This is a genomic window from Streptomyces sp. NPDC026575 (assembly GCF_055567415.1).
Map to the genome: position 1 here is coordinate 286477 of NZ_JBVHQM010000007.1, position 57671 is coordinate 344147.

The 57671-nt window shown below is 71.7% G+C and carries 46 protein-coding genes (2 of these 46 only partly in view); 17 read left to right on the forward strand and 29 right to left on the reverse strand.

From position 1 onward, the window contains the following. Positions 1–3009: the 5' portion of a DNA polymerase III subunit alpha gene (gene dnaE / locus ACZ4NB_RS12780; RefSeq protein ID WP_467660749.1), read on the reverse strand. The gene continues 543 nt to the left of window position 1, outside the view; 3009 of the gene's 3552 nt are visible here — the first part of the coding sequence; the start codon lies at positions 3007–3009; the stop codon falls past the left edge of the window. A 251-nt stretch (positions 3010–3260) separates the two neighbouring features. Between dnaE and ACZ4NB_RS12785 the strand changes: the two genes are divergently transcribed. From ACZ4NB_RS12785 to ACZ4NB_RS12810, 6 genes are all read left to right on the forward strand, one after another. Next, a complete protein-coding gene (locus tag ACZ4NB_RS12785) occupies positions 3261–4622 on the forward strand; it encodes a DUF2252 domain-containing protein (protein ID WP_467660751.1) in 1362 nt (453 codons plus the stop codon). 117 nt (positions 4623–4739) lie between these two features. After that, positions 4740–5396: a hypothetical protein gene (locus ACZ4NB_RS12790; RefSeq protein WP_467660753.1), complete on the forward strand. Its 657-nt coding sequence runs from the start codon at positions 4740–4742 to the stop codon at positions 5394–5396. Between the two features lie 111 nt (positions 5397–5507). Then, on the forward strand, positions 5508–6365 hold the full coding sequence (locus ACZ4NB_RS12795) for a thioredoxin domain-containing protein (protein ID WP_467660754.1): 858 nt from the start codon (positions 5508–5510) through the stop codon (positions 6363–6365). Between the two features lie 102 nt (positions 6366–6467). After that, entirely contained in the window at positions 6468–7181 is a 714-nt protein-coding gene (locus ACZ4NB_RS12800; RefSeq protein WP_467660756.1) for a hypothetical protein, read from the forward strand. A 45-nt stretch (positions 7182–7226) separates the two neighbouring features. After that, positions 7227–8138, forward strand: coding sequence for a thioredoxin domain-containing protein (locus ACZ4NB_RS12805; protein WP_467660758.1), 912 nt, complete (start codon positions 7227–7229; stop codon positions 8136–8138). A gap of 89 nt (positions 8139–8227) precedes the next feature. Continuing rightward, entirely contained in the window at positions 8228–9871 is a 1644-nt protein-coding gene (locus tag ACZ4NB_RS12810; RefSeq protein WP_467660760.1) for an alkaline phosphatase D family protein, read from the forward strand. Between the two features lie 40 nt (positions 9872–9911). Here the strand turns inward: ACZ4NB_RS12810 and ACZ4NB_RS12815 are convergent, their stop codons facing one another. Next, positions 9912–10517 carry a dienelactone hydrolase family protein gene (locus tag ACZ4NB_RS12815; RefSeq protein WP_467660761.1) on the reverse strand — a complete coding sequence of 202 codons (606 nt, stop codon included), beginning with the start codon at positions 10515–10517 and terminating at the stop codon, positions 9912–9914. Between the two features lie 106 nt (positions 10518–10623). Here ACZ4NB_RS12815 and ACZ4NB_RS12820 point away from each other — a divergent pair, with 106 nt between their 5' ends. Continuing rightward, complete coding sequence (locus ACZ4NB_RS12820; protein WP_467660763.1) at positions 10624–11694, forward strand: mechanosensitive ion channel family protein; 1071 nt, start codon at positions 10624–10626, stop codon at positions 11692–11694. 15 nt (positions 11695–11709) lie between these two features. On the opposite strand, the gene ACZ4NB_RS12825 is transcribed toward ACZ4NB_RS12820, so the two are convergent. From ACZ4NB_RS12825 to ACZ4NB_RS12840, 4 genes are all read right to left on the reverse strand, one after another. Further along, entirely contained in the window at positions 11710–13302 is a 1593-nt protein-coding gene (locus ACZ4NB_RS12825) for a Na+/H+ antiporter (protein WP_467660765.1), read from the reverse strand. A 145-nt stretch (positions 13303–13447) separates the two neighbouring features. Next, entirely contained in the window at positions 13448–14389 is a 942-nt protein-coding gene (locus tag ACZ4NB_RS12830; RefSeq protein WP_467660767.1) for an RluA family pseudouridine synthase, read from the reverse strand. A 242-nt stretch (positions 14390–14631) separates the two neighbouring features. Next, positions 14632–15234: a signal peptidase II gene (gene lspA / locus ACZ4NB_RS12835; RefSeq protein WP_467660769.1), complete on the reverse strand. Its 603-nt coding sequence runs from the start codon at positions 15232–15234 to the stop codon at positions 14632–14634. A gap of 130 nt (positions 15235–15364) precedes the next feature. Then, the gene (locus ACZ4NB_RS12840) at positions 15365–16135 is read right to left on the reverse strand and encodes a TraR/DksA family transcriptional regulator (protein ID WP_467660770.1); all 771 of its coding nucleotides are present in this window, start codon (positions 16133–16135) and stop codon (positions 15365–15367) included. A 669-nt stretch (positions 16136–16804) separates the two neighbouring features. On the opposite strand from ACZ4NB_RS12840, the gene ileS reads away from it, so the two are divergent. Next, on the forward strand, positions 16805–19942 hold the full coding sequence (gene ileS, locus ACZ4NB_RS12845) for an isoleucine--tRNA ligase (protein ID WP_467660772.1): 3138 nt from the start codon (positions 16805–16807) through the stop codon (positions 19940–19942). A gap of 312 nt (positions 19943–20254) precedes the next feature. Here ileS and ACZ4NB_RS12850 read toward each other — a convergent pair whose 3' ends face one another. From ACZ4NB_RS12850 to rsmH, 16 genes are all read right to left on the reverse strand, one after another. Next, complete coding sequence (locus ACZ4NB_RS12850) at positions 20255–21352, reverse strand: DivIVA domain-containing protein (protein WP_393494148.1); 1098 nt, start codon at positions 21350–21352, stop codon at positions 20255–20257. Positions 21353–21401: 49 nt separating this feature from the next. Continuing rightward, on the reverse strand, positions 21402–21695 hold the full coding sequence (locus ACZ4NB_RS12855; RefSeq protein ID WP_360941721.1) for a YggT family protein: 294 nt from the start codon (positions 21693–21695) through the stop codon (positions 21402–21404). A gap of 73 nt (positions 21696–21768) precedes the next feature. Continuing rightward, positions 21769–22389, reverse strand: a complete 621-nt coding sequence (locus ACZ4NB_RS12860; RefSeq protein ID WP_467660775.1) for a cell division protein SepF — start codon at positions 22387–22389, stop codon at positions 21769–21771. Positions 22390–22512: 123 nt separating this feature from the next. Then, positions 22513–23259, reverse strand: coding sequence for a YggS family pyridoxal phosphate-dependent enzyme (locus ACZ4NB_RS12865; protein WP_467660776.1), 747 nt, complete (start codon positions 23257–23259; stop codon positions 22513–22515). Next, a complete protein-coding gene (pgeF, locus tag ACZ4NB_RS12870) occupies positions 23256–24020 on the reverse strand; it encodes a peptidoglycan editing factor PgeF (protein ID WP_467660778.1) in 765 nt (254 codons plus the stop codon). Before pgeF ends, ACZ4NB_RS12865 begins: the two co-directional genes overlap by 4 nt. 14 nt (positions 24021–24034) lie before the next feature. Beyond that, positions 24035–25270 (reverse strand): cell division protein FtsZ, encoded by a 1236-nt coding sequence (gene ftsZ / locus ACZ4NB_RS12875; RefSeq protein WP_467660780.1) that lies wholly within the window; start codon positions 25268–25270, stop codon positions 24035–24037. A gap of 283 nt (positions 25271–25553) precedes the next feature. Continuing rightward, a complete protein-coding gene (locus ACZ4NB_RS12880) occupies positions 25554–26369 on the reverse strand; it encodes a cell division protein FtsQ/DivIB (protein WP_467660782.1) in 816 nt (271 codons plus the stop codon). A gap of 22 nt (positions 26370–26391) precedes the next feature. Next, positions 26392–27483, reverse strand: a complete 1092-nt coding sequence (gene murG / locus ACZ4NB_RS12885; RefSeq protein ID WP_384440840.1) for an undecaprenyldiphospho-muramoylpentapeptide beta-N-acetylglucosaminyltransferase — start codon at positions 27481–27483, stop codon at positions 26392–26394. A 6-nt stretch (positions 27484–27489) separates the two neighbouring features. Further along, the gene (gene ftsW / locus ACZ4NB_RS12890) at positions 27490–28830 is read right to left on the reverse strand and encodes a putative lipid II flippase FtsW (protein ID WP_467660784.1); all 1341 of its coding nucleotides are present in this window, start codon (positions 28828–28830) and stop codon (positions 27490–27492) included. 58 nt (positions 28831–28888) lie between these two features. Beyond that, complete coding sequence (murD, locus tag ACZ4NB_RS12895) at positions 28889–30343, reverse strand: UDP-N-acetylmuramoyl-L-alanine--D-glutamate ligase (protein WP_467660786.1); 1455 nt, start codon at positions 30341–30343, stop codon at positions 28889–28891. After that, positions 30340–31404 (reverse strand): phospho-N-acetylmuramoyl-pentapeptide-transferase, encoded by a 1065-nt coding sequence (gene mraY / locus ACZ4NB_RS12900; protein WP_384440864.1) that lies wholly within the window; start codon positions 31402–31404, stop codon positions 30340–30342. The genes murD and mraY overlap by 4 nt, the downstream gene beginning before the upstream one ends. A 5-nt stretch (positions 31405–31409) precedes the next feature. Further along, complete coding sequence (locus ACZ4NB_RS12905) at positions 31410–32861, reverse strand: UDP-N-acetylmuramoyl-tripeptide--D-alanyl-D-alanine ligase (protein WP_467660788.1); 1452 nt, start codon at positions 32859–32861, stop codon at positions 31410–31412. A 62-nt stretch (positions 32862–32923) separates the two neighbouring features. Continuing rightward, the gene (locus tag ACZ4NB_RS12910; RefSeq protein ID WP_467660790.1) at positions 32924–34684 is read right to left on the reverse strand and encodes a UDP-N-acetylmuramoyl-L-alanyl-D-glutamate--2,6-diaminopimelate ligase; all 1761 of its coding nucleotides are present in this window, start codon (positions 34682–34684) and stop codon (positions 32924–32926) included. An 18-nt stretch (positions 34685–34702) separates the two neighbouring features. Beyond that, the gene (locus ACZ4NB_RS12915) at positions 34703–36727 is read right to left on the reverse strand and encodes a peptidoglycan D,D-transpeptidase FtsI family protein (RefSeq protein WP_467660792.1); all 2025 of its coding nucleotides are present in this window, start codon (positions 36725–36727) and stop codon (positions 34703–34705) included. Between the two features lie 7 nt (positions 36728–36734). Further along, positions 36735–37496: a cell division protein FtsL gene (ftsL, locus tag ACZ4NB_RS12920; RefSeq protein ID WP_467660794.1), complete on the reverse strand. Its 762-nt coding sequence runs from the start codon at positions 37494–37496 to the stop codon at positions 36735–36737. Further along, complete coding sequence (rsmH, locus tag ACZ4NB_RS12925) at positions 37493–38461, reverse strand: 16S rRNA (cytosine(1402)-N(4))-methyltransferase RsmH (RefSeq protein WP_467660796.1); 969 nt, start codon at positions 38459–38461, stop codon at positions 37493–37495. The genes ftsL and rsmH overlap by 4 nt, the downstream gene beginning before the upstream one ends. Positions 38462–38886: 425 nt before the next feature. Between rsmH and ACZ4NB_RS12930 the strand changes: the two genes are divergently transcribed. The 4 genes from ACZ4NB_RS12930 to ACZ4NB_RS12945 all read left to right on the forward strand — a co-directional run bounded on the left by ACZ4NB_RS12930 (position 38887) and on the right by ACZ4NB_RS12945 (position 44643). Beyond that, the gene (locus ACZ4NB_RS12930) at positions 38887–39447 is read left to right on the forward strand and encodes a beta-class carbonic anhydrase (RefSeq protein ID WP_467660798.1); all 561 of its coding nucleotides are present in this window, start codon (positions 38887–38889) and stop codon (positions 39445–39447) included. Between the two features lie 234 nt (positions 39448–39681). Beyond that, positions 39682–40737 (forward strand): AAA family ATPase, encoded by a 1056-nt coding sequence (locus ACZ4NB_RS12935; protein WP_467660800.1) that lies wholly within the window; start codon positions 39682–39684, stop codon positions 40735–40737. Continuing rightward, the gene (locus tag ACZ4NB_RS12940; RefSeq protein ID WP_467660802.1) at positions 40737–42134 is read left to right on the forward strand and encodes a DUF58 domain-containing protein; all 1398 of its coding nucleotides are present in this window, start codon (positions 40737–40739) and stop codon (positions 42132–42134) included. The genes ACZ4NB_RS12935 and ACZ4NB_RS12940 overlap by 1 nt, the downstream gene beginning before the upstream one ends. A 70-nt stretch (positions 42135–42204) precedes the next feature. Continuing rightward, positions 42205–44643 (forward strand): transglutaminase TgpA family protein, encoded by a 2439-nt coding sequence (locus ACZ4NB_RS12945; RefSeq protein WP_467660804.1) that lies wholly within the window; start codon positions 42205–42207, stop codon positions 44641–44643. A 369-nt stretch (positions 44644–45012) separates the two neighbouring features. On the opposite strand, the gene ACZ4NB_RS12950 is transcribed toward ACZ4NB_RS12945, so the two are convergent. The 3 genes from ACZ4NB_RS12950 to ACZ4NB_RS12960 form a co-directional block, all read right to left on the reverse strand. Next, on the reverse strand, positions 45013–45414 hold the full coding sequence (locus tag ACZ4NB_RS12950) for a DUF3040 domain-containing protein (protein ID WP_393494196.1): 402 nt from the start codon (positions 45412–45414) through the stop codon (positions 45013–45015). A 259-nt stretch (positions 45415–45673) separates the two neighbouring features. After that, positions 45674–46429 (reverse strand): methyltransferase, encoded by a 756-nt coding sequence (locus ACZ4NB_RS12955; RefSeq protein WP_467660806.1) that lies wholly within the window; start codon positions 46427–46429, stop codon positions 45674–45676. A 522-nt stretch (positions 46430–46951) separates the two neighbouring features. Then, positions 46952–47437 (reverse strand): SAV_6107 family HEPN domain-containing protein, encoded by a 486-nt coding sequence (locus ACZ4NB_RS12960; RefSeq protein ID WP_467660808.1) that lies wholly within the window; start codon positions 47435–47437, stop codon positions 46952–46954. Positions 47438–47887: 450 nt separating this feature from the next. Here ACZ4NB_RS12960 and ACZ4NB_RS12965 point away from each other — a divergent pair, with 450 nt between their 5' ends. The 5 genes from ACZ4NB_RS12965 to ACZ4NB_RS12985 all read left to right on the forward strand — a co-directional run bounded on the left by ACZ4NB_RS12965 (position 47888) and on the right by ACZ4NB_RS12985 (position 54213). Continuing rightward, on the forward strand, positions 47888–48784 hold the full coding sequence (locus tag ACZ4NB_RS12965) for an ATP-binding cassette domain-containing protein (RefSeq protein ID WP_467660810.1): 897 nt from the start codon (positions 47888–47890) through the stop codon (positions 48782–48784). Continuing rightward, positions 48756–50963: a YhgE/Pip family protein gene (locus tag ACZ4NB_RS12970; protein ID WP_467660812.1), complete on the forward strand. Its 2208-nt coding sequence runs from the start codon at positions 48756–48758 to the stop codon at positions 50961–50963. The genes ACZ4NB_RS12965 and ACZ4NB_RS12970 overlap by 29 nt, the downstream gene beginning before the upstream one ends. Before the next feature lie 35 nt (positions 50964–50998). Next, the gene (locus ACZ4NB_RS12975) at positions 50999–51613 is read left to right on the forward strand and encodes a TetR/AcrR family transcriptional regulator (protein ID WP_467660814.1); all 615 of its coding nucleotides are present in this window, start codon (positions 50999–51001) and stop codon (positions 51611–51613) included. 390 nt (positions 51614–52003) lie between these two features. Then, a complete protein-coding gene (locus ACZ4NB_RS12980; RefSeq protein WP_467660816.1) occupies positions 52004–52624 on the forward strand; it encodes a DUF4126 domain-containing protein in 621 nt (206 codons plus the stop codon). A gap of 80 nt (positions 52625–52704) precedes the next feature. Then, on the forward strand, positions 52705–54213 hold the full coding sequence (locus ACZ4NB_RS12985) for a phytoene desaturase family protein (RefSeq protein WP_467660818.1): 1509 nt from the start codon (positions 52705–52707) through the stop codon (positions 54211–54213). A 113-nt stretch (positions 54214–54326) separates the two neighbouring features. Here ACZ4NB_RS12985 and ACZ4NB_RS12990 read toward each other — a convergent pair whose 3' ends face one another. From ACZ4NB_RS12990 to ACZ4NB_RS13005, 4 genes are all read right to left on the reverse strand, one after another. Continuing rightward, positions 54327–55478 carry a hypothetical protein gene (locus tag ACZ4NB_RS12990; RefSeq protein WP_467660820.1) on the reverse strand — a complete coding sequence of 384 codons (1152 nt, stop codon included), beginning with the start codon at positions 55476–55478 and terminating at the stop codon, positions 54327–54329. 36 nt (positions 55479–55514) lie between these two features. Then, positions 55515–56432 (reverse strand): methylenetetrahydrofolate reductase [NAD(P)H], encoded by a 918-nt coding sequence (metF, locus tag ACZ4NB_RS12995; RefSeq protein ID WP_467660822.1) that lies wholly within the window; start codon positions 56430–56432, stop codon positions 55515–55517. A 195-nt stretch (positions 56433–56627) separates the two neighbouring features. Further along, positions 56628–57287, reverse strand: coding sequence for a thiamine phosphate synthase (gene thiE, locus ACZ4NB_RS13000; protein ID WP_467660823.1), 660 nt, complete (start codon positions 57285–57287; stop codon positions 56628–56630). Positions 57288–57396: 109 nt separating this feature from the next. Further along, positions 57397–57671 carry the 3' portion of an Rv2175c family DNA-binding protein gene (locus ACZ4NB_RS13005; protein ID WP_467660825.1) on the reverse strand. Its footprint extends 91 nt past the window's final position, so the window shows 275 of its 366 coding nt (coding positions 92–366); its start codon lies off the right edge, out of view — the gene reads right to left on this strand; its stop codon occupies positions 57397–57399.

Genomic DNA, 57671 nt, shown 5'->3' on the forward strand with positions numbered 1-57671 from the left:
GGACAGCACATGCTCCAGACCGAAGAGCGGGTGGTCGGAGACGTAGAGGCCGAGCATCTCGCGCTCCTGGGCGAGGAGGTAGGTCTTGTCCCACTCCACGTCCGAGAACTCCACGTCCAGGCCGAAGCCCGGACCGTCGTCCGCGCTGTCGTCGCCCATGCCGCCGAAGAGGTCGAACTGCCCCTCGGCCTCCTTGCGCTTGACCTGGACGACGTTGTCGATCATCGATTCGTAGTGCGCCGTCAGGCCCTTGCGGGTGTGGCCCATCTCGTCGAACGCGCCGGCCTTGATCAGCGATTCGGTGGTGCGCTTGTTGCAGACCACCGCGTCGACCTTGTCGAGGTAGTCGGGGAAGGAGGCGTACTTCCCCTTGGCCTTGCGGCAGCGGATGATCGACTCGACGACGTTCTGGCCGACGTTGCGGACCGCGGTGAGGCCGAAGAGGATCACGTCGTCGCCCTGGGCGGCGAAGTTCGCCTCGGACTCGTTGACGTTCGGCGGCAGCACCTTGATGCCCATGCGCCGGCACTCGTTCAGATAGACCGCCGACTTGTCCTTGTCGTCGCGCACGGAGGTCAGCAGCGCGGACATGTACTCGGCGGGGTAGTTGGCCTTGAGGTAGGCGGTCCAGTACGTGACCAGGCCGTACGCGGAGGAGTGCGCCTTGTTGAAGGCGTAGCCGGCGAACGGGACCAGGACGTCCCACAGGGCCTGGATCGCGGCGTCGGAGTAGCCGTTCTTCCGGGCGCCCGCCTGGAAGAGGACGAAGTTCTTCTCCAGCTCCTCGGGCTTCTTCTTGCCCATCACGCGGCGCAGGATGTCGGCTTCGCCGAGCGAGTAGCCGGCGATGATCTGCGCGGCCTTCTGCACCTGCTCCTGGTACACGATGAGGCCGTAGGTCAGGCCCAGCGTCTCCTTCAGGGGCTCTTCGAGCTCCGGGTGGATCGGCGTGATCTCCTGGCGGCCGTTCTTGCGCTCGGCGTAGTTCGTGTGCGAGTTCATGCCCATCGGGCCCGGCCGGTACAGGGCCGAGACGGCGGAAATGTCCTCGAAGTTGTCGGGCTGCATCTGGCGCAGCAGGGAGCGCATCGGGCCGCCGTCGAACTGGAAGACGCCGAGCGTGTCACCGCGGCAGAGCAGCTCGAAGGTCTTCGGGTCGTCGAGCGGGAGCGAGAGCATCTCCAGGTCGATGCCCTTGTTGGCCTTCACCATCTTGACGGCGTCGTCCATGATGGTGAGGTTTCGCAGGCCCAGGAAGTCCATCTTGAGCAGGCCGAGCGACTCGCACTGGGGGTAGTCCCACTGCGTGATGGTCACGCCGTCGGTGTGCCGCGTCCAGAGCGGGGCGTGGTCGACGATCGGCTCGCTGGACATGATCACGCCGGCCGCGTGCACACCCATCTGCCGGACCAGGCCCTCCACACCCTTGGCGGTGTCGATGACCTTCTTCACGTCCGGCTCGTTCTCGTACATCCCCCGGATCTCGCCCGCCTCGCTGTAGCGCGGGTGCTTGGGGTCGGTGATGCCGGAGAGGTCGATGCCCTTGCCCAGGACGTCGGCGGGCATCGCCTTGGTGAGGCGGTCGCCCATCGCGTACGGATATCCGAGGACGCGCGCGGAGTCCTTGATGGCGTTCTTCGCCTTGATCTTTCCGTACGTGCCGATCATGGCGACCTTGTCGGCGCCGTACTTCTCCGTCACGTACCTGATCACTTCGACGCGCCTGCGCTCGTCGAAGTCGATGTCGACATCGGGCATGGAGACGCGCTCGGGGTTGAGGAACCGCTCGAAGATCAGTCCGTGGGTGATCGGGTCGAGGTCGGTGATGCCCATGGCGTACGCGACGATCGATCCTGCCGCGGAGCCTCGCCCCGGACCGACCGCGATGCCGTTGTTCTTGGCCCACATGATGAAGTCGGCGACCACGAGGAAGTACCCCGGGAACCCCATCTGGATGATGATGTCCATCTCGTACTCGGCCTGCTTCTGCCGGTCCTCGGGGACACCGTCCGGGTAGCGGCGGTTCATGCCGACCCGGACCTCCTCCTGGAACCAGGTGACTTCGGTGAAGCCCTCCGGGATGTCGAACTTCGGCATCAGGTCGCGCTTCTCGAACATGCCGGTCGTGTCGACCTGCTCGGCCACCAGGAGCGTGTTGCGGCAGCCCTCCTGCCAGGCGTCCGAGGAGTCGATGGCGTACATCTCGTCCGTGGACTTCAGGTAGTAGCCGGTGCCGTCGAAGCGGAAGCGGTCCGGGTCCGAGAGGTTCTTGCCGGTCTGGATGCACAGCAGGGCGTCGTGCGCGACGGACTCGTGCGCGTAGGTGTAGTGCGAGTCGTTGGTGACCAGCGGCGGGATGCCGAGCTCCTTGCCGATCTTCAGCAGGTCGTCGCGGACCCGGCGCTCGATCTCGATGCCGTGGTCCATCAGCTCCAGGAAGTACCGGTCCTTGCCGAAGATGTCCTGATACTCGCCCGCGGCCTTGCGCGCCTCCTCGTACTGGCCCAGCCGCAGCCGGGTCTGGAGCTCACCGGACGGGCAGCCGGTGGAGGCGATCAGGCCCTCCGACCACTGGGCGATGGTCTCCTTGTCCATCCGCGGCCACTTCTGCAGCCAGCCCTCGGCGTAGGCGTCCGAGGAGAGCCGGAAGAGGTTGTGCAGACCGGTCTTGTTCGCCGCCCAGATCGTCTTGTGCGTGTAACCACCGGAACCGGAGACGTCGTCGCGCTTCTGGTGCGGCTGGCCCCACTGGATCTTGCGCTTGTTGCGCCGCGACTCGGGGGCGACATACGCCTCGATGCCGATGATCGGCGTCACCCCGGCCTTCTGCGCCGAGTGGAAGAAGTCGTAGGCGCCGTGGAGGTTGCCGTGGTCGGACATCGCGATGTGCGTCATGCCCATCTCGTTGGCCGCCTTGAACATGTCCGACAGCCGCGCCGCACCGTCCAGCAGCGAGTACTGGGTGTGGACGTGCAGGTGCGTGAACGGGGGCCTGGACGAGGCTGCCACGGCGGAGGACCTCCGGGAAACGGTTGAGGACGGGGGCACCTCCCCGTGTCGACCGGGGAGGATTCGACGATCTCGAAGTCTACGGCTCCCCGCTGACAATCGCGGGCGCCCCAGGCGTACCCTCACCCGTTGTCGACGGGCACTCGAACACCTTCCCGCCCGTTGTCACCGACAGATCCGCGCCACCGTCCGTGCCGCGGATCGGTCACGACGCTCGTACCATTTTTCCGCACCTCAGGAGGCACCCAGCGATGCCGTCCCAGCACGCCCCGGCGCAGGACGCCGCGCAGCGCGGCGAGGAGATCCTCGCCGTCTTCGACACCGCCTTCGGAGAGCTGCTCGCCGCCGACCCCGCGGCCTTCCGCGTGAAATTCCGGAAGATGGCCGCCTCCGCCTTCGCCTTCTACCGGGGCACGGCGTGCCTGTTCTACCGGGACCTGGAGGCGCTGGCCGCCCGGGACGGCGGCGGGGACGGCGGCCCGTATCTGGACGAGCGGACCGGCCGGGTGTGGATCCACGGCGATCTGCACGCCGAGAACTTCGGCACCTATATGGACGCCACCGGCCGGCTGATCTTCAACGTCAACGACTTCGACGAGGCCTACGTCGGCCCCTTCACCTGGGACCTCAAGCGGTTCGCCGCCTCGGTCGCGCTGCTCGGCTACGCCAAGGCGCTCAGCGACGAGCAGATCACCGACCTGGTGCGCACCTACGCCGCCGCCTACCGCGAGCGGATCCACGCGCTGGCCTCACGGGCCAAGAACTCCGACAAGGAGGAGCTGCCGCCCTTCACGCTGGACACCGCCGACGGCCCGCTGCTGGACGCGCTGCGCGACGCCCGCGCGCTGACCCGGTTCCAGCTGCTGGAGTCGATGACCGAGATCCGCGACTTTGAACGCCGCTTCTCCCCCGGCGGCGGCAGCGTCGAGCTGGACGCGGCGACCCGCTACAAGGTCCTCGCCGCCTTCGACGGCTATCTGGAGACGCTGCCGGAGTCGAGCCTGGACCGCCCGGACTCCTACCGGGTCAAGGACGTGGTGGGCCGGCGCGGCATCGGCATCGGCTCGGCGGGCCTGCCGTCGTACAACATCCTTCTGGAGGGCAACAGCGACGCCCTGGAGAACGATGTGGTGATCTACATGAAGCAGGCGCAGACCCCGGCCGTCTCCCGGCACGTCACCGACCCCGCGGTCCGCTCCTATTTCCAGCACGAGGGCCACCGCACGGTCATCTCGCAGCGGGCCCTTCAGGACCACGCCGACCCGTGGCTGGGCTGGACCGAGCTGGACGGCGCGGGCCAGCTGGTCGCCGAGATCTCGCCGTACGCGGTCGATCTGGACTGGTCGGACATCGACGACCCGGAGGAGATCGCCGCGGTCGTCGCCGACCTGGGCCGGGCGACGGCCACGATGCACGCCGCGGCGGACGACGAGAGCGGCCACTCCCTGGTGCCGTTCTCGACCGAGCGGGCCATCGACGCGGCCATCGCGGCCGACGAGGACGGCTTCGCGGCGCTGCTGGTGGACTTCGCGCACTCCTACGGGGCCCGGGCCCGCGCCGACCACCAGATCTTCGTCGACCTCTTCCGCAACGGCCGGATCCCCGGCCTGTAAGGGGCGGGCGCCCGAGGGCCCGAGCGACGGGTCCCGTACCCACCGATTTTTCCGGTATGTGCGACTTAGATCACCCTTAGGCGCCACTTATCCCGGCCCATGGCACACTCGGCAGCAATGGACATCTCGGCGGCACACCTGCGGGCACTGCGCGCGGCGCTCTTCACGGCGCTGTGCGTGACGCTGTCCGCGGCATCCCATGTGCTGCTGTCCCGTATGCCGCTGCCGCTGACCACCGTCGCCGCGCTCTCCGCCGCCGTCTTCACGCTCGCCTACGCGCTGGCCGGCCGGGAGCGCGGCTACGGACGGATCGCGGCGCTGCTGGTCCCCCTGGAACTCGCCGCCGACCTGGTCTTCAGCCTCGGCCAGCACACCTGCTACGGCGGGGCGGGCGGCCCGGTGGCCGGCCCGCTGCGCTCCCTGGGCGTGGATCTGCTCTGCGGCAGCCAGGTCGGCGGCCCCCTGACGCGGCTGTCCGAGGACGGCGCCGCACCGGCCACGACCGGCCTGCTGCTGCTCGCCGCGCATCTGGCGATAGGGCTGCTGGCGGCCGGCTGGCTGCGCCGCGGCGAGGCGGCGCTGACCCAGGTGCTGGGCGCGGTGGCCGGCTTCGCCTTCCGCCCGCTGCTGATCGCCGTCGCGGTCATCGGCGCCGTGGCCGCCCCGCGCCGCCCCGGGCCGGTGCCCGTCCGGGCCGGCCGCCCGGCGCGGACCGCCCCTCTGCTGGTGCACTGCGTCGTACGCCGTGGGCCGCCCTGCGCGCTCGCTGCGTGACCGCCCGGTGCTCGCACCCGGCCCGCGCAGCGCGCGTACGCCCGTACTTCGCGTGCGTACGCCTTCGACGGCAGGCACCCCACCCACGGACTCCACGGAGCAGGAACAGTCATGAGCAACCGCAACAGCCAGGCCAACAAGCAGGCAGCCCGCGAGCGGCTGCGCGCCGAGCGTGAGCGGCAGGCGAAGAAGGAGCGGGCCCGCCGGCAGCTGACCGTCGGCGGTGCGATCGTCGGCGTGCTGGCGATCGCCGGCGGTATCGGCGTGGCGGTCGCCAACTCGGGCGGCGGCGACTCCACGGCGCAGAAGACCGCGGGCGACAGCACCGTGTGGACGAAGGCGGCGAAGGCCAAGCTGGTCAAGCCCGCCCACACCACCGGCGCCAAGGGCACCACCATCGTCATCGGCAAGGCGGACGCCAAGAACACCCTCAGCCTCTTCGAGGACCCGCGCTGCCCGGGCTGCGCGAGCTTCGAGCAGAACGTCGGCGAGACCGTCGAGAAGGACATCAAGGACGGCAAGTACAAGGCGGCCTACCACCTGGGCACGTTCCTCGACGGCAACCTCAAGGGCACCGGCTCCAAGAACGCGCTGTCGTCGCTGGGCGCCGCCCTGAACGTCAGCCCGGACGCCTTCCTGAAGTACAAGTACGCGCTGTACTCCAAGGAGTTCCACCCGGAGGAGACCGGCCCGGACAAGTTCGCCGACGACAGCTACCTGATCAAGGTCGCGGACACCATCCCGGCGCTCAAGGGCAACGCCGCCTTCCAGAAGGCCGTCAAGGCGGGCACGTACGACCGCTGGGCGCTGGAGGTGTCCGCCGAGTTCAACTCGCACAAGGACGTCACCAGCACCCCGACCGTGAAGGTCAACGACACGGTGATCGGCACGGACACCCCCCAGGGCAAGGCGGCCCCGTCGTCCGCCGCCGCCTTCAACTCCATGGTCGACAAGGTCCTCAAGAAGTGACCTGCTCGCGACCCTGACCCCTCGGCCGGCGCGCTCACCGCGCGCCGGCCGATGCCAAATCTTGACCCGGGCCCCTGCCGTGCACATGGCAGACTCCCGCCCATGCAGGCGAGGGCGGTGCGCCCGGGCGGCCGGCCCGCGGGCGCGCCGGGCGGTGAACTCAGGGCGGTGCGGGCGGCGCTGTTCACCGCGCTGTGCGTCACGCTGTCCGCGACCTCCCATGTACTGCTCTCCCGCGCCCCGCTGCCGCCCGCCACGGTCGCCTGGGTCTGCGCCGCCGTCTTCGCCGCCGCCTACGCGCTGACCGGCCGCGGACGCGGCTACCGGCCGGTGGCGGCGCTGCTGGTGCCGCTGGAGCTGGCCGCGGACACCGTCTTCACCACGGGGCAGCACGCCTGCTACGGAGCGGCCGGCGGCCCCCTGACCGGACCGCTGCGCGCGGTCGGCCTCCATCTGCTGTGCGCGGGCGGCGAGTTGGGCACCCCGCTGGCGCGCTTGGCGGCCCATGCGGGCTCCCCGCTGCCGCCGGCCGGACCGGTGTCCGGGCCCTGGCTGCTGCTCGCGGCCCACCTCGCGATCGGCCTGCTGGCCGCCGGCTGGCTGCACCGCGGCGACGCCGCCCTGGACGCCCTGCTGCGCGCGGCCGCGACCGCCACCTTCCGCCCGCTGCGGACCGCCGCCGCGGTGGCCCGCGCCGCGAGCGCCCCGCCCCGCCGGCGGATCCGTCCGCTGCGCCCGCTGCCGCCGGCCCGCCCGCTCCCGCTCCTCGTGCACTGCGTACGGCGCCGCGGCCCGCCCCGTCCGTTCGCCGCCTGACCAGACCGCAGGAGACGAACACCCTTGAGGGGAACGGGACCACCCATGAGCAACCGCAACAGCCAGGCCAACAAGCAGGCAGCCCGCGAACGCATCCGCGCCGAGCGCGAGCGCCAGAAGAAGCAGGAGCGGCTGCGCCGCCAACTCGTCGTGGCGGGCGCGGTCGTCGGCATCCTGGCCGTGGCCGGCGGTATCGGCTACGCCGTGATGAAGGCCAACGAGCCGACCGGCTGGGAGGCCGCCAAGGAGGCCAAGCCCGTCGCGCCGAAGTACACCGAGGGCAAGGACCATACCGAGATCCTGATAGGCGACCCGAAGGCCAAGGAGACCCTGGAGGTCTTCGAGGACGTCCGCTGCCCGGCGTGCGCGTCCTTCGAGCAGAGCAGCGGCCGGGCGCTGCTGAAGGACATCGAGGACGGCCGGTACCGGGTCCGCTTCACGATGTACACCTTCATCGACGACAACGCGGGCGGCGAGGGCTCGAAGAACGCGCTGAGCGCGCTCGGTGCGGCGCTGGACGTCGGCCCGGAGGCATTCTTGAAGTACAAGGCGGCGCTGTACTCCACCAAGTACCACCCCGACGAGCGCGAGGACCTCTACGCCAAGGACTCCGAGCTGCTCAAGGTCGCCGGCGAGGTGCCGGAGCTGAAGAACAACAAGGCGTTCCAGACCGCGGTCGAGAAGGGCACCTACGACCGCTGGGCGATGGACATGACCGCGCTGTTCGGCCGCAAGGGGGTCAGGGGCACACCGACCTTCATGCACGGCGACAAGAAGCTGGTGATGGACCAGATCCCGCAGCGCCAGATGACGCAGGCGCAGTACAACCAGCTCGCCATGGCCAACTTCCGGAAGATGATCGACAAGGAGTTCGGCCCGGCGAAGGGGACGGACGGCGGCAAGGGCGGCGGAAAGGGCATTCGCGAGGGCGAAAAGGACCCCTCGGGCGCCCGCTGAGCGGCTTGCGGACAACGGGCGGGCGAATTCTGGGTATTCCCGGTAATCGCCCTCCCGTTGTCGCTTACCGGCCAGTAGGGTGAGCGGCCGTGACCGATCATGACCACATCTCGCGCCGCACTGCCGTCACGGCCGTAGCCGCCACCGCCGCACTCCTGCCGTTCGCCGGCGCCGCCCCCGCCTACGCCCAACAGGCCCCGGAGCAGAGCCGGTTCTTCCAGCACGGCGTCGCCTCCGGTGACCCGCTCCCGGACGGCGTGCTGCTGTGGACCCGGGTCACCCCGACGCCGTCGGCCACCCCGGGCTCCGGCCGCGGGGCGGCCACCGACGTGCGCTGGCAGGTGGCCACCGACAGGGACTTCGCCACCGTCGTCGCACGGGGCTCGGTGAAGACCTCGGCGGCCGCCGACCACACCGTCAAGGCGGACGTGCGCGGTCTGCGCCCGGCCACCCACTACTACTACCGCTTCACCGTCGACGGGCAGCACTCCCCCGTCGGCCGCACCCGCACCGCCCCCGCGCACGACACCGCGGCCGGCAACGTCCGCTTCGGCGTGGTCTCCTGCGCCAACTGGGAGTCCGGCTACTTCTCGCCGTACCGGCATCTGGCGGCCCGTACCGAGCTGGACGCGGTGCTGCACCTCGGCGACTACCTCTACGAGTACAAGTCCGGCGAGTACCCGGACTTCAAGTACGTCGTCCGTCCGCACTCCCCCGCCCACGAGCTGCTCACGCTCGCCGACTACCGCATCCGGCACGGCGCCCACAAGACCGACCCGGACGCGCTGGCCATGCACGCCACCCACCCGGTCATCGCCATCTGGGACGACCACGAGTTCGCCGACAACGCCTGGCGGGGCGGCGCGGTGAACCACTCGCCGGACACCGAGGGCTCCTGGTCGGCGCGGATGGCCGCCGCGAAGCAGGCGTACTTCGAGTGGATGCCGGTGCGCCCCTCGACGGCCGGCACCACCTACCGCCGGCTGCGCTTCGGCACCCTCGCCGATCTGCACCTGCTGGATCTGCGGTCGTTCCGCGACGAGCAGGCCAAGCCGGGCAGCGGCGCGGTCGACGACCCGAGCCGGACGATCACCGGGCGGGCCCAGCTGGACTGGCTCAAGGCCGGCCTGGAGCGCTCGGACACCGCCTGGCGGCTGGTCGGCACCTCGGTCATGGTCTCGCAGGTCGCCTTCGGCGCCGTGCCCGCCCATCTGCTCGGCCCGCTCGCCGAGATCCTCGGCCTACCCAAGGAGGGCCTTGCGGCCAACACCGACCAGTGGGACGGCTACACCGACGACCGGCACGAGCTGCTGAGCCACCTCAGCGACCGCGGTATCGACAACACCGTCTTCCTGACCGGCGACATCCACATGGCCTGGGCCAACGACGTGCCGCTGAAGGCGGCGACCTACCCCGCCACCCGGCCGGTGGCGACGGAGTTCGTGGTCACCTCCGTCACCTCCGACAACGTCGACGACTTCCTGCACGTCGCCCCGCACACCGTCTCGCTGGCCGGCGTCGCCGCCATCAGGGCCGCCAACCGACATGTGAAGTGGCTGGACATGGACTCGCACGGCTACGGGGTCCTGGACGTCAGCGCCGAGCGCACGCAGATGGACTACTTCGGCATCTCCGACAAGACCGACCCGCAGGCCACCAGCACGCATCTGCGCTCGTACCGCACGCGGACGGGCAGCCAGCAGATCGAGCGGGCCGACGGGCCGGTCGCCTAGCCGGCGCTGTGCACCCCCGGGCCGCGCCGCCACGGACCGCTCACAGGCTGTCCAGGAAGCCCAGCGCCACCTTCCAGGTGCTCTCGGCCGCCTCGGCGTCGTAGTCGGCCAGCCCGGGGTCGGTGAACAGATGGCCGGCGCCGGCGTAGCGGAAGACCTCCACGTCCGCGCCGGCCCGGCGCATCTGCAGATACCAGGCGTTCAGCCAGTCGTGCGGCTCGTAGGGGTCCGGGTCGGCGACATGCAGCTGCACCGGCAGATCGTCGGCCACGGCACCCTCGGCGATGTCGGAGGTGCCGTGCAGCAGCAACAGCCCGCGGGTCTTGTCGTCGCCCAGCGCGAGGGTCTGGGCGACCGAGCCGCCGAAGGAGAACCCGGCGTAGACCAGGCCGCGGTCGGAGTACGGCGCGACGGCCGTGATGGCGCGCTTGAGCAGCTCCTCCTTGCCGATCTCCTCCTTGATCAGGATGCCGTCCGGCACCGATTCGGCGGTCCTGCCGTCGAACAGGTCGGGGACGACCACCTCGTGTCCCGCGGCGCGCAGCCGGTCCGCGGCGGCCTGCACGGCCGGGCGCAGCCCGCACACCGAGTGGAACAGGGCAATCGTCAAGGGCCCGCTGGTCGCGGGCTCGGTGGAGGCCGGCACTGCATCACTTCCCTGGGTCGGATCGTTGTGGCCCCATCGTGCCATTGACAGCCGGGGGGACCGGGTAGCAGCACTCTCAAGCGCTTCCGACGCAAGGAGGATTCCCGTGTCCGTCGAGGACGTGCTGCGTCCCGTCGCCGTGGCCGGCGGCTCGCTCGTCATCACGCTCGTCCTGGGCTGGCTGGCCGACCGCGCGCTGCGCCGGATCGACGCCGCCCACCCGGAGACCCCGCTGTGGGGGCTGCTGCGCCGCTGCCGAATACCGCTGCAGGTGGCGCTGTGCGCGGCCCTGCTGCGCGGCTCGTACGACGAGAGCGGGATCGGCCTGGTCGAGGAGCACCGGGCGGGGACCGGTCAGGCGCTGAGCCTGGTGCTGATCGCGGCCGCCGCCTGGCTCGCCGTACGGGCCTCCGCGGCGATCGTGGAGTCGTCCTACTCGCGCTATGCGGCGGGCGCCCGGGACGCCGCGCGGGTGCGGCGGGTACGGACCCAGGTGACGCTGATCCACCGGGTGGTCACGGCCGTGGTCATCATCGTCGCGGCCGCCTCGATGCTGCTGACGTTCCCGGAGATGCGGGCGTTCGGCACCTCGGTGCTGGCCTCGGCCGGACTGCTGGGCATCGTCGCCGGTATCGCCGCCCAGTCGACCCTCGGCAACCTCTTCGCGGGGCTGCAGATCGCCTTCGGCGACATGGTGCGGATCGGGGACACGGTCGTGGTGGACGGCGAGTGGGGCACCGTCGAGGAGATCACCCTGACGTTCCTGACCGTGCGGACCTGGGACGAGCGGCGGATCACCATGCCGGTGTCGTACTTCACCGGCAAGCCGTTCGAGAACTGGTCGCGCGGCGGCGCCCAGATGACCGGGACCGTGCTGTTCCACCTCGACCACGGCGCGCCGGTGGAGAAGATGCGCCAGCGGCTGCACGAGATCCTCCAGGAGAGCCCGGACTGGGACGGCCGGTCCTGGAGCCTGGTGGTCACCGACACCACCGCGTCCACGATCGTGGTGCGGGCGCTGGTCACCGCCCGGGACGCCGACACCCTCTGGACGGTGCGCTGCGAGGTCCGCGAGCGGATGATCGAGTGGCTGCGCACCGAGCATGCCTACGCGCTGCCGCGGATCACCACCGGGCCGGCGCCGACCGGCCGGGGCGGGCAGCCGCCGCAGCCGTGAGGCCCCGCCCCCGCGTCAGGGCGCGGACCGCAGGCTCCGCATGTCCAGTTGGCGCAGCACCCGGTCCACCACCTCCGGGTCCGCGCCCGGCTCGCTGCGCGCCGCCAGCACCTCGTGCCGGGCCGCCGAGAGCATCTCGCCCTGGATGCGCTGCACCTTCTTCATCCGGGTGTTGCGCTTCTCGAAGAGCTCGCGCCGCTCGTCGTCGACGATGTCCGGTGCGATCCGGGCGCCGATGTCGTAGGCCCGGCGCGCCAGCTGGTCCCTGACCTCCTCGGGCAGCTCCTCGACCTCCAGGATCTCCTTCAGCCGGCGCTTGGACGCCTTGATCACCCGGATCGCCAGGTCGCGCTCCAGCGCGTCGGCGACGTCGGAGGTGGCCCGCACCCGCAGTGTGCGCACCAGCCAGGGCAGCGTGAGGCCCTGGACGACCAGGGTGGAGAGCACCACCGCGAAGGCGATGAAGAGGATCTCGGCGCGGTCGGGGAAGGGGACGCCGTCGATCTCGTAGGGCAGGGCCAGCGCCAGCGCCACCGAGGCCACCCCGCGCATCCCCGACCACCACAGGATGACCGTCTCCCGCCAGCTCATCGGGATGTCCTCGTCGTAGTCGCGGCGCTTGTGCATCCGCTTGGCCAGCCAGGCGGCGGGCAGCAGCCACAGCAGGCGGACGCCGACGACCACCGCGACGACGGCGGCCCCGGCGCCGAACAGCTGGTCCCAGCTGCCCGACGCGGCGAAGAAGATGTTGTGCAGCTCCAGGCCGATCAGCCCGAAGGCGACGCCGGTGACGAGGGTGTCGACGACCTCCCAGAAGGTGTATCCGGCGAGCCGGCCCAGCACGTCGTCGGCGTCGACCGCGTACTCGGCCAGGAACAGCCCGGTGGTCAGCACCGCGAGCACACCGGAGCCCTTCAGCTCCTCGGCCAGGATGTACGCGGTGAACGGCACCAGCAGCGTCAGCCCGATCTGCAGCGTCGGGTCGCCGAGCAGCCCCATCAGCTTGTTGGTGACCCACCCGAGCAGCAGGCCGACCGCCATGGCGACGACCGCGGAGAGCACCAGCGCGCCGAGCGCGCCGGGCACCGAGAAGCTTCCGCTGACGACCGCGGCGAGCGCGACGTGGTAGAGCACGATCGCGGTGACGTCGTTGAACAGGCCCTCGCCCTCCAGGATCGACACCATCCGGCGGGGCAGTCCCAGCTTGCCGGCGACGGCGGTCGCGGCGACCGGGTCGGGCGGGGCGACCAGCGCGCCGAGCACCACCGCGGCGGCCAGCGGCATCCCGGGCACCACCGCCTGCGCGACCGCGGCGACCGCGGCCGTGGTGGCGAAGACCAGCAGCACCGCGAGCAGGAAGATCGGGCGCAGGTTGGCGGTGAACTGCCGCCATGAGGTGCGCTGCACGGCCGCGTAGAGCAGCGGCGGCAGCACCACCGGCAGGATGAACTCCGGCGGCACCTCGACGTTGGGCACGAAGGGCAGCAACGCCAGTACGGCCCCGGCGAGCGTCATCAGCACCGGTGACGGCAGTCCCAACCGGTCGCCGACCGGGACCATCACCACGGCTCCGAGCAGCAGGAGGGAGATCAGAGCCAGCTGGTCCACGGTGACGACGCTCCGGGAGGGTCGGATTCGCTCACATTCCGCCCTAAGCGTGCCAGACGCCTATGGATCCGCCACTTTCGGCATCCCCAGCGTGCCGGACGCCTATGGATCCGCCGCTCTGCCCCCGGGTGCCGGACGCGCCGTGTCAGCTGCTCTCGTCGCGCACGGTGTCGAGGGCGTGCTGCAGATCGTCCGGGTAGGCGCTCTCGAACTCGACCCAGGAGCCGTCGGCGGGGTGCTCGAAGCCGAGCCGGACCGCGTGCAGCCACTGCCGGCCGACGCCCAGCCGCTTGGCGAGGGTGGGGTCCGCGCCGTACGTCAGGTCGCCGACGCACGGGTGGCGGTGCGCGGACATGTGCACCCGGATCTGGTGGGTGCGCCCGGTCTCCAGCTTGATGTCGAGCAGGCTGGCCGCGCGGAACGCCTCGATGAGGTCGTAGTGCGTGACCGACGCCTTGCCCTCGGCGGTGACCGCCCACTTGTAGTCGTGGTTCGGATGCCGGCCGATGGGGGCGTCGATGGTGCCGCTCATCGGGTCCGGGTGGCCCTGGACCAGGGCGTGGTAGCGCTTGTCCACCGTGCGCTCGCGGAACTGCTGCTTGAGGAGGGTGTAGGCGCGCTCGGACTTGGCCACGACCATCAGGCCGGACGTGCCGACGTCGAGGCGGTGCACGATGCCCTGGCGCTCGGCGGCGCCGGAGGTGGAGATGCGGAAGCCGGCGGCGGCGAGCCCGCCGATGACCGTCGTCCCGCTCCAGCCGGGGCTGGGGTGCGCGGCCACCCCGACCGGCTTGACGATCACGACGATGTCGTCGTCGTCATGCACGATCTCCATGCCCTCGACGGGCTCGGCGACGATCTCCACGGGCGGCGCGGCCTGCGGCATCTCGACTTCCAGCCAGGCGCCGCCGCGCACCCGCTCGGACTTCATCACCTCGGACCCGTCGACCCGGACCTTTCCGGCGGCGGCGAGTTCGGCCGCCTTCGTACGGGAGAAGCCGAACATACGGGCCAGCGCGGCGTCCACGCGCTCGCCCTCCAGGCCGTCCGGTACGGGCAGGGTGCGGATCTCGGGAATGGTGCTCACCTTAAGGAGTATGGCAGCCGCGGCACCCCGCATCGGGGCGGGCCGGGGCAGGAGCCGTTGGTGGTTGCGGTGCGGTGGAGGCGGGCGCTCCAGCCGCGGCACCCCGCATCGGGGCGGGCCGGGGCAGGAGCCGTTGGTGGTTGCGGTGCGGTGGAGGCCGGCGCTCCAGCCGCGGCACCCCGCATCGGGGCGGGCCGGGGCAGGAGCCGTTGGTGGTTACGGTGCGGTGGAGGCCGGCGCTGTCAGTCCTTGTGGACGGTCCCGTCAGGGTCCAGCCCCCGGAAGGAAAGGATCACGATCAGGATGCCGCCGCAGACGATCGCGGAGTCCGCGAGGTTGAAGACCGCGAAGTGCGCCGGGGCGATGAAGTCGACCACCGCGCCCTCGAAGATCCCCGGCGAGCGGAAGATCCGGTCGGTGAGGTTGCCGAAGGCGCCGCCGAGCAGCAGCCCGAGCGCGACGGCCCAGGGCAGGCTGTAGAGCTTGCGGGCGATCCGGGCGATCACCACGATCACGGTCGCCGCGATGATCGTGAGGAAGATCGTCAGCGCCTCGCCGATGCTGAACGCGGCACCCCGGTTGCGGATCACGCTGAACTGCAGCAGCGTCCCGATGACCTGGATGGGCTCGTGGTGCTCCAGCTTCGCGACGACCAGGACCTTGCTGCCCAGGTCGAGCAGGTAGACGAAGCACGCGATCAGCAGCAGCGCGACGATCTTCCGCTTGCCGCGGCCGGCGCCCTGCTCCGGCTCCGCCGGTCCTCCCCCTTCGGACCCCGCGGTGGGATCCGTCCCGGAACCCGGCTCGGGTTCCGGCGTACCGGTGATGCGCTCCGCCTCTGCCACGTGTGAGTCCCTCAGCCCGTCGTGTCCGCGGCCAGACCGTGCCTGGCTTGAATCACGAGAGTACGGCACACACGTGCGGGGGCGGGCGGTACGGGTGCGGCCCGCGACACCCCACCCGGGTACCCCCGCCTCAGCGGCGCTCCTGCTTCTGCTTGCACTCCACGCACAGCGTCGCCCGGGGGAACGCCTGCATCCGCGCCTTGCCGATGGGCTTGCCGCAGTTCTCGCACAGCCCGTAGGTGCCGGTGTCCAGCCGGCCGAGCGCCCGCTCGGTCTGGTGGAGCATCTCGCGGGCGTTGGAGGCCAGGGCCAGCTCGTGCTCGCGGGTGATGTTCTTGGTGCCGGTGTCGGCCTCGTCGTCGCCGGCGCCGTCGCCGGAGTCGCGCATCAGGCCGGCGATGGCGTCCTCGGCCGCGGTGATCTCCGCCCGCAGCCGCCCCACCTCCTCCATCAGCTCGGTGCGCGCCTCGGCGACCTCGGCGGGCGTCCAGGGGTCCTCACCGGGGCGTACGGCCAGCTCGCCCGGTGCGGCCGTCCGGGCCGTGGGCACCGGGGTGTCATCGGCGTGCATCTTGGCCGTCGCGGCCGCGGTCTTCTTCGCCACCACCGTCTTGGCTCCCGTCTTCTTAGCGGGCACCGCGGCCTTCTTGGCCGGAGCCTTCGTCGCGGTCTTCTTCGCCGCCGCCTTCTTGGCGGCGGCCTTCTTGGCCGTGGGCTTCGCGGCCGCGGTCTCGTCGGGCGCGGTCTCGTCGGGCGCGGTCGTGCCGGCCGCCGTCTTCTTGGCGGCGGCCTTCTTCGGAGCGGCCTTCTTCGGAGCGCGGGTCTTCGGTGCAGGCTGCTTCGCGCCGGCCTCGTCGGCGGCCGTCGTGCTCTTCTGCGCGGCGGTCTTCTTCGCCACCATGGCCGCGCCCCCTTCACCTATGTGACTTTGTTCGCGAATCGTGACGGGAACGATAAATCGCCACACGGCACGCGGCAACGGGGCGCACCGCCCGACGGGTCCTGCCACCCGGCCCGGAAGTCCGGTCCGCCTCGGTTGTGCCCGGCTGCCCGCCGGGTAACCCGCCCGGCGGTCCGGCACCCGGCCGCTGGCCATTCGGGTCACGGCGACGGCGCGGGCGTCCTCGTACGGCGCCCCGGCCGCCCTCCCCGCCCCCGGCCGCCCTAATTCGGTCGGCCGCTGTCGGCGCGGCCCCGTACACTGTGGGGGTGCCCCCTGCTTGAGCGAAGCCGAGAGCTTGGGGGACCAGCGACAGGCATTGATGGGACGAGTAGCGTCGTACGCAGCCGGCAGCGACCCGGGGACGGTGGAAGCCCGGGGGCGTGCACGACGTGAAGATCACCCCGGAGTCGCCGGAAGAAAGCCTCGGACAGTGGGCATCCGCCCACAGGTCTGGACAGTGGGCTCCGCCCACGGTCCTCGGGCCGCCCAGGGCGAGTAGAACCGGCAGCGCGACCCCAATGAGGGGGCGGTGCAGCAGCGCCGCCAAGGAGGGTGGTACCGCGGGAGCCCAGGCTCTCGTCCCTCCGGACGGAGAACGCAGCAGGTGTCCGCCGGAGGAAGCCCCCGATGACCGAGCAGCCCCAGTACCGCCAGGTACCCGCCCAGGTAGACCTCCCCGCCCTTGAGCACGCCGTGCTTGAGTTCTGGCAGGAGCAGAAGGTCTTCGCCCGTACCCTCCAGCAGTCCGAGGGCCGGCCCGAGTGGGTCTTCTACGAGGGCCCGCCGACGGCCAACGGCATGCCCGGCGCGCACCACATCGAGGCGCGCGTCTTCAAGGACGTCTTCCCCCGCTTCCGCACGATGCAGGGCTACCACGTCGACCGCAAGGCCGGCTGGGACTGCCACGGCCTCCCGGTCGAGCTGGCCGTGGAGAAGGAGCTGGGCTTCAACGGCAAGAAGGACATCGAGGCGTACGGCATCGCCGAGTTCAACGCCAAGTGCCGCGAGTCGGTGACCCGCCACACCGACGCCTTCGCCGAGCTCACGACCCGTATGGGGTACTGGACCGACCTCGACGCCCCGTACCGCACGATGGACCCCGACTACATCGAGTCGGTGTGGTGGTCGCTGAAGGAGATCTTCAACAAGGGCCTGCTGGTCCAGGACCACCGCGTCGCCCCCTGGTGCCCGCGGTGCGGTACGGGCCTGTCGGACCACGAGCTGGCGCAGGGCTACGAGACCGTCGTCGACCCCTCGGTCTACGTCCGCCTCCCGCTGACCTCGGGCCCGCTGGCCGGCGAGGCCGCCCTGCTGATCTGGACGACGACCCCCTGGACCCTGGTGTCCAACACCGCGGCCGCCGCGCACCCGGACGTCACCTACGTCGTCGCCACCGACGGCACCGAGAAGCTGGTCGTCGCCGAGCCGCTGCTGGAGAAGGCCCTCGGCGAGGGCTGGGAGGCCACCGGCCAGTCCTTCACCGGCCGCGAGATGGAGCGCTGGTCGTACGAGCGCCCGTTCTCCCTGGTCGAGCTGGACGGCGCCAACTTCGTCGTCAACGCCGAGTACGTCACCACCGACGACGGTACGGGCCTAGTCCACCAGGCCCCCGCCTTCGGTGAGGACGACCTCAAGACCTGCAAGGCGTACGACCTGCCGGTGGTCAACCCGGTCCGCCCCGACGGCACCTTCGAGGAGGGGCTGGCTCTCATCGGCGGCCAGTTCTTCAAGAAGGCCGACGAGGCCCTGGTCGAGGACCTCGCCGCCCGCGGCCTGCTCTTCAAGCACATCGCCTACGAGCACAGCTACCCGCACTGCTGGCGCTGCCACACCGCGCTGCTCTACTACGCCCAGCCGTCGTGGTACATCCGCACGACCGCGGTCAAGGACGCCCTGCTCCGCGAGAACGAGAACACCAACTGGTTCCCGGAATCGGTCAAGCACGGCCGGTTCGGCGACTGGCTCAACAACAACATCGACTGGGCGCTGTCCCGCAACCGCTACTGGGGCACCCCGCTGCCCATCTGGCGCTGCGAGGAGGACCACCTCACCTGCGTCGGCTCGCTGGCCGAGCTGACCGAGCTGACCGGCACCGACCAGTCGGGCCTGGACCCGCACCGCCCGTTCATCGACGAGGTCACCTTCGCCTGCCCGACCTGCCAGGGCACCGCCACCCGCGTCCCGGAGGTCATCGACGCCTGGTACGACTCGGGCTCGATGCCGTTCGCGCAGTGGGGCTACCCGTACCGCAACAAGGAGCTGTTCGAGAAGCGCTACCCGGCGCAGTTCATCTCGGAGGCCATCGACCAGACCCGCGGCTGGTTCTACACCCTGATGGCCGTCGGCACCCTGGTCTTCGACAAGTCGTCGTACGAGAACGTCGTCTGCCTGGGCCACATCCTCGCCGAGGACGGCCGGAAGATGTCCAAGCACCTGGGCAACATCCTCCAGCCGATCCCGCTGATGGATCAGCACGGCGCCGACGCGGTCCGCTGGTTCATGGCGGCCGGCGGCTCGCCGTGGTCCGCCCGCCGGGTGGGCCACAGCACCATCCAGGAAGTCGTCCGCAAGACGCTGCTGACGTACTGGAACACCGTCGCCTTCCAGGCGCTGTACGCCCGCACGTCCCAGTGGGCGCCGTCCGCCGCCGACCCGGCCCCCGCCGACCGGCCGCTGCTGGACCGCTGGCTGCTCGGCGAGCTGAACACCCTGATCGCGCAGGTCACCGACTCCCTGGAGTCCTTCGACACCCAGCGCGCGGGCAAGCTCCTCTCCGCCTTCGTCGACGACCTGTCCAACTGGTACGTCCGCCGCTCCCGCCGCCGCTTCTGGCAGGGCGACGCGGCCGCGCTGCGCACGCTCCACGAGGTCATCGAGACCGTCACCCGCCTCATGGCGCCGCTCACCCCGTTCATCACCGAGCGGGTCTGGCAGGACCTGGTCGTCCCGGTCACCCCGGACGCCCCCGACTCCGTGCACCTCGCAGGCTGGCCGGTGGCCGACAAGGCGGCCATCGACCCGACCCTGTCCGCCCAGATGCTGCTGGTCCGCCGGCTGGTCGAACTGGGCCGCGCCACCCGCGCCGAGTCGGGCGTCAAGACCCGTCAGCCGCTGTCCCGCGCACTGGTCGCGGCGCACGGCTTCGCGGGCCTGCCCGAGGACCTGCGCGCGCAGATCGCCGAGGAGCTGAACGTCAGCTCGCTGGCCTCGCTCTCGGAGGTCGGGGGCTCGCTGGTCGACACCACCGCCAAGGCCAACTTCCGTGCGCTGGGCAAGCGGTTCGGCAAGGGCGTCCAGGCCGTCGCCAAGGCCGTCGCCGCCGCGGACGCCGCGGCCCTCTCGCTCGCGCTGCGCGAGGGCACGGCGAGCGTCGAGGTCGACGGCGAGACCGTCTCGCTCGCCCCCGACGAGGTGATCATCACCGAGACCCCGCGCGAGGGCTGGTCGGTGGCCTCCGACGCGGGCGCCACGGTCGCCCTCGACCTGGAGATCACCCCGGAGCTGCGCCGCGCGGGCCTGGCCCGTGACGTCATCCGCCTCATCCAGGAGGCCCGCAAGAACAGCGGCCTCGACGTCGCCGACCGGATCGCGCTGCGCTGGCGGTCCACGGACGACGAGGTCCGTACGGCGCTGACCGACCACACCGGCCTGATCTCCGACGAGGTCCTGGCCACGGACTTCGCCCCCGGCGAGCCGGACGACTCCTTCGGCCCCGCCTTCACGGACGAGGCGCTGGCCCTCACCTTCCACCTCCGCAAGGTGTAACCAGTCCCCTCACCGCACAAATGCCCCGGCGTACACCACGCCGGGGCATTTCCCTTTTCCGTTTTCCCACTCGCCCCGACAACCGCCTTAGCCCCCGCCGTTACACACACCTTTCACCTAGCTCCCTCTGACTGCCCCTATCCGCCCCTTCTCGAAAGGGAAGGGAAGGGCCAATTCACTCCTCAGGCGCGAAATCCACCCAGGTCGGTACGGACGACCACATCCCGCGAACCCGGCAGCACAAAGGGCCGGGCCCCGAGGGATTCCCTCGGGGCCCGGCCCTGATTGCCGACGCTACGCGCTAGGCGGGCGTCAGTTGTCGTCCTCGTCGATGAGGAAACCCCTCATCGGCGACGGCGTCTGCTGCATCGGCTGCGGGCTCTGCGGCCGCACCGGCGCCATCGGCTGGGTCATCGCCGGCGACATCTGCTGCTGACCGCCGTAGGACGGACCGCCGCTGGACTGCCCGGCCATGGAGTGGTTGCCGCCCATCGACTGGCCGCCACCCATGGTGTGGTTGCCGCCCATGGTGCCCGCACCGGCCGACGCCATCGACGGCGACGGCGGCAGCGAGGCGGCCGCCGGGGTCCGCGGCGGAGCCAGCGAGTCGTCCGCCTGGTTCTCCAGCTGACGCAGCTGGCTCTCCAGGTAGGACTTCAGGCGCGTACGGTACTCGCGCTCGAAGCCGCGCAGGTCCTCGACCTTGCGCTCCAGCGTCGCGCGGGCCGACTCCAGCGAGCCCATCGCCACGCGGTGCTTCTCCTGCGCGTCCCGCTCCAGCGCGTCGGCCTTGGCGCGGGCGTCCCGCTCCAGGCCCTCGGCGCGGCTGCGCGCCTCGCCGACGATCTTGTTGGCCTCGGAACGGGCCTCCGCGATCGCCTGGTCGGCGGTCTGCTGCGCCAGCGAGAGCACCCGCGCGGCGCTGTCACCGCCGGGGCCACCCTGCTGGGCCTGCGGCAGCTGCGGTCCACCGGGGCCGCCCATCGGGCCACCCATGGGACCGCCGGGGCCCATCGGGCCGGGTCCGTGCGGACCCTGCGGGCCGTGGCCACCGGGACCGGGGGGCAGCTGAGGTGCACCACCGGGCAGTTGGGGCGGGCCACCCATCCCCTGCTGCTGCGGCGGCACCGGCTGCGGACCGGATATGGCGGCGGGCACGGGAGCCCCGGGACGCTGCTGCTGCTCCTGCTGCTGGTCCGGTCCCTTGCGCAGGCCCTGCTGCTGGTTCTGCGCGGCGGCACGGGTGGCCGCGGCCAGCTTGGCGCGCAGGTCCTCGTTCTCCCGGAGCAGCCTGGTCAGTTCCGCTTCAACCTCGTCGAGGAAGGCATCGACCTCGTCCTCGTCATAGCCTTCTCGGAGGCGGACGGTCGTGAACTGCTTGTTCCGCACGTCCTCGGGGGTCAACGGCATCTCTACTTCACCTCAACGTAGTCGTCGGCAATCGGCAAGACCGTATCGTTCACACCAACAACACCGACCTCACGACGGTGATCAGGATGTACACGATGATCATCAATACGAAGAAGGACAGGTCGAGCGCCACGCCCCCGAGACGCAGCGGCGGAATGACCCGCCGCAGAAGCTTGAGTGGCGGATCAGTGACAGTGTAGGCGGCCTCAAGAACGACCACCATCGCCTTGCCCGGTTGCCATGAACGGGCGAACTGGAAGACATAGTCCATCACCAGCCGGAAGATCAACACGATCAGGAAGCAGTACAGCGCGATATAGATCACCTGACCAGCGACACTCATCTCGCGCGTCCCTCTCCCCTTGACCTTGCGTGTGTGTTGACCCTACGGGCCCTGGTGTGCCCGGTGTTGCGTCTCAGCTCTGGTTGAAGAACCCGCCCTCTGCGATACGGGCCTTGTCCTCCGCCGTGACATCGACGTTAGCAGGCGACAACAGGAACACCTTCTGCGTCACCCGCTCGATGCTCCCGTGAAGACCAAACACCAAACCGGCCGCAAAGTCGACAAGTCGCTTCGCATCAGTATCGTCCATCTCCGTGAGATTCATGATCACCGGAGTGCCCTCGCGGAAGTGTTCCCCGATGGTACGGGCTTCGTTGTAGGTCCGGGGGTGGAGTGTGGTGATGCGGTACGGCTCCCGCTCGGACACAACCTTGGGCATGATCACCGGTGCGTTCTTCTCCAGATTCGGGCGGTCGGGTGTGATGGATGCCACGGGTGCGATTCGCGCGGGTCGTCCGCTTTCCGCGGCGAGCGGGGCAGGTTCGCGTTGCGCCGGAGGCGTCACGGCACGGACGGGTTCGTCCCGTTCCGGCCGTGTTTCGGGCTGCACTTGGTGCTGCTGGCGCCGCCCCCGGTCAGGCTCCGGGTCAAGCTCGGGCTCGAACTCGTCGTCGGGGTCGAACCCCCGGCCGTCGTACCCATCGTCCTCCACGAGGCCGAGGTAGACCGCCATCTTGCGCATCGCGCCGGCCATTCTCTGCGTCCTCCGCTCTGTGGTGGATCGGCTCCGTCACCGGGGGCCTTGGATCCACGCGGGCCTCCCGCTTTCTGCGGGAATGACCATATTTTGTGCTGTGGTCCGACTTGCTTGGCGACGTTACCCGAGCCGTGGTCGGACTCCGAGTACCGCAGTGCCGACGCGCACATGTGTCGCCCCGGCCGCCACGGCGTCCTCAAGGTCCGCGCTCATGCCTGCTGACACCATGTTGGCAGCAGGATGGGTGGCGCGCAGGTCGGTTGAGATTTCCATGAGTCGTTCGAATGCGGCGAGTTGCCGTCCGGCATACGGCCCGGCCAGCGGCGCGACGGTCATCACACCGTCCAGGCGCAGACCTTGGGCTCCGGCGATCGCCTCCGCGAGTTCGGCCACCCCGTCCGGCGCCACCCCGCCACGGGCTCCGAGTCTGCTCCCGCCCGCCCGCCCGGCGTCCCCCGACTCCGCGTCGAGTGCCACCTGGACGAGGCAACCCAGCTCGCGCCCGGCGCGGACCGCTTCCTTGGAGAGCGCGGTGACAAGTCGCACCCGGTCGACCGACTGAACAATTCCGGCATAACCCGCCACAGACCGCACCTTGTTGGTCTGCAGCTGTCCAACGAAGTGCCAAGTAAGGGGCAAATCAGCGCATTCGGCGGCCTTCGGTGCGGCGTCCTGGTCGCGGTTCTCCGCGACCTGTCGCACACCCAGTTCAGCGAGCAGCCGCACATCGCTCGCGGGGTAGGTCTTGGTGACCACGATCAGGGTCACCTCGTCGCGCGGCCGACCGGCCTTGGCGCAGGCGGCGGAGATACGATTTTCCACCCGCGCCAGGTTGTCGGCCAGTTGCGTCTTGCGGTCGTCCGTCACAGCTCGGCCTCCCCCGGCCCCCGGCCGGGGATCTCCCCGAGCCACACATAGCTCGCGAGCCGCCCGGTCGTACGGTCGCGCCGATAAGAGAAATGGTCCGCGGACTCCCGCGTGCAGATGTGGGAATCCTCACGCACCGCCACGCCCGCCGCGGCGAGTTGGGCCCGCACTCCCGCGGTGACGTCCACCGACGGCGTGCCCCAGCTGGTCGTCGCCTGCGCCTCGGGCACCACCGCCGCGACCTCGGAGCGCATCGCCGCGGGCACCTCGTAGCAGCGGCCGCAGATCGCGGGTCCGGTGCGGGCCACGATCCGCTCCGGCGCCGCGCCCAGTTCCACCATCGCCCCGACGACCGCGGGTACGACCCCGGCCACCAGTCCGGGGCGGCCGGCGTGCGCGGCCCCCGCGATCCCGGCGACCGGGTCGGCCAGCAGCACCGGAGTGCAGTCGGCGGTCAGGACGGCGAGCGCCAGACCCCGGCGGGCCGTGACCACCGCGTCCACACACGGGACATCGGCGTCGCGCCAGGGGCCGTCGACGACGGCGACGTCCCGGCCGTGGACCTGGTTCATCCAGACCACCGCGGCCGGGTCGAGGCCGAGTTCCCGTGCGGCGAGCGCACGGTTGGCGAGGACGGCCTGCGGGTCGTCGCCGACCGCGCCGCCCAGGTTGAGCTGCTCATACGGAGCGGCGCTCACCCCGCCCCACCTGTCGGTGAAGGCGAAGTGCGCGCCGCTCTCGTGGTGCTGTTGCCCTATCACTTCGGTGCTTTACGTCACTTCAGGAAGTCGGGAACGTCCAGTTCCTCGGCCGCGGAGTCGGAGTACGACGGACGAGCCGGGGGAACCTGCGGGGTGCCCGACGGCGACGAGGAGACCTCGCCCAGCGGGGCGGAGGACTCGGCGGGCGCCGGCTCCTCGTCCCGTACCGGCACCGAGCCCAGGCCGCCGAAGGACGACGGCGTGCGCGGCTCCGGCGGAGCGGCCGGACGGCTCGGGGCCGGGGCGGGCTCCTCGCGCTTCGGGGACGACAGGGCGGCCTGCGCATCGCGGCGGGCCGGCGGCTGACCGCCGTCGAAGCCCGCGGCGATGACCGTCACCCGGACCTCGTCGCCCAGCGCGTCGTCGATGACCGCACCGAAGATGATGTTGGCTTCCGGGTGTGCCGCCTCGCTGACCAGCTGCGCGGCCTCGTTGATCTCGAAGAGACCGAGGTCGGAGCCGCCGGAGATGGACAGCAGCACCCCGCGGGCGCCGTCGATGGATGCCTCCAGGAGCGGCGAGGAGATCGCCATCTCCGCGGCGGCCACCGCGCGGTCGTCGCCGCGCGCCGAGCCGATGCCCATGAGGGCCGAGCCGGCCTCCGACATCACGGACTTGACGTCCGCGAAGTCGAGGTTGATCAGACCCGGGGTGGTGATCAGGTCGGTGATGCCCTGGACACCCGACAGCAGCACCTGGTCCGCGGACTTGAACGCGTCGAGCACGCTCACCTGGCGGTCCGAGATGGACAGCAGTCGGTCATTGGGAATCACGATGAGGGTGTCGACCTCTTCGCGCAGCTGGGCGATGCCGTCCTCGGCCTGGTTGGCGCGACGGCGGCCCTCGAAGGTGAACGGCCGGGTGACCACACCGATCGTCAGGGCGCCCAGCGAGCGCGCGATGTTGGCGACGACGGGTGCGCCGCCGGTGCCGGTACCACCACCCTCACCCGCGGTCACGAAGACCATGTCGGCCCCCTTGAGGACCTCCTCGATCTCCTCGCGGTGGTCCTCGGCCGCCTTGCGCCCCACATCCGGGTTGGCGCCGGCGCCGAGGCCGCGGGTCATTTCGCGGCCGACGTCGAGCTTGACGTCGGCGTCGCTCATCAGCAGCGCCTGCGCATCGGTGTTGATCGCGATGAACTCGACGCCCTTGAGCCCGACCTCGATCATCCGGTTGATGGCGTTCACGCCACCGCCGCCGATGCCGACGACCTTGATGACTGCGAGGTAGTTCTGCGGTGCTGCCACGTCGAAGGCCTCTCGCCTCGAGTTACGTGTCGTCGCCGCACGTGCGTGTGGACGCCGACTGATGCCGATTGGGGCGGTTCGTATCGCCGACCCGAACCCTAACGTTGAAGTTTAGGGTTACCTGTGCCTGTGTTCCTTGGTTCCATAGTCCCTTTGGAACGAGACACTAAGTCGACAAGGCGCGCCCGTTCAACGAACACGCCGAACCTCCCGTTTTTCTTTTCACCCTATGTGATCACCCATAGTCGTAGCCATCCAGGGTGCTGGCCTGCGGCTGAGTACGTCAACTCCCCGATACGGCAGGGGCGCTGGGAACCGAGACGTCGAAGTGGCGCGCGTCACGTGCGGCTTTCAGCAGCGCGGTCAGCACCTTCGCCTTTTCGGCGCCCTGTTCGCGGCTGCCCCAGGCGACCGTACGGTCACCGGAAAGTTGGAGGGTGATGGCGTCGTAGGACCGTACGCGCACTTTGCGGAGGTCCTTGTGCACGGCCGGGGGCAGATCCCGAGCGATCTCGACCGCGGCGCGCCGCAACCGGTCGATTCCGAACTGGCGCAGGCTCGGGGAGTCGGAAGCGGCCATTTCCAGAAGCGGAACGCCCTTGGGGGCGGCGCCGACGGTGGCGAACCGGACGCCCTCGGCGTCCACTTCAGCAAACTTTCCGCCCGTCGGCATCAGCAGTTCCGGCGTCCTTTCCGTCACGTTCAGACCGATCGTGTGCGGCCAGGACCGTTCGACGTCAACCGTCTTGATGCGCGGCAGCCGCGCGCGCAGCCGGCGGGCGAGTGCGTCGGTATCGACCGAAATCAGCGGTGTGTTCATCGGAGTGCGGGCCGCGGCGACGACCTCACGCGGGGTCAGGACCTCGGTGCCGGTGGCCCGTACGCGCTCCACCCGCAGCCAGCTCGACGCGTAGAGCACCCAGACGCCGAACGCGCCGAGCAGCACCGCGAGAACCGTGATGATGATCAGACCGCGGCGGCCCGGCGCGCGAAACGGGAAGCGCACCCGCGGGAATCTGCGTCCGCGCGCCTCCGGGGCGGAGGGCGGGCCGGACGGTGACTTCTTCTCGCCGCGCCGGGCGGTTGTCGGTCCGGCCACGCTCCCTGCCTTCCCTAGTGCGCTACTTGTTGTGCTGCGCGATCGCCTCGTAGACCATGCCGACCAGCAGCTCGTCGGCGTCCCGGCGGCCGAACTCGGAGGCCGCGCGGGACATCTCGTACAGCCGGTGCGGATCGGCCAGAACCGGGAGCACGCTGCTCTGCACCCAGTCCGGGGTCAGCTGGGCGTCGTCGACCAGCAGGCCCCCGCCGGCGTTGACCAGCGGCTGAGCGTTGAGCCGCTGCTCCCCGTTGCCGATGGGCAGCGGGACGAAGGCGGCCGGGAGCCCGACGGCGGACAACTCGGCGACGGTCATCGCGCCCGCGCGGCAGAGCATCATGTCGGCCGCGGCGTACGCGAGATCCATCCGGTCCACGTACGGTACCGGGACATAGGGGGGCATCCCCGGCATGTTGTCCACATGCGGCAATTCGTTCTTCGGACCGACCGCGTGCAGGACCTGGATGCCGGCGCGCTGCAGGGCCGGAACGGTGGCCTGGATGACCTCGTTCAGCCGGCGGGCGCCCTGGGATCCGCCGGACACCAGGAGCGTCGGCAGGTTGGGGTCCAGACCGAAGGCGGCCCGCGCCTCGGGGCGGACCGCGGCGCGGTCCAGGGTGGCGATGGTGCGGCGCAGCGGGATGCCGACGTAGCGGGCACCGCGCAGCTTGCTGTCCGGGGTGCTGACGGCGACGAACTTGGCGTACCGCGAGCCGATCTTGTTGGCCAGGCCGGGGCGGGCGTTGGCCTCGTGGACGATGATCGGCACACCGAGCCGCTTGGCGGCCAGATAGCCGGGCAGCGCCACGTAGCCGCCGAAGCCGACCACGCAGTCCGCCTTCGTGCGCTCCAGGATCTGCTCGGCGGCCTTGATCGTGCCGCGCAGCCGCCCGGGGACGGTGATCAGCTCAGGGGTGGGCTTGCGCGGCAGCGGTACGGCCGGGATGAGGCCCAGCTCATAGCCGCGCTCCGGGACGAGCCGGGTCTCCAGCCCCTTCTCCGTGCCCAGTGCCGTGATCCCCACGGTGGGGTCCTGCCTCCGCAGGGCGTCCGCGAGGGCGAGCGCGGGCTCGATGTGGCCGGCGGTCCCCCCACCGGCGAGTACGACATGCACCGAAATTCACCGCTCTCCAGACGGCCGCTTCTTGACGCGCCGTCTCATCGTCTTCCATCTCACCCCAGCCGGTCTCCTGCCGAAGACCGGCTGCCGCATGGCCAGCGCCGCCCGTGCAGCGGGCTCGTCACGCGCGAAGGCGATCAGCAGCCCGATGGCGAACATCGTGGGCAGCAGGGCGGAGCCTCCGTAGGAGAACAGCGGGAGCGGGACACCGGCGATCGGCAGCAGGCCGAGCACCGCACCGACGTTGATCACGGCCTGGGCCGTGATCCAGGTGGTCACGCCTCCCGCGGCGTACCGTACGAAGGGGTCCTCCGTGCGTCCGGCCACGCGGATACCCGCATAGCCTAGAGCCGCGAAGAGGGCGAGCACCGACAGCGTCCCCGCCAGACCCAGTTCCTCCCCGGTGATGGCGAAGATGAAGTCGGTGTGCGGTTCAGGGAGTTCACCCCATTTTTCCATACTCGCGCCGAGCCCGGAACCGAAGAATCCGCCGGATGCCAGGGCGTAGATCCCGTGCACGGCCTGCCAGCACTGATCGCCGGGCCCCGGATCGGTCGCTCCGATGCAGGCCAGCCGGGACATCCGGTTGGCGCTCGTCATGATCAGCAGTGCACCGATCGCCGAGGCGGCGCCCAGCACCCCCACGAACAGCCGGGTCGGCGCCCCGGCCAGCCACAGCAGCCCGAAGAGGATCGCCGTGAGAATGATCGCGGTGCCCATGTCGCCGCCGAGCATGATCAGCCCGAGCACCAGGAAGGTCACCGGGATCAGCGGCACCAGAAGGTGTTTCCACTGCGTCAGCAGCCTCCGGTCCTGTTTGCGGGCGAGCAGATCGGCGCCCCACAGGACCAGCGCGAGCTTGCCGAACTCGCTCGGTTGCATCTGGAAAGGCCCGCCGAGGCTGATCCAGTTCTGGTTGCCGTTGACCGCGACCCCTATGTCCGGAATCTGCACCAGGCACATCAGGAACACCGAGCCGGCGAGCAGCGGATAGGCCAGCATGCGGTGCACCCGTACCGAGAGCCGGGCGGCGAGCACCAGCAGCCCGCTGCCGAGGACGGCGGCGAGCAGCTGCTTGCGGAAGAAGAACGTCGGGGCCAGACCGGACTGCAGCGCCTTGATCTGGGACGCCGAGTAGACCATCACCAGCCCCAGGACGGTGATCAGCAGGCTGCCGCCGAGGATGAGGTAGTACGCGGTCAGCGGACGGTCCCAGGCCCGCCTCAGCCGGCTGTGGAGCCCCCGCGGGCCGCCCGGCGGACGGCCGCCGCGCGGCGGGCGCACCGGCGTGGTCCGGCGGGGCCGACGCGCCGCTGCCGCCTTCGCCGATCGGGCCGTCATCCTCGTCCCCTCCACGGGTGCGCTCGCCGCCGGTCCGGCGGCAGCGGGGAGAAAGGGTCTACCGGTCCCCTGCGGTCAGCTCGCGGACCGCTTCGGCGAATGCCTCGCCCCGCTTGTTGTAGTTGACGAACATGTCCATCGAGGCACAGGCCGGAGCCAGCAGGACGGTGTCGCCGGGCGCGGCCAGACGGGTCGCCTCCCGGACCGCCTGCGGCATCGCCCCAGTGTCGGTCCGGTCGAGGTCGACCACCGGGACATCGGGGGCGTGTCGCGCCAGGGCTTCGCGAATCAGCGCCCGATCGGCGCCGATCAGCACCACCCCGCGCAGCCGGTCCGCGGACTTGCGGACCAGCTCGTCGAAGGTCGCGCCCTTGGCGAGGCCGCCGGCGATCCACACGATGTGCTCGTACGCCGCCAACGACGCCTCGGCGGCGTGGGTGTTGGTGGCCTTGGAGTCGTCGACGTAGGCGACGCCGTCGACGTCCGCGATGTGCTGGATGCGGTGTGCGTCCGGGTGGAAGGCGCGCAGCCCGTCGCGTACGGCGCCGGGGGCGACGCCGAAGGCCCTGGCCAGCGCCGCCGCGGCGAGCGCGTTGGCGATGTTGTGCGGCGCCGCGGGCTTGACGTCGGCGACCTCGGCGAGCTCCTGGGCCTGCTTGTGCCGGTTCTCGACGAAGGCGCGGTCGACGAGGATGCCCTCGACGACACCGAGTTGGGAGGGGCCGGGGGTGCCGAGGGTGAAGCCGATCGCGCGGCAGCCCTCCTCGACGTCGGCCGCCCGGACCAGGTCCTCGGTCGCCGGGTCGGCGACGTTGTAGACGCAGGCGACGGTGTTGCCCTCGTAGATCCGGCCCTTGTCGGCGGCGTACGCCTCCATGGAGCCGTGCCAGTCCAGATGGTCGGGGGCGAGGTTGAGGACGACCGCGGAGTGCGCCCGTACCGACGGCGCCCAGTGCAGCTGGTAGCTGGAGAGCTCGACGGCGAGCACGTCGTAGGACGTGTCCTCCTGCCGCCCTTCGCCGAGGACCACGTCGACGAGCGGGACCCCGATGTTGCCGACGGCGGCGGTCCGCAGACCGGCCGCCTCCAGGATCGAGGCCAGCATCTGGACGGTGGTGGTCTTGCCGTTGGTGCCGGTGACGGCCAGCCACGGGGCGGAGTCCGGGCCGCGCAGCCGCCAGGCGAGCTCGACATCGCCCCACACCTCGATGCCGGCCTTCTCGGCCGCGAGGAAGAGCGGGCTGGTCGGCTTCCAGCCCGGGGTGGTGACGATCAGTTCCGTGCCCTCGGGGAGGGTGTCGCCGTCGCCGAGGCGGACGGTGACCCCCAGCTTCTCCAGTTCGGCGGCCTGCGCGCGCTCGCGGTCGCCGTCGCTGCTGTTGACGACGGTGACGCGGGCACCGAGGCCGGCCAGCGCGCGGGCGGCGGGAACGCCGCTCACGCCCAGGCCGGCGACGGTGATGTGCAGACCGGCGAACCCCGCGGGGTGGTCGGTCGAGCCGTGCGTGGTCACTTCGCCGCCTGCCAGCCGCCGTAGAAGATGCCGAGTCCCACGATGACGCACATGCCCTGGATGATCCAGAACCGGACCACCACAAGGACTTCCGACCACCCCTTGAGTTCGAAGTGGTGCTGGAGTGGCGCCATCCGGAAGACCCGCTTGCCGGTCAGCTTGAAGGAGCCGACCTGGATGACCACGGACATGGTGATCAGGACGAAGAGACCGCCGAGGAGGGCGAGCAGCAGCTCCGTGCGGGAGCAGATCGCCAGACCGGCCAGCGCGCCGCCCAGGGCCAGCGAGCCGGTGTCGCCCATGAAGATCTTGGCGGGCGAGGTGTTCCACCACAGGAAGCCGAAGCAGGCGCCCATCAGGGCGGAGGCGACGACCGCGAGGTCGAGGGGGTCGCGCACCTCGTAGCAGCCCGGTCCCGCGGTGATCTGGTTGGCGCAGGACTCCTGGTGCTGCCAGATGCCGATGAAGGTGTACGCGCCGAAGACCATCACCGAGGCGCCGGTGGCCAGGCCGTCGAGGCCGTCGGTGAGGTTCACGCCGTTGGACATCGCCAGGATCATGAACAGCGCCCAGATCACGAAGATCACGGGGCCGATCTGCCAGCCGAAGTCCTGGGTGAAGGACAGCCGGTCGGAGGCCGGGGTCTGTCCGCGCATGTCGGCGAACTGCAGCGAGAGCACCGCGAAGGCGATACCGACGATCAGCTGGCCGGCCATCTTCGCCTTGGCCCGCAGGCCCAGCGAACGCTGCTTGACGATCTTGATGTAGTCGTCCAGGAAGCCGACCAGGCCCATGCCCGCGAAGAGGAAGAGCACCAGCACACCCGAGAAGGTCGGATCGCTGGAGGTGATCACCTTCGTCAGGGCGTAGGCGATGATCGTGGCCAGGATGAAGGAGATACCGCCCATGGTGGGCGTGCCCTTCTTGCTGCCGTGGGTGCGGGGGCCGTCATCGCGGATGAACTGCCCGTACCCCTTCTTCGCCAGCAGCTTGATCAGCAGCGGGGTGCCGATCAGGGTCAGGAAGAGCCCGATCATTCCGGAGAAGAGGATCTGCTTCATCGAGTTCATCGGGTCGCGGCTCCACCCTCAGCGCCCGCGGCGCCCACCATGCCCTGGTCGTCCAGCAAAGCTGCGGCGACCCGCTCCAGCCCCACCGACCTGGACGCCTTCACCAGCACGACGTCTCCCGGCCGCAGCTCGCTGCGCAACAGGTCGACCGCCGCCCGCGCGTCGGACACGTGCACCGACTCCTCACCCCACGAACCCTCGTTCTTGGCGCCCATGTCGAGCCAGGCCGCTTCCCTGCCGCCGACTGCCACGAGCTTGCTGACGTTGAGCCGGACGACCAGCCGCCCGACCGCGTCGTGTTCGGCGAGTGACTCCTCACCGAGCTCGGCCATCTCACCGAGCACCGCCCACGTACGACCGCCCTTCGCCTTGGCGGCTGCGCCCATCGCGACCAGCGCTCGCAGCGCCGCTCGCATGGACTCCGGGTTCGCGTTGTAGGCGTCGTTGACGACCGTCACGCCGTCCGCGCGCTCGGTGACCTCCATACGCCAGCGGGAGAGCGTGCCGGCTTCGGAGAGCGCGGTGGCGATCTCGTCTACGGGCATGCCCAACTCATGGGCGACGGCGGCCGCGGCGAGCGCGTTCGACACGTGGTGCTCACCGTACAGCCGCATGGTCACATCACTGCACCCGGAGGGTGTGCGAAGCGTGAAGGCGGGCTGTCCGAGCTCCGTGAGCCGGACATTCTCGGCACGTACGGCGGCGTCCTCGGACTCGCCGAACAGGACCGTGCGGGCCTTCGTACGCGCGGCCATGGCGCGGACGTACGGATCGTCGGCGTTGAGCACCGCGATGCCGCCGTGCTCGGCCGACGGCAGCGCCTCGACGAGTTCGCCCTTCGCCTCGGCGATCTTCTCGCGGCCGCCGAACTCGCCGATGTGCGCACTGCCGACGTTGAGCACCACACCGATCCTCGGCGGCGTCAGCTCGGCGAGGTAGCGGATGTGGCCGACGCCGCGGGCGCCCATCTCCAGGACGAGGTGGCGGGTGGCGGCATCGGCGCGCAGCGCGGTCAGCGGCAGCCCGATCTCGTTGTTGAGGTTGCCCTCGGGCCAGACCGTCGGACCGTGCCGCTGCAGCAGCTGGGCGATCAGGTCCTTGGTGCTGGTCTTGCCGGCCGAGCCGGTGAGGCCGACGACGGTGGTGCCCAGACGGTCGACGACGGCGCGGGCGAGCGCGCCGAGCGCGGCGACCACGTCGTCCACGACGATCGCGGGGACGCCGACGGGACGGGCGGCCAGGACGGCCACCGCGCCCGCCTCGACGGCGCCCTGCGCGAAGTCATGGCCGTCGACGCGCTCCCCGGCGAAGGCCACGAACAGACCGCCGGGGCGTACCGCGCGGGAGTCGGTGACGACGGGCCCGGTCACCTGGCGGCCGGCGTCCGGTATGTCGTGCTGCTGTCCGCCGACGATGCTCGCGATCTCGGCGAGCGACAGGGAGATCACAGGTCACCCCCGATACGGGGCGGGCGGTGGCGGCAAAAGGGTTGTGCGCGCATGGCGGTGTGTCATCCCCGGTGGTTCGGCTGCGGTGACTGCTGCGACTTCAGTGCTGCCTCGATGGCCTCGCGCAGCACCTGACGGTCGTCGAAGGAGCGGACCACTCCGGCGATGTCCTGGCCCTGCTCATGGCCCTTGCCCGCGACGATCACGGTGTCGCCGGGCTCGGCGCGGGCGACGGCCGCGGCGATGGCGGCGGCCCGCTCCTCCTCGACCAGCACCGTGCCGCGTTCGTGGACCGGCACCTCGGCGGCGCCCGCGAGCATGGTGGCGAGGATCGCGAGCGGGTCCTCGTTGCGGGGGTTGTCGGAGGTCAGGATGGCCGTGTCGGCGAGGCGGGCCACCGCGGCGCCCATGGGGGCGCGCTTGTGCGGGTCGCGGTCGCCGCCGCAGCCGAGCACGGCGTGCAGCTTGCCGTCGGTGACCTTGCGCAGCGCGCGCAGGACCGATTCGACGGCGTCGGTCTTGTGCGCGTAGTCGACCACCGCCAGATACGGCTGGCCGGCGTCGACGCGCTCCAGGCGGCCGGGGACGCCGGGCACCGCCGCGACGCCGTCGGCCGCGGTCTGCGCGTCGATGCCGGCGACGACCAGCGAGACGATCGCGGCGAGCGCGTTGGCGACGTTGAACGGGCCGGCGATCGGGGACGCGGCCCGTACGGTCTGCCCGTCGGGGCCGTGCACGGTGAAGGTCGAGCCGAGGGCGCCGACCTCGACGTCGGAGGCGCGCCAGTCCGCGTCGGGGTGGCCCTCGGCGGAGAAGGTGGTGACCGGGACCTCGGACTCGCCCTCGGCCAGCCGCCTGCCGTACTCGTCGTCGAGGTTCACGACCCCGGCGCGGCTGCGGGCCTTGGTGAACAGCTGGGCCTTGGCCTGGAAGTAGTCCTCCATGCCGGAGTGGAACTCCATGTGCTCCGGGCTGAGGTTGTTGAAGATCGCGACGTCGAAGACGCAGCCGTCGACCCGGCCCAGGACCAGCGCGTGGCTGGAGACCTCCATGGCCAGGGCGCTGACGCCGCGCTCGCGCATGACCGCGAACAGCGCCTGCAGGTCGGTGGCCTCGGGGGTGGTGCGCTCGGACTTGATGCGCTCGTCGCCGATCCGGGTCTCCACCGTGCCGATCAGGCCGGTCAGCCCCCCGTCGGCGCGCTTGGCGGCCGCGGCCCGCAGGCCGCCCTCGATGAGGTAGGCGGTGGTGGTCTTGCCGGAGGTTCCGGTGATGCCGATCTGGAGCAGGTCCTCGCCCGGCGCGCCGTAGATCGAGACGGCCAGGGCGCCCATCCGTGCGCGCGGGTTGTCGACGACCAGGACCGGCAGGCCGGTCGCGGCGGCGCGCTCGGCGCCCGACGGGTCGGTCAGGATCGCCGCGGCGCCGAGGTCGGCGGCCTGGGCGACGAAGTCGGCGCCGTGCAGCCGGGCGCCGGGCAGCGCGGCGTAGACGTCGCCGGGCCGGACCGCCCGGGAGTCATGGGTGATCCCGGTGACGGCGACGGGCTCCGCGGCGTCGCCACCGGGGCGGCCCGCGGCGGAGATCGGGGTGCCCAGCTGCTCGGCGAGGTCCGCCAGGGGGGTGGGGCGGACCTGTTCAGGGCGCGGCGCTCCCGGGTACTTGCCGGGGCCACCCTTCTCAGCGTGCGGGGCTTTCGGGGACTGATCAGCGTGTGACACGGCGGTGAGCGTACCGGGCCGATCGGGCCCGGGGCGAAGTGAGGGTTGTGTGGAGGTGCGGCTTCGGTGCTCGGGGGACCCGGCGGGGGTGATGGTCGTCACGGCGGGATTGCCTCGATTTCATTGGCCTGGCGTGAAGGTGACCGGCAGCCGCGGGGGCTGGGCGCCGGTCGGCGGGACCTGGAGGGTTTTCAGCGCGAACGCCATGACCTGCTGGTAGATCGGACCACAGACCTGGCCGCCGAAATAGCTGCCTTTGGTGGGGTTCTGGACGGCGCAGTAGACCGTGATCCGGGGTTTGTCGGCGGGCGCGAAGCCGGCGAAGGAGGCGGTGTAGCCGTGGTAGCGGCCCGTTTTGGGGTCCACCCGGTTGGACGTGCCGGTCTTGCCGCCGACCCGGTAGCCGTCGATCTTCGCCTTCGCGCCGGTGCCCTCCTCGTCGTCCACCACCGACTCCAGCATGGCGGCCAGCGTGCGCGCCGTCTCCTTGCTGACCACGCGGTTCTTGGCGGGCCTGGGCGCCCGGACGTAGTGGCCGTCGGGTCCGGTGCCGCCGCGGACCAGGGTGGGGGCGATGCGCTCGCCGCCGTTGGCGATGGTGGAGTAGACGGAGGCGGCCTGGAGGGCGTTGAGCGACAGCCCCTGGCCGAAGGGGATCGTGTACTGCTGCGAGGTGTTCCAGTCCTGCGGCTTGGCCAGGATGCCGGCGGTCTCCCCGGGGAAGCCCAGCCCGGTCGGCCTGCCGATGCCGAATTTGCGCAGATAGGAGTAGAGCACCCGGTTGGCCTCGGGCTGGTTCCTGCCGAGCTGGCCGGTCGCCAGGATCGTGCCGATGTTGCTGGACTTGGCGAGCACGCCGTTGAGCGTCAGGTGCCAGGTCTTGTGGTCGACGTCGTCGGCGAAGAGCCGGTCGCCGCGGTGCAGCCGGTTGGGCACGGTGACCCGGGTGGAGGGGGTGGCGGCACCCTCCTCCAGTACGGCGGCCATCGACATCAGCTTGCTGGTGGAGCCCGGTTCGAACGCGTCGGAGAGCGCGGCGTTGCCCAGCGCCTCCGGGTCGGCCCGGGAGACGTCGTTGGGGTCGAACGCGGGGGAATTGGCCAGCGCCAGGATCTCGCCGGTGCGGGTGTCCTGGACGACGACGTAGCCGCGGTCGGCCCCGGACTTGGCGACCTGTTTGGCGATGGCCTGCTGGGCCGCCCACTGGATGTCGCGGTCCAGCGTCAGCTCGACGTCGGTACCCGGGACGGCGGGGATCTCCCGGGTGTCGGCGGTGGGCACCCGGCGGCCGCCGGACTGGGCGTAGACGAACTTGCCGTCCTTGCCCGCCAGCTGCTTGTCCAGGCGCGCCTCCAGGCCGCCGCCGCCCTTGCCCGCGCTGTTGACGAAGCCGAGGACGCCGGAGGCGAGGTCCTTGTTGGGGTAGAGGCGCTTGGAGTGCTTGTCGGCGAAGATCCCGACCAGCACGTTGGGGCGGGGCGCGCGCTTGGGGGCGGTGGCCGCCTTGGCGTCGAGGTCCTTGCGGAGGTCCTTGATCCGCCTCCAGACCTGCGGGGTCCGCTGCCGGGCGAGCAGCACGTAGCGGGCCTTGGGCTGGTCGAGCTTGCGGATGAGGGTCGCCTCGTCCTCGCCGAGGAGCGGCGCCAGCAGGGCGGCGGCCCGCTGCGGGGCGTCGTCGATCTTGGTCTTGTCGGGCGCCAGCAGGCTCGGGTCGGCGGTGATGTCGTACGCGTCCACGGTGGTGGCCAGGTTCACGCCGTTGCGGTCGGTGATCGCGCCGCGCTCGGCGGCCAGCTTCACCGGCACATAGCGGTTCTCGTTGGCCTTGGCGGCGTAGGCATCGGCGTCCACGGCCTGCACCTGGAAGAGCCGGACGACGAAGACCAGCATGATCAGCGTCAGCCCGAGGGCGACCAGCCGCAGCCGGGGGCGCGGGCTGGCCAGCCGCAGCGGCGGCGGCCCGGAGCGGGGGCGTACCGGCCGGGCGGCGGGGCGGCCGGTGCCGGCCCTGGGGGTGCCCTGCCGGGGCGCGCCGGGCTTGGGCCGCGGGCGCCCGGCGGCGGGCGGGCGGCCGGCGCGGTTCCCGGCCCGATCGCCGCGCTGGGCGGGGCGCGGTACCCGGCGGGGTTCCCTGGGCTCGGTCATGCCGCGTTCACCTGCCGAAGGTCGTCGGGAAGGGGGCGGGCGCCGCCCCCCATACGGGCGCGGTGGGGGCGGTGGGGGCGCCGGAGACGAACGGGACGTGCGGGGTGGCGGTGGCCGGGGACGCGGGGGCGGCCCTGGGGGCCGGGGGTGCCGCGGAGGCCGACGCGCCCGGGGTGCCGTGGGGGCCCGCGGGCCGCGGGGTGCTCTCCGGGGCCAGCGTGACGGAGCCGACCGGGACCGGCGGCTCGATCGAGGGCGGCGCGACCGGCGGCGCCGGCGGGAGGAACAGGGCGGAGGGGGCGGAGGGGGCGGAAGGGCCGGACGGGGCGGTCGGTGCGGCCGTTCCCACGAGCGCGGTCGCCGAGGGCTTGGCGGAGGTGCTCAGCGCCGTGCCCTGGGACGTGGCCGGGTGCGGCCGGCCGAGCACCCTGCCGTCCGGGAGCAGGAAGACCGGGGAGCCGCCGGGCACCATCCCCAGCCGGCGGGCGCGGCGCTCCAGCGCGTCCGGGGCGGAGGAGGCGTCCACCTCCTGCTGCAGCGCCTGCTGCTCGTCGGTCAGCTCGCCGGTCTCGCGCTCCAGCTTGTCGAGTTCGAACGACCCTTGGTTGAGCGCGGAGTTGAGCAGCAGCAGGGTGATCAGTCCGGAGCCGAGCAGGACGACGATCAGGAGCACGAAGGGCGTGCGTGCCGCGGTGCCGCGGGCCGCGGCGGAGGAGGGGAACAGCGCGGAGAGCCGTTTCTGTCTCCGCGGCCGCCCCTGGCCTCTCACGCGGTGTCCTCGACGTTCTCGCGGATCCGCTCCGCGCCGCGCAGCCGGGCGGGGGCGGCGCGGCGGTTCTCGGCGATCTCCTCCTCCGTGGGGAGTTCGGCGCCACGGGTCAGCAGCTTCAGACGGGGCTGGTAGCGCTCGGGGACGACCGGCAGCCCGGGCGGCGCGGTGCTGCTCGCACCCGCCGCGAAGACCTGCTTGACCAGCCGGTCCTCCAGCGACTGGTACGACAGGACGGCGATCCGGCCACCGACGGCGAGGGCCTTCACCGCGGCCGGGATGGCCCGCTCCACGCTCGCCAGCTCCCCGTTGACCTCGATGCGCAGCGCCTGGAACGTGCGCTTGGCGGGGTTGCCGCCGGTGCGCTTGGCGGCCTGCGGCAGCGCGTCGCGGATCAGCTCGACCAGCCGCGCGCTGTTGGTGAACGGTTCCTTCTCGCGCTCGCGCACGACGGCCGCGACGATCCGCTTGGCCTGCTTCTCCTCTCCGTAGGAGCGCAGGATCCGCACCAGCTCACCGGGTGCGTAGGTGTTGAGGACCTCGGCGGCGCTGATGCCGGTCGTCTGGTCCATCCGCATGTCCAGCGGGGCGTCCTGGGCGTACGCGAAGCCGCGGTCGGCCTCGTCGAGCTGCATGGAGGAGACGCCGAGGTCGAACAGCACGCCCTGGACGCGCGGGGTCCCGAGCCGGTCGAGGACCTCGGGGAGCTCGTCGTAGACGGCGTGCACCAGGGTGGCGCGCTCGCCGTAGGGGGCCAGTCGCTCACCGGCGAGCTTCAGGGCGGCCGGGTCGCGGTCGAGGGCGATGAGGCGGGCCGCCGGGAAGGCGGTGAGCAGTGCCTCGCTGTGCCCTCCGAGGCCGAGCGTGCAGTCGACGACGACCGCACCGGGCTCGGCCAGCGCGGGGGCGAGCATGTCCAGGCAACGCTGGAGCATGACGGGTACGTGGCGAGTATTGCTGCTCATGCGCCTTCCGATGGGCCGGGCGGCAGGTGGGTCCCCCGGCCGCTGGCTGGGGGATGCCGCACGTACCGCTTGGTCCCCGCCCGCTCTGAAGGGGAAGTGGCCCTCCGGCGACGGGGAAGTGACGTCGGAAGACCATGGGAGCGGGAGGAGGCCGAGCCGTACGTACGATTCGCGCACGCGAGGAATTCGGTATCCAAGGAGAGCGTCACGCCTCCCACTTCGCGCCACTTTAGTCCACCGGCTGTCCCGGTCAATCAACCGGTTCCGCGCGTCCTGCGACGGCTTTCCGCGGGGCTCGCGACGGCCTCTCACCCGGATGGGGGGCGCGCGGGCGGCCCTGTGCATTACCTCACAAGGAGTGATGTTGCCCCCTATGCCCGGCCTCTCATGCAGCCGAAACGGCCGGTGGCGACTACCGTGAATCCATGCCCATACCTGCGTCGAAGCCGCTGTCCCAGTCCGCCGACGACCCCGCCGTCCGTAGCGGTGGCACGGTCACCGACCGTCTCGTCGAGGCCAACCAGCGCTATGCCGCCGCCTTCACCGACCCCGGAATGGACGCCCGGCCGGTCCTCAAGGTCGCCGTGGTGGCCTGTATGGACGCCCGCCTCGACCTGCACGCCGCCCTCGGCCTCGAACTCGGCGACTGCCACACCATCCGCAACGCGGGCGGTGTGGTGACCGACGACATCATCCGCTCCCTGACGATCAGCCAGCGGGCGCTCGGCACCCGTTCCGTCGTCCTCATCCACCACACCGGCTGCGGTCTGCTCAACCTGACCGAGGACTTCCGCCACGAGCTGGCAGAGGAGGTCGGACAGCGCCCCACCTGGGCCGTCGAGGCGTTCAAGGACCTCGACGAGGATGTCCGGCAGTCCATGGAGCGCGTGCGCACCTCCCCCTTCCTTCCGCACACCGACGACGTCCGCGGCTTTGTGTTCGACGTGACAACAGGTCTGCTGCGGGAAATCGAGCCGCGCGCCTGACCTGCGCGACCTTCCCGGCGGACCCGCGGATCGAGCCGGAAGGACCGGTTCGCCGGGAAGGTACGGATATCACGTGGTGAGTTATCCACAGGCCATGACGCGGAGCCGCGCGGGCAGCAAGAATGCGTAGGTGACGTCGCGCCGGCGGTGGCCGGGCGGGACGCGCGTGTTCGGGGAGGGGCCGGGTCCGCAAGAGGGGGCGTCGGCCCGCGGTACAGGGCCGAGGAGGGCCGAGTGACGACGTATGACGAACGAGCGAGCCTTGAGGGTCCGCCCGTGCGGGGGAGGCCGAGCGCCGGTGGAGATCTGACCGCCACCGCGGAGCGCGTCCACCGGTCGGTGGAGAGCGTCATCGAAGGCAAGCCGGAGGTCGTACGGCTCGCACTGACCGTGCTTCTCGCCGAGGGCCATCTGCTGATCGAGGACGTTCCCGGCGTCGGCAAGACCATGCTTGCCAAAGCCCTGGCCCGCTCCATCGACTGCTCGGTGCGGCGCATCCAGTTCACGCCCGATCTGCTGCCCTCCGACATCACCGGCGTCAGCATCTTCGACCAGCAGCACCGCGACTTCGAGTTCAAGCCCGGCGCGATCTTCTCCCAGATCGTCATCGGCGACGAGATCAACCGCGCCTCCCCCAAGACGCAGTCCGCGCTCCTGGAGTCCATGGAGGAGCGCCAGGTCACGATGGACGGGCAGACCTATGAACTGCCCAGCCCGTTCATGGTCGTCGCCACGCAGAATCCGGTGGAGATGGAAGGCACCTACCCGCTCCCCGAGGCGCAGCGGGACCGCTTCATGGCGCGGGTGTCGATCGGCTATCCCAGCCCGTCGGCCGAGCTGCAGATGCTCGATGTGCACGGCGGCGCCTCCCCGCTCGACGACCTCCAGCCGGTGGCGCACGCCGACGAGATCCTGAAGCTGATCGACACGGTGCGCGAGATCCATGTCGCCGAGACGGTCCGCAGATACGCCGTGGACCTGGTGGTGGCCACCCGCAACCACCCCGAGCTCCGGCTCGGCGCCTCGCCGCGGGCCACGCTGCATCTGCTGCGCGCCGCCAAGGCCGCCGCCGCGCTCCTGGGGCGGGACTACGCCCTGCCGGACGATGTGCAGTCCCTGGCGGTGCCGGTGCTCGCGCATCGCCTGCTGCCCACCGCCCAGGCCCAGTTGAACCGCCGCTCGGCCGAACAGCTCGTGCTGGAGATCCTCCAGCGCGTCCCGGTCCCCGACCCCTCCGCGCAGCCGTGGCGGAGCCACGGACGGCAGCCGCCCGGCGTACGGGGGTTGTGATGGCGGAGGGGGGCATGGACGGGACGCCCGAGCGGGGCGGGCTGCGGGCGGCCCTCGGGGGGCTGACGACTCGGGGCAGGTCGTTCCTGGCCGCCGGGGTGGCCGCCGCGGTGTGCTCCTACCTCCTGGGGCAGGCGGATCTGCTGCGGGTCGGGCTGCTGCTCGCGGCCCTGCCGCTGGTGTGCGTCCTGGTGCTGCACCGCACCCGCTACCGCGTCGCCGGCAGCCGTACGCTCTCCCCCGCCCGGGTGCCCGCGGCCGCCGAATCCCGGGTCCGGCTGCGGATGGAGAACATCTCCCGGCTGCCCACGGGCGTGCTGATGCTCCAGGACCGGGTGCCCTACGTCCTCGGCCCCCGGCCGCGCTTCATCCTGGACCGCGTCGAGGCCGGCGGCCGCCGCGAGGTCTCCTACCGCGTCCGCTCCGACCTGCGCGGCCGCTATCCGCTGGGACCGCTGCAGCTGCGCCTGTCCGACCCGTTCGGGATGTGCGAGCTGACCCGCTCCTTCAGCGCCTCCGACACGCTGACGGTGGTGCCCCGTACCGAGCCGCTGCCCGCGGTCCGGCTGGCCGGCGAGGCGGCCGGGTACGGCGACGGACTGCAGCGCTCGCTCGCGCTGGCCGGCGACGACGACATCATTCCGCGCGACTATCGGCACGGCGACGATCGGCGCCGGATCCACTGGCGGTCCACGGCGCGCCGCGGCGAACTGATGGTGCGCCGGGAGGAGCAGCCGCAGAAGACGCGCTGCACGGTCCTGCTCGACACCCGCGAGCTCGCCCATCCGGGAGGCGGCCCCGACTCGGCCTTCGAGTGGGCGGTGACGGCGGCCGCGTCGACCGCGGTGCATCTGCTGGAGCGCGGCTTCTCGGTCCGGCTGCTGACGGACACCGGTACGTCCGTGCCCGCTCCCGACGGCCACGGCGGCTTCGCGGGCGGCGCGGCGTCCGCCGACGCCGCGGGCCTGCTGCTGGACACCCTCGCCGTCGTGGAGCACTCCGAGCAGGAGGGGCTCTCGGCGGCGTATGACGTGCTGCGCGGCGGCAGCGAAGGACTGCTGGTCGCCTTCTTCGGCGATCTGGACGACGAACAGGCCGCAGTCGCCGGGCAGATGCGCCGGCGCACCGGCGCCGCGATCGCCTTCGTCCTGGACGGTGACGCCTGGGCCCGGGGCCCCGGCGGCATCAGGTTCTCCACCGGCCAGGTCCCGGTGGCCGAGCGGCTGCGGCTGCTGCGGCGGGCGGGCTGGACGGCGCTGCCGGTGACGCCCGGCGACGCCCTTCCCGACCTGTGGCGGGTGGCGGCGGACCGTGCGGGGACGATGTCCGAACGGGCGGCCGGCGTGGGCGGAGAGACGGGCGAGGGCTCGGCGGCGGTGGCAGGGGGACGGACATGAGGGGGAGCTGGGCGTTGGCGCACGACCGCGGGGCGTACGAAGGCCGCCCCGGACGAAGCGGGGCAGGAGCATGAGCGGCCGGGCGCGGCTGGCGCTGACCTCTGCGGTGGCCACCCTCTGCGCCGCCGGTGCGCTGCTGCCGCTGGTCGAACCGGTCGGCTGGATGTTCCAGGCGGCGGTGCTGCTGGCGTTCATGACCGGCACGGGGGCGGCGGCCCGCCGGGTCCCCCTCGCCAGGCCGCTGACCATCGGTGCCCAGGCCCTGGTGACGGTCCTGCTGCTGACCTTCCTCTTCGCCCCCACCGAGGCGATCCTCGGGCTGCTGCCGGGCCCGGACGCCCTCGCGGAGTTCGGCCGGCTGCTGCACAACGGCGTCCAGGACGTCGGCCGGTACGCCATCCCGGCCCCCGTCACCCCCGGCATCCGGCTGCTGCTGATCGCCGGTGTCCTGGTGATCGGCCTGATCGTCGACGCGCTGGCGGTCACGTACCGCAGCGCCGCCCCCGCCGGACTGCCGCTGCTCGCGCTGTACTCGGTGGCGGCCGGGCTGACCCAGGGCGGCGCGGGCTGGCTGTGGTTCCTGCTCGCGGCAGCCGGCTATCTGCTGCTCCTGCTGGCCGAGGGCCGGGACCGGCTCTCCCAGTGGGGCCGGGTGTTCGGCGGCCCGGCTGCCGGGGCGGACCGGCCGGGCGGCCAGGGCTTCGCCACCGGGGCGGGCACCGCCGCCCTGGCCCCGGTCCGTACGGGCCACCGGATCGGCGCCGTGGTGCTGGGCATCGCGCTGGTGGTGCCCGCCGCGCTGCCCTCCCTCGGCGGCGGGCTGTTCGGCCGCACCGGCAGCGGTGCCGGACCCGGCGGCGGTGGCGGCACGATCTCCGCGGTGAACCCCCTGGTGTCGCTGCAGGACAGCCTCAACCAACCCGAGGACAAGGAGGTCCTCAACTACCGCACCACCGCGGCCGACACCCGCGATCTGTATCTGCGGATCGTCGCCCTCGACCAGTTCGACGGCACGACCTGGAAGCCGTCCGAGCGGACGGTCACCGACGTCCCCGAGCGGCTCCCGCAGCCGACCGGCCTCAGCCCCAGGGTCGACCTGAACCGGATCAACACCTCCATCTCCACCGCGCAGTGGTACGCGCAGAACTGGCTGCCGCTCCCCTTCCCCGCCTCCAAGGTGGACATCTCCGGCCGCTGGCGCTACGAACCCCAGGGCCGCACGCTCGTCGGGGACCGCGGGCAGAACACCCGCGGCCTGCAGTACCAGGTCGAGAGCCTGCAGGTGCGGCCCACGTCCCGGCAGCTGGCCGGCGCCCCGGCGCCGCCCGCAGACCTGCTGCGCGAGTACACCAAGGTCCCGGACTCGCTCCCCGAAGTCGTGCGGAGCACCGCCCGCCAGGTCACCAAGGGCGCGCCGACCGCCTACGCCAGAGCCGTCAAGCTCCAGGACTGGTTCGCGCTCTACGGCGGGTTCAACTACAACACCGACGTCCGGGCCGGCAGCGGCTCCCAGGCCATAGCGCGCTTCCTGCGGGACAAAGAGGGCTTCTGCGTCCACTTCTCGTTCTCGATGGCGGCGATGGCCCGCACGCTGGGCATCCCCTCGCGGGTCGCGGTCGGCTTCACCCCGGGCACCAAGCAGCCCGACGGCACGACATCGGTCAGCCTCAAGGACGCGCACGCCTGGCCCGAGCTGTACTTCCAGGGCATCGGCTGGACCCGCTTCGAGCCGACCCCGAGCCGGGGCACCATCCCGGACTACGCCTACCCCGACACCTCGGGCACGGCCGACCCCGGCAACCCGGCGCCCGCACCCTCCCGGCCCGAGACCTCCCCCGAGGCTCCGTCGGCGGAGCCCTCGTGCGGTCCCGGCAAGCAGCCGTCCGGTGCGGGCTCGGCCTGCGCGGCACTGCCCGCGGAGTCCGGCGCCCGCCCGTCCGACGACGGCCCCTCGCCCTGGGCGGTGGCCGGCATCGCGCTGGCCGCGCTGCTCGTGCTGGTGCTGCCCGCGCTCCCGCTGCTGTGGCGGTGGCGCATCCGCGACGGGCGGCTGGCCGGCGGCCCGGACCGGGACGCTACGGCGACCACCCTCGCCGCCTGGCAGGAGCTGCTCGACACCGGCTGGGATTTCGGCATCCCGCCGGACGAGTCGCTGACACCGCGCAAGGCGGCCGCGCGGATCATTCGCGTCGGGGAACTGCAACCGGAGCCCGCCGCGGCCGCACACCGCGTCGCGGCCGCCGTCGAGCAGGTCCTGTACGCCCCTCGGCCCCAGCCGGCATCCGGCCTCGCCGCGGACGTACACCAGGTGCGGGCCGGGTTGCGGACCGGCGCGACGCGTGGCATACGGCTGCGCGCCCTGCTCGCCCCGCGCTCCGCGGCCCGCCTCCGGTGGGCCTGCGCGGCCCGCTGGGCGTCCCTGATGCTCCGGTGCCGCACCAGCCGCCCGGTTGTCTCGGCGCGGCGCGCGCTGGCCACCCTCCGACCGGGACGCCGGCGACGGGCCTGACCAGGAGCAGCACATGACCGGGAGCAGCAGGAGCAGCGGGCGTGACCAGGGTGATCAGCCGTGACCCGAACGGTCGGCAAAGTCCGCTCAGGCAGGCGCTGCCGCCCAGGCAGCAGATGAGCCGAGGTCAGGCGGCCTGAGCGAGACAGAAACGCGCTGTGGCCGCCCGTTCCCGACGGGCGGCCACAGCATCACGAAGAACGTGAAGAACCACAGCACTACGAAAAACCACAGCACTGCGAAGAAAAAGGCACGGGGAAAAACGGCACTGCAAAAACGGCACTGCACAGAAGGACAGAAGGGCAGAAGGACGGAAGAAGAGCTAGGGACCGGTTGGACTGCTGCCGGACCTCGGGACGTCAGTAAGCGTCAGTGGCCTTGTTGCTCGTCCCGGCGCCGCTGCCAGCGGTCCTCGATGCGGTTCATCATCGAGCGCCGTTGCCTGGTCTGACGGCGTGCCGCCGTACCCGCACCCGCGCCGGCCTGCTGCTCACCGGGCTTGGGAGCCTTGCGCCATCCGGTGACCGCCAGCACCGCGCAGCCGAGCATGACGAGGAATCCCACCACACTGATCCAGATCTGCTGCGCGACCATGCCGGCCATGAGCAGGGCGATACCCACCAGGAAGCCCGCGACCGCTTGGTAGACCCGTCGCCGGGTGTACGTACGCAGCCCGCTTCCCTCAAGCGCTGTCGCGAACTTGGGATCTTCGGCGTACAGCGCTCGCTCCATTTGCTCGAGCATGCGCTGCTCGTGCTCCGAGAGCGGCACGGAGTCCTCCTACTCGTCGGTCGCGGGGGGCGACCGGGGTGCGACCCTTTCAGGATAGGCAGGGATTCGCCCCCGTGAAACCCGCCCCTCGACGCCAATTCACTGTCCGGGCCGCCGCAGCGGCCGGTGGTGATGCTGCCTGCATTCCCCACCCGCCTGTCCGTCATGCCGGAACGTCGTACCCCGATCATACGGGGCGAAGGGGCTGATCGGGTGGCCTGTGGCCGACTGCACGCGGTAGTCGGCCGTGCCGTGCGGGTCAGTCGCGCTCCGCGAGGACGTGCAGCTGCGTGGCCACGGAGTGGAACGCGGGCTGCTCCGCGGCGGCCGCCTCCAGCTTCAGCAGCGCGTCCATGGCGCCCGGCTCGGTGTCGACCAGGACGCCGGGGACCAGGTCGGCGAAGACCCGCACGCCGTGGACCGCGCCGACCTCCAGGCCGGTGGCGGCGATCAGCTCGGTGAGCTGGTCGGCGGTGAACCGGCGGGGCATCGGGTCGCCCTCGCCCCAGCGACCGGCGGGGTCGGTGAGGGCCTGGTGGGCCTCGGTGAAGTGACCCGCGAGGGCGCGGGCGAGGACGGCGCCGCCCAGACCGGCCGCGAGCAGGCTGAGGGTGCCGGCCGGGCGCAGCGCGTCGACGGCGTTGCGGAGGCCCTCGGCCGGGTCGTCGACGTACTCCAGCACGCCGTGGCAGAGCACGGCGTCGTAGCCGCCGCGCTCGACGACGTCGAACAGGCCGTGGGCGTCGCCCTGTACGGCACGTACCCGGTCGGCCACGCCCGCCTCCGCGGCGCGGCGCTCCAGGGCGAACAGGGCGTTGGGGCTGGGGTCGACGACGGTGACGCGGTGACCGAGGCGGGCGACCGGCACGGCGAAGTTGCCGGAGCCGCCGCCGGTGTCGAGGACGTCCAGGGCGTCGCGCCCGGCGGCCTTGACCCGGCGCTCCAGGGCGTCCTTGAGGACGTCCCAGACCACGGCGGTACGAAGGGATGCGCGCGGGCGCAGCGGGTCAGACACGGCGGGTGGCTCCTCGGCGGGGGCATGAACATCTAGGCGTCCACCACCCTATTCCGTCCCACGCCATCCGCCGATTGCAGAGCCGCACGGATTGCGTGCGGCGTGATCGTTATGCCGTGATCGTTATGCGGAGCGTGGTCGCTGATGAGGTGGTCGCGGATGGGGTGGTTGCTGATGGGTGGTTGCTGATGGGTGGTCGCCAAGGGGGAGGGTCGTGGGGCGGCGGGAGGGGCGTGGGGGAAGGTCGCGGTTCGGGTGGGTCCCTGGGGGGCACCCCGGGGCGCGCCTGGGCCCCGGGGGTGCCGCAGGGCCGCCCCCGGAGGGTGCCGCAGAGCGTGGGGGTCGCTAGGGGCGGGCGGAAGTCGCCCTTTCTCCTCCTCTTTCCCCTCCCCCCGGGGGCTCTCCCCCTCACCCACCCCACCCCCGCCCCACCCCTCGCCGCCCCTCACCGCCTCTCCCGCAGATCTCGCAGATCTCGCAGATCTCGGCCTTCCGCCCCGCCCGGCCCCCTTTCCGCTCTCCTTACCCCGCCCGCTGGGGCGGCAGGGACGGCTGGAGGAGCAGCATGCGTTCCACCAGGCGCAGGAACATCGCGGCATCGCGCAGGAGATCGTCGGCGTCGCGGCGACTGGCCGCGCCGGCTATGCCGGCCTCGGCCTTGGCCCGGCGGGGGGCTCCGGCGGCGAACAGGGCACTCCACTCCGCGAGTTCGGGGGCCACCTCCGGCAGCACCTCCCAGGCACTACGGATACGCTGCCTGCGCCGTACCGTGGTCTCCGGACGACCGCGGACCGCGAGGACCGCGGCGGCGGTGCGCAGTGCGGCCAGATGGGCCGTGGCGAACCGCTCGTTGGGGGTTTGCAGGGTCTGGGCTTCGTCAAGGCCGTGCTGGGCCTGGGCGAGCAGATCGAGGGCGGCGGGTGGTGCGGCGGCCCGCCGCAGGACGGGGTGGACATCGCTCGGGGGACCGTACGCAGCGGAGCTGCCCCCATTGGGACGAGCTGCCATGACGAACCTCCTGTCGTCGCATGCCGGTTGGGACCGAATGCTGATTCGGACCGTATGACCCCATCGTGAGGTACACCACTGACAATCGCCCCTGACCTGCCCTTTCGTAGGAAACGGGAAGGGTTTCGCGCTCTGCGCACACTGCCGCCGGAACCCCGCCCGGAATCCAGACCGGAACCCCGCCCGGAATCCAGACCGGAATCCCGATCGGAATCCCGACCAGACTGCGGCCGGAACCCCGGGCCGGATTCCGACCAGAGCCCCCACTGCCTCACCTGTCCGACTCACCGTGAAATGTCCTGCCGGGCATGGACGAATCCTGGTGGAACGCCGCGCAACCCCCATGGAATCCCGGCGGATTCCCGATCGATTCGCCACACCCTCTTGCGGAACGGGGGGTGGGATACCGCATAGTGTTTGAACTGACTGGTCAGTTCAAGGGAGGGGATCGTGGACAGCACCCCGCACGGGGCGGCGGTCGCGGCCGCGGGATTCGGGGTCAAAGGCCCCCGCGGATGGGCGTTCAAGGACGTCGACATCACTGCCGGGCCCGGCTCGCTGATCGCCGTACAGGGCCCTTCGGGCTCGGGCCGTACGTGTCTGCTGCTCGCGCTCACCGGGCGGATGAAGCCGGCCGCGGGCACCGCCGAGGTCGGCGGGCTGCCGTTGCCGAAGAAGATGGCCGCGGTCCGGTCCGTGTCCGCGCTCGCCCATGTGCCGGGCGTCGCCGAGCTTGATCCCTCCCTCACTGTAGGCGAGCATCTGCGCGAACGCGCCCTGTTGCAAGGCCGGTTCGGCGGTTCGCTGCGTGCGCTGCTGCGGCCGCGTCGGGAGCGCCGGGCCGAGGCCCGCGCACTGGTGGACGGCGCGCTCGAAGCGGCCGGCCTCGATCTGGAGGCGCTGCCCAAGGGGATCCGCACCTCCGTGCGCGACCTGGAGCGGCTGGAGGCGCTGCGGCTGTCCGTGGCGCTGGCGCTGATCGGCGGCCCGCGGCTGCTCGCCGTCGACGACACCGACCTGAAGCTGTCCGACGAGGAGCGTGCGGCGGCCTGGACGATGCTGCGCGGCCTGGCGGCGGCCGGCACGACGGTGCTCGCGGTGTGCAGCGAGCCCCCCGAGGGCGGCGAGGGCGTGGTGCTGGTGGGTACGGGCGGCCGCCCGGAGCAGGCCACCTCCGAGGACGGCCACGACGAGCAGCCCTCACAGGACCAGCACGACGGGCACTCCTCGCAGGGCAAGCGCGACGAGCCCCCCGCGCAGGACGGGGACGACGAGCGCCCCGCACAGGACGAGAACGACGACGAGGAGGGGGCGGTCGATGCGCTCGCCGAAGCTGGCCGCGCTTGAGCTGAAGCGGTTCGGGAGGGGGAAGCTGCCGCGCGCGGCGCTGGCGGCCCTTCTGCTGCTGCCGCTGCTGTACGGCGCGCTGTACCTGTGGTCCTTCTGGGACCCGTACGGGCGGCTGGACAAGATACCGGTCGCGCTGGTCAACGCGGACAAGGGCGCGGACGTCGGCGGCAAGCGGATCTCGGCGGGCGACGGCATCGTCGACGGACTGGCCGACAGCCACACCTTCGACTGGCGCCCGGTGGACGCCGAGGAGGCCGCCAGGGGCGTCGAGGACGGCACGTACTACCTGTCGCTGTCCATCCCGAAGGACTTCAGCCGGCGGATCGCCTCCAGTTCCGGTGACCACCCGGAGACCGGCGCCCTCAAGGTGCGGACGAACGACGCGAACAACTACATCGTCGGGCAGATCTCCCGGACGGTGTTCTCCGAGGTGCGCGCGGCGGCCTCGAAGAAGGCGTCGCGCACCTTCTTCGACAAGATCTTCGTCTCGTTCTCGACCCTGCACGACAAGACCCAGGAGGCCGCGGACGGCGCCGGCCGCCTCCGGGACGGCATCGGGCGGGCGAAGGACGGCGCGGGCAAACTGGCCGACGGGCTGGGCACCGCGAAGGACGGCAGCGGCCGGCTCGTCACCGGCCTGGGCGACCTCGACGCGGGCGCCGGGCGGCTCTCCCAGGGCAGCTCCGACCTGGCGCGGGGAGCCGGTACGGCGGCCGACGGGTCGCGCCAACTGGCCGACGGCTCCCGGCAGGTGGCCGACGGCACTCAGCAGCTGGCCGACACGGTCAACGACATCGACCGCAAGGTGGGGCCCTTCGTCCGGGCGCACGGCAAGGAGATCGGCGAGGCGGCGCGGCTCGTCGCGGACGGTTCACAGGCGGTCCGCGACCACTTGGGCGCGCTCCCGGCGGCGGCCTCCACAGGGGCGAAGCTCTCCCGGGGGATCTCCGACCATCTGGCGCGGTACTACCACTCGCGCTGTGAGAGCGGCATCACCCTGGAGACCTCCTGCGACGAGCTGAAGCAGCTCAAGGACGACGCGGCCGCCGCGGCGGACAAGGCCGAGGAGATCAGCGGGTACGTGCACGACCAGAAGAACCTGGACCAGCTGGACCGGGACCTGGCCGCCCTGCACGACCTGGCGGACGAGTTGGCGAAGCACGGGCCGACGCTCGGCGCCGACATGGACGCCGCGGTCAAGAAGATCAACGACCTCAACGACGGCGCGCACAAGGTGTCCGCGGGCGCCCACAAGCTGGCCGCCGGGAACGCCCGACTGGCCGCCGGTGCGGGCAAGCTCGACGACGGGGCCCACCAACTGCACCACGGCACGGGCCGGGCCGCCTCCGGCATGGGCGACCTGGACGCGGGCGTGGGCAAGCTGAAGAGCGGCGCGCACACCCTGGACGGCGGGCTCTTCAAGCTCTCCGACGGCTCGCGGAAGCTGGCCGGCGGGCTGCACGACGGGGTGAAGCAGATCCCCGACTACGGCAAGAAGGACCGCGACGCACGCACCCTGGTCATGTCCGACCCGGTGCAGCTCGCCTCGGACTCCGCCCACAAGGCGCCGAACTACGGCACCGGGTTCGCCCCGTACTTCATCCCGCTGTCGTTGTGGGTGGGCGCCATGGTGGCGTACATGCTGATCCAGCCGCTCAACCGGCGGGCGCTGGCGATGGGCGCGTCCTCCTGGCGGGTGGCGGTGTCCGGGTGGCTGCCGGTGGTCGGCGTGGGGGTGCTGCAGACCGCGGCGCTGATGTCCGTACTCCACTTCGGGCTCGGTCTGGAGATGGCGTGGTCGGCCGGCACGATCGGCTTCCTGGTGCTGGTCACGGCCTGTTTCTCGGCGATCGTGCAGTGGCTGAACGCACAGTTCGGACCGGCCGGCCGGATCCTGGTGCTGGCGCTGCTGATGCTCCAGCTGACCTCGGCGGGCGGTACCTACCCGGTGCAGACCAGTCCCGGCTTCTTCGGCGCCATCCACCCGTATCTGCCGATGAGTTACATCGTGGAGGGGCTGCGCCGGCTGATCACGGGCGGTGACCTCGCGCCCGTATGGCAGGGCAGTGCGGTGCTGCTGGCGTTCACCGCCGGGGCGCTGGTGCTGACGTCCCTGACGGCGCGCGGCCGCCAGGTGGTGCGGATGAAGGACCTGCACCCGGAGCTGAGCCTGTGAGCACGCACCCGATGGGTACCGGCACAATCGCCTCCATGGACAGCTCCACTACACGCCGCGACGCCACCCGGCGCAAGCTCTTCGAGGCCGCGGTCACGCTCATCGCCGAACAGGGCTTCTCCTCCACCACGGTGGACGAGATCGCCGAGCGGGCGGGCGTCGCGAAGGGCACCGTCTACTACAACTTCGCGAGCAAGAACGTTCTCTTCGAGGAGCTGCTGCGGCACGGCATAGAGCTGCTGGCGACCTCCCTGCAGGATGCCGCGGAGGACGTGGCGGACCGGGGCGGCAGCCGGATCGACGCGCTGGACGCGATGATCCGGGCCGGGCTGGACTTCATCTCCCGTTACCCGGCGCTCACCCAGCTCTACGTCGCCGAGCTGTGGCGCACCAACCGGGCCTGGCAGTCGACGCTGATGGTGGTGCGCCAGCGGGCCATCACGGTGGTGGAGGACGTGCTGCGGGAGGCGGTGGCCAACGAGGAGCTGAGCGAGGAGATCGACATCCCGCTGACGGCCTCGGCGTTGTTCGGGATGGTCCTGGTGGCCGCCCTGGACTGGCAGTCCTACCAGCCGGACCGGTCGATCGACGAGGTGCACGCCGCGCTGTCGCGGCTGCTCCAGGGGCGGGTCAGCGGCCCTCCCTCGTAGCGGCCGGGAGCCCTCCTGGCGGCCGGGAGAGAAGTGCGCGCCGTGGTGGTCAGGTACGGCGCGCACCCTTTCTCCCCCGTGGGCCCGCACAAAAGAGTGCGCTGCCCTGGCACGAACCGTTCCCCCGCCGATCCGACCAGGACAGCGCTTCCCCCGTGCTCCCCCGTGGAGCCCCCGTGCCCCCGTACTTCCCCCGTGTCCCCCGTCACGTCCGGGAGCCGCGCCGCTCCGCCGCCCCGTGTCGGCGGTGCGGCGCCGCTTCCCTTCCGTGGCGCATACTCTTCCGTCCTGGCGGGTTCCGGCCCATCCGCGTACCTACTCATCTGGTCGTCTGAGTACGGATACTCAAAGCTGAGCACCGGCCCCCAGTGGGGGCCTACGATCTCCGGCGTGTCCGTACTTCCCTTGGTTTTCACCAGTGGCTGGGCGAGCGGGATCAACGCCTACGCCGTCGTCCTGCTCTTCGGCCTGCTCGGCACGGCCGGCGTCGCCGATGAGGTGCCCGCGGCGCTGCAGCGCCCCGACGTGCTGATCGTGGCCGGAGTGCTCTTCGTGTGCGAGGCCGTCGCCGACAAGGTCCCGTACGTGGACTCGGTCTGGGACGCCGTGCACACGGTGATCCGGCCGATCTCCGGCTGCGTGGTGGCGGCGCTGCTGGCCGGGCACGACGGTTCGCTGCCCGAGCTGGCGGCGGGCGCGGTGGGCGGCACCACGGCGCTGCTGAGCCATCTGGTCAAGGCGGGCGCGCGGATCGCGGTCAACACCTCGCCGGAGCCGGCCAGCAACATCGTGCTGAGCCTGCTGGAGGATCTCGGCGTCGCCGGGCTCATCGCCTTCGCGGTCTTCCATCCGGTGGCCGCGGCGGTCATCGCGGCGGTGCTGCTGGCCGCGGGCATCGCGATGGTGGTCCTGCTCTGGTCGCGGATCCGCCGGTTCCTGCGGCGCCGGCGTGCCCGGCGCGCGGAGAAGCGGCTGGCCGCGGCGGGCGAGGCGGTGCCACCGGTCGGCTGAGCGCGGCCCACCCCGGGCCGGGACCTCCGTGCGCACCGGCGGCGCGGGCACTGTCAGTGGCGCCGGATAAAGTCGCAGGCATGGCACGGATTGCGGTGATCGGCGCCGGGATGGGCGCGATGGCAGCCGCCGCCCGGCTGGCCGTCGCGGGCCACCAGGTGGCGGTGTTCGAACGCGGCGCGACGCACGGCGGCGCGGTACGGCGGCTGGAGCGGGACGGCTTCGGCTTCGATACGGGGCCGGGCCTGCTGCATCTGCCGGCCGTCTACCGCGACCTGTTCCTCAAGACCGGCCGTGAGCCGCTGGAGAGCCGCGTCGAGCTGTCCCAGGTCGACCCCGCGAGCCGCCATGTCTTCGCCGACGGCACGGCCGTGTCGCTGCCCAACGCCTCGCGGGCGGGCGTGCTGGCGGCCCTGGACGAGGCGCTGGGCGCGGGCGCCGGCGAGCGCTGGAGCGCGCTGGTGGGCCGCGCCCGTGAGGCATGGGACGCCACCCGGCGGCCGCTCCTGGAGGAGCCGCTGTGGCAGGAGTGGCGGGTGCTGGGGCGCGATCCGTATCCGGCGGTGCGCAGACGCGGACTGTTCGGGCGCGACAAGGGCCCCACGACCGCCACGCTCGCCGAGGTCGCCCGCCGTGAGCTGGCCGACCCCCGGCTGATCGCGCTGCTGGAGAGCCATGCGCTGGCGTACGGCTTCGACCCGCGCAGCGCCCCGGCGAGCGCCGCCGTGCTGCCGTACATGGAGCAGACCTTCGGGAGCTGGTACGCGCGCGGCGGTATGCGGGCGCTGGCCGACGCGCTGTATGAGCGCTGCCTGGCGCGCAAGGTGGAGTTCGCCTTCGGCGCGCAGGTGACCCGGATCGTCGAGAAGGACGGCAGGGCGACGGGTGTCGAGCTGGCGGACGGGCGGGCCGCGGAGGCCGAGTTCGTGGTCGCCGGTATCGATCCGGCCCGGCTGCCGGCGCTCCTCGACGGGCGCGAGCCGTACGGACCGGACGACGTTCGGCCGCGGACCGGCCCCGGTGACCGCGCGACGGGGCGGCTCACGGTCTGCCTGGCGCTGCGCGGAGCGCGCGAGGCGGGCGCCGCCCATCGGACCGTCGTGCACGCCGCGGACCGCGCGGCGGAGCTGGCGGGCGTGTTCGGCGACGGTCCGCAGCCGGTCTGCGCGCGGCCGACGGTGACCGTGCTGCGCCCGGACGACGCCACCACCCGGCCCGACGACGGCCATGAGGCCGTGACGCTGACCGCGACCGTCGCGCCGCCCCCGGCCGGCCGGCTTGAGGGGGCGGCCGCCGAGGCGGCCGCGGACCGGCTGGCGGAGGTCGCCGAGGCGGCCGTGCCGGGGCTGCGGGAGCGGGTGCTGTGGCGCGAGGTGCTGCCGCCCGCGGAGGACGCGCTGGTGCCGGGCCCGGCGCTGGCGGGCCGGGACGGCCGCTTTCTGCGGCCCGGCAATCGCACCCGGATACCGGGGCTCTACGCGGTCGGTGGCTGGTCGCACCCGGGCGGCGGGCTGGCGCACTCCGGGATGTCCGGCGCGCTCGTCGCGGGCCTGATCGTGAACGGCGACGACTGGCACGGCTCCACCTGAGCGGGGAGACGGCGGAGAGGCGAGCGGTAGGGGCCTGACGGCGGCCGGGGTGGGCCTGACGGCGGCCGTGGCCGGCAGGAGCCGTCGCCGCGCCCCCGTCCGGTCCGTGCGGTTCAGTAGCGGTACGGCTGCCCGTCGTACCCCTGCTGCTGGTACGGGTAGGGCGGCTGCTCGGGCGGGAGTTCGCCGTCGCGCTGCTGCGGGACCCAGGCCCCGCCGGGCGGTGTCCCGCCGTAGCCCTGGTCCGCGTTCTGGCCGGTCGGCCCGCCCTGCCCGTCGTACTGCTGCGCGCCGTAGGACGGCTGGGCGTAGGGGTCCTGCTGCTCGTAGGGGTCGTAGGCCCCGGAGTACTGCTGGGCGCCGGTGTAGGGGTCGGAGTAGGGCGCCTGGCTCTGGCCGTCCCCGTAGGCCGCGTAGGGGTCGGCGTAGCCGTCCTGGCCGGCCGCGGTCTGACCGTAACCGCCGCCGTACGCATAGCCGTTGCCGTCGCCGCTCCCGCTGCCGTCGGCGGTGCCGTAGGCGTCGTAGCCGCCGTAGCCGGGCTGCGGGGCGCGGGCGTCGGGGCTGTAGACGCCGTACTGGCCGGTCTCGTCGGGCATCGGCTGGGGGGCGTACACGTCGGCGGTGTCGGCCCGCGCGTAGTCGCCCTGGCCGTCGTACTGCTGCGCGCCGTAGGACGGGCCGTCGTAGGACGGCGCGGGGAATGCCTGGGTGGCGAAGACGCTCTGGTCCTGCGGGTCCTGGTAGGGGTCCTGGCCGCGGTAGCCGCCGTCGGCCGGGTAACCGTCGGCCTTGTAGTCGTACGAGCCCTGCCCGGCGTAGGTGTCCTGGTTCTGGAAGCCGCCGGTGCTCTGGAAGCCGCCGGTGCTCTCGAAGGTGTCCGGGCCACCGTCGGCGCCCCGGTCGGGGCCGTCGGCGGGCTCCGCCGCCTCCAAGTCGGAGACCTGCAGGGTCGGTTCGGCGGCGGGCGCACCCGCCGCACGGCTCCGCCGGCGGCGGCTGGCGCCGGGCTTGCCGCCCAGCGCCCAGCCGGTGGTGAAGCCGCGCCTGAAGGAGAGCGTCACATTGACCTGGCCGACGGCGAACGCGCCCAGTCCCACTCCGATCACGATCACCGACGGGATGACGACGCCGACGACCACGCCGAGGAAGCCGGTGAAGGCGAGCAGCCGCCAGCGCAGCCGGGCCTTGTACTGGAGCAGCACCTCACCCAGCAGCCAGAGGGCGACCAGGCCGAACGCGATGTAGAGGACCGTCCAGCCCATATACGCCCTACTTCCGCCGTTCGCCGGCCACCGTGATCAGGACTGCTGGTGCAGCCCCAGATTCTCGTAGATTTCCAGGGTCGCCGTGGAGTGGTTCAGGGTAATGAAGTGCAACCCGGGAACGTCCTCGGCCATCAAGCGCGCACACAGATCCGTCGCGTACTCGATCCCGATGGAGCGTACCGCCGCCGGGTCGTCCTTGACGGCGAGGATGCGCTCGGCCAGCTCGGGCGGGAAGGCGGCATTGCTGAGCTGGGCGAACCGCTCGATCTGGCGGACGTTCGTGACCGGCATGATCTCCGGAATGATGGGCGTCGAGCAACCCGCCGCGGTCACCCGGTCCCGCAGCCGGAAGTAGTCCTCGGGGTAGAAGAACATCTGGGTGATGGCGAAGTCCGCGCCGGCCCGGCACTTGTCGACGAAGTGGGCGACGTCGGTGTCCCAGTCCGTCGAGCGCGGGTGCATCTCGGGGAAGGCGGCGACGCCGACGCAGAAGTCGCCGGACTCCTTGATCAGCCGGACCAGGTCGGCGGCGTAGTCGAGGCCGTCGGGGTGCCTGACCCAGTCCCCCATCGGGTCGCCGGGCGGGTCGCCGCGCAGCGCGAGCATGTTGCGGATCCCGGCGTCGGCGTACTGGCCGATGATGTTGCGCAGGTCCGCCGTCGAGTGGTTGACCGCGGTCAGATGGGCGACCGGGGTCAGGGTGGTGTCGGTGGCGATGCGCTCCGTGGCGCGCACCGTGCCGTCACGGGAGGTGCCGCCGGCGCCGTATGTCACGGAGACGAACGTCGGGGCGACCGCCTCGATCCGGCGAATGGCGTTCCACAGGGTCCGCTCGCCCTTCTCGGTCTTCGGGGCGGCGAACTCGAACGAGTATGACTGCTTGCCGGAAGCCAGCAGTTCGCGCACGGTGCGTGCGCGATCAGTCCTGGTGGAAGCTGTACCTAGGGCCATACCGGCAGGTTAACCACGGGCCGGGCACACACCAACCGTCATCGACGTTTTGCCTGGTTGGTCGGCTTCGTGTCCACTGATTGGACATTTTCCGGCCGCCTGGGCGTCCGATTAACGCCCCCTACGCCACCCGTGCCCGGCTCTCCCGAGCCTCAGCGGGTGCCTTCCCCCGGCCGTCCTCCGTGGGGTGTCTCCCTAGGCCCGGTCGTCGTCGCACTCGCGCACCCGCTTGGCCAGCGCGGCGGCCGCGGCTCCCGGATCGTCGGCCTCCGTGAGGGCGCGGACCACCACGACCCGGCGGGCGCCCGCCTGAAGCACCTCGTCCAGATTGCCGGCGTCGATCCCGCCGATCGCGAACCAGGGGCGCTGCGGAGCGCGCGCCGCGGTGTAGCGGACCAGATCGAGGCCGGGGGCGTGGCGGCCCGGCTTCGTGGGCGTCGGCCAGCAGGGGCCCGTGCAGAAGTAGTCCACCCCGGGCTCGGCGATCGCGGCGTCCACCTCGGCCTCGGCATGGGTGGAGCGGCCTATGAGGACGTCCGCGCCGAGAATGGCGCGGGCGGCCGGGACCGGCAGATCGCCCTGCCCGAGATGCAGCACCTCGCTGCCGATGGCATGGGCGACGTCCGCACGGTCGTTGACCGCGAGCAGCTTGCCGTGCCGGCGGCAGGCGTCCGCGAAGACCTCCAGGTGCCGCAGTTCCTCGCCGGCCTCCATGCCCTTGTCGCGCAGCTGGACGATGTCGACGCCGGAGGAGAGCACCGCGTCCAGGAACCGGGGCAGGTCGCCCTGGGTCCTGCGGGCGTCCGTGCAGAGGTAGAGCCGGGCGTCGGACAGGGCCTGTCGTGCGGTGCTCATCGGGCGGCTTCCCCCAGGTCGGGGGTGTACGGGCCGGACCTTCCGGACCCGTACACCCCGTAGGTGTGGTTACGGATGCTGATGCGGTCGCTGACGAGCGCCGGGCACGTCAGACGGCGAGCGCCTGGGCCCGGCGCTTCACCTCCGTGCCGCGATTCTCGCGCAGCGCCTGCGCCGGGGTTCCGGGGAGGGTCTCATCCGGGGTGAACAGCCACTCCAGCATCTCCTCGTCGGTGAAGCCGTCGTCCTTGAGGAGCGTGAGTGTGCCGACGAGGCCCTTGACCACCTTGTCGTCCTTGATGAAATCGGCGGGTACCTGCAGCACCCTGTTCTCGCCGCGGCGCACCGCGATCAGCTGGCCCTCCTTGACCAGCTGCCGGACGC

Bases quoted from the DNA above. Each gene is read 5' to 3' on its own strand.
- ACZ4NB_RS12785 (WP_467660751.1), top strand. From the start codon at position 3,261: ATGCCGTCCCAGCACGCCCCGGCGCAGGACGCCGCGCAGCGCGGCGAG.
- ACZ4NB_RS12790 (WP_467660753.1), top strand. From the start codon at position 4,740: ATGGACATCTCGGCGGCACACCTGCGGGCACTGCGCGCGGCGCTCTTC.
- ACZ4NB_RS12795 (WP_467660754.1), top strand. From the start codon at position 5,508: ATGAGCAACCGCAACAGCCAGGCCAACAAGCAGGCAGCCCGCGAGCGG.
- ACZ4NB_RS12800 (WP_467660756.1), top strand. From the start codon at position 6,468: ATGCAGGCGAGGGCGGTGCGCCCGGGCGGCCGGCCCGCGGGCGCGCCG.
- ACZ4NB_RS12805 (WP_467660758.1), top strand. From the start codon at position 7,227: ATGAGCAACCGCAACAGCCAGGCCAACAAGCAGGCAGCCCGCGAACGC.
- ACZ4NB_RS12840 (WP_467660770.1), bottom strand. From the start codon at position 16,135: ATGGTGGCGAAGAAGACCGCCGCGCAGAAGAGCACGACGGCCGCCGAC.
- ileS (WP_467660772.1), top strand. From the start codon at position 16,805: ATGACCGAGCAGCCCCAGTACCGCCAGGTACCCGCCCAGGTAGACCTC.
- ACZ4NB_RS12850 (WP_393494148.1), bottom strand. From the start codon at position 21,352: ATGCCGTTGACCCCCGAGGACGTGCGGAACAAGCAGTTCACGACCGTC.
- ACZ4NB_RS12855 (WP_360941721.1), bottom strand. From the start codon at position 21,695: ATGAGTGTCGCTGGTCAGGTGATCTATATCGCGCTGTACTGCTTCCTG.
- ACZ4NB_RS12860 (WP_467660775.1), bottom strand. From the start codon at position 22,389: ATGGCCGGCGCGATGCGCAAGATGGCGGTCTACCTCGGCCTCGTGGAG.
- ftsW (WP_467660784.1), bottom strand. From the start codon at position 28,830: ATGACGGCCCGATCGGCGAAGGCGGCAGCGGCGCGTCGGCCCCGCCGG.
- mraY (WP_384440864.1), bottom strand. From the start codon at position 31,404: ATGAAGCAGATCCTCTTCTCCGGAATGATCGGGCTCTTCCTGACCCTG.
- ACZ4NB_RS12915 (WP_467660792.1), bottom strand. From the start codon at position 36,727: ATGACCGAGCCCAGGGAACCCCGCCGGGTACCGCGCCCCGCCCAGCGC.
- rsmH (WP_467660796.1), bottom strand. From the start codon at position 38,461: ATGAGCAGCAATACTCGCCACGTACCCGTCATGCTCCAGCGTTGCCTG.
- ACZ4NB_RS12930 (WP_467660798.1), top strand. From the start codon at position 38,887: ATGCCCATACCTGCGTCGAAGCCGCTGTCCCAGTCCGCCGACGACCCC.
- ACZ4NB_RS12940 (WP_467660802.1), top strand. From the start codon at position 40,737: ATGGCGGAGGGGGGCATGGACGGGACGCCCGAGCGGGGCGGGCTGCGG.
- ACZ4NB_RS12945 (WP_467660804.1), top strand. From the start codon at position 42,205: ATGAGCGGCCGGGCGCGGCTGGCGCTGACCTCTGCGGTGGCCACCCTC.
- ACZ4NB_RS12960 (WP_467660808.1), bottom strand. From the start codon at position 47,437: ATGGCAGCTCGTCCCAATGGGGGCAGCTCCGCTGCGTACGGTCCCCCG.
- ACZ4NB_RS12970 (WP_467660812.1), top strand. From the start codon at position 48,756: ATGCGCTCGCCGAAGCTGGCCGCGCTTGAGCTGAAGCGGTTCGGGAGG.
- ACZ4NB_RS12975 (WP_467660814.1), top strand. From the start codon at position 50,999: ATGGACAGCTCCACTACACGCCGCGACGCCACCCGGCGCAAGCTCTTC.
- ACZ4NB_RS12985 (WP_467660818.1), top strand. From the start codon at position 52,705: ATGGCACGGATTGCGGTGATCGGCGCCGGGATGGGCGCGATGGCAGCC.
- ACZ4NB_RS12990 (WP_467660820.1), bottom strand. From the start codon at position 55,478: ATGGGCTGGACGGTCCTCTACATCGCGTTCGGCCTGGTCGCCCTCTGG.
- metF (WP_467660822.1), bottom strand. From the start codon at position 56,432: ATGGCCCTAGGTACAGCTTCCACCAGGACTGATCGCGCACGCACCGTG.
- thiE (WP_467660823.1), bottom strand. From the start codon at position 57,287: ATGAGCACCGCACGACAGGCCCTGTCCGACGCCCGGCTCTACCTCTGC.